Raw genomic sequence first — 55,268 nt, 5'->3', positions numbered from 1 at the left:
GACGGCGATATTGTCATGACGTTCGAGCTTGACGACTTCACTCACCGGGACTCTCCCTGGATGCTTGTTCTTGGACTTGTGTTGAGTAGCTGCACGACTTGCGTTGAGCCGCTACGATTTGACCAATTTCGCACTGCGAAATTTAATTCCACATCTTGACATGGAGGGTTATTTTGAAGCACGTGCCTTGTCAACGAGCATGACAAGGGCAGGGCAAGGATAGGGATGAAGCGCGCTAGCAAGAAAGCCGCGACCGATCGCAATTTCGTCGTCGCGCTTTCCCGCGGACTGGACGTCCTGCGCGCATTCCAACCCGATGACGGGCTGCTCGGCAATCAGGAGATTGCAGCCCGCACCAAGTTACCGAAGCCAACCATTTCCCGGCTGACCTACACGCTGACCAAGCTGGGATACCTTACACCTGTACCGAAGTTCGAGAAGTACCAGCTCGCGCCGTCGGCGATGGCACTCGGCTACGCCGCGCTCGCCAATCTCGGCGTTCGGCATTTGTCCGAGCCCTATCGAGAAGAAGTGATGCGCGCGACCGGCGGCGCGGTCGCCGTCGGCGGCCGCGACCGCCACAGCATGATTTATTTCGGCCAGAGCCGGAACGGCCTGGCGCTCGGCGTACAACTCGACGTCGGCTCGCGGGTGCCGATCGCAACCACGGCGATGGGACGTGCCTATATCTGGGCATTGCCGCCCGACGAGCGCGCGGCTTTACTGCGCGAGTTGCGCGATCACTACGGCAGCCGCTGGGCCAAGATGCGCGACGGCATCGAGCGCTCCGGCGAGACGGTCGCGAAGCACGGCTTCACGATGTCCGCGGGCGACTGGCAGAACGACGTCGCCGCAGTCGGCGTTGCATTGAGATTGAACGACGGAACCGGTCCTTACGCCTTCAATTGCGGCGCGCCGGCATTCCGCTTCACGGAAGACAGATTGCTCAACGACATTGGACCTCGTCTTGTCGCGATGGTAAGGAACATCGAGCAGGCGCTCGGTGGAATGGCGCCGCAATCCAAAAAAGAAGAACGCAAAAAGACCAGAGTAGGAGGGAAAGTTGCACGTTTGGCCGAGGGGATCAGATAGCCTCCATCACGTCCAGCGAAACGCATCGCAGGACCGCTCGCAGCGCTCGAAGACGGCGGGCGAGACGAGATGACGCAGGCACAGCTCGCGCAGGGGAATGATCCCCTGCTCGCGGTTCGCGACGTCAGCGTCGTGTTCGGCGGCATCATCGCTCTGAACGGCGTGTCGTTTGACATGCGCAAGGGCAATATCCTCGGCCTGATCGGGCCGAACGGCGCCGGCAAGACGACGCTGTTCAACTGCCTGTCGCGGCTCTACCAGCCGTCGTCCGGCGACATCCTGATGGAAGGCCAGAGCATCCTGTCGCGCCCGCCGCACCGGATCGCCGAGATCGGCATCGGCCGCACCTTCCAGAACGTCGCGCTGTTTCCCAATCTGTCCGTGATCGACAATGTCCGCGTCGGCGCGCACGCGCGCACCTCGAGCGACATCGTCAGCGACTCGCTGCGCCTCGCCTGGGTCCGCCGCGGCGAGACCGACATGAACAAGAAGGTGCACGACATCCTCGGCTATCTCGATCTCGAGGACGTCGCCCACACCGTGGTTTCGGGACTTCCCTTCGGCACCCAGAAGCGCGTCGAGCTGGCGCGCGCCCTGGCCGCGGATCCGAAGATCCTGCTCCTCGACGAGCCGGCCGGCGGCCTCAACCACGAGGAAGTCTACGTGCTCGGCGACCTGATCCGCAAAATCCGCGACGACCGCCATATCACCGTGCTGCTGGTCGAGCATCACATGGGTCTCGTGATGTCGATCGCCGACCACGTCGTCGCGCTCAATTTCGGCCGCAAGCTCGCCGAAGGCACCCCGGCCCAGGTCCAGGCCGACCCTGACGTCATCAAGGCCTATCTGGGGAGCAAGGATCAATGACCGCGATGCTCAACGTCAAGGACCTGCGCGCCTATTACGGCCAGGTCCAGGCCCTGCACGGCCTCAGCTTCTCCCTCAACGAGGGCTCGCTGACCACGCTGCTCGGCGCCAACGGCGCCGGCAAGACCACCACGCTGCGGGCGATCTGCAACATGGTGCGCTCGACCGGCGCGATCGAGTTCGAGGGCAAGCCGATCGGCACCCGTTCCACCGAAAACGTGGTTCGGCTCGGCATTGCCCATGTGCCGCAGGGCCGCGGCACCTTCACCAACATGACGGTGGAGGAGAATCTGCAGCTCGGCGCCATCAGCCGGCCGGACAAGAAGGCGATCGGCTCCGACATCGAGCGGATGTACGAACATTTCCCGGTGCTGAAGCAGCGCTACACCCAGCAGGCCGGCACGCTGTCCGGCGGCGAGCAGCAGATGCTCGCGGTGGCCCGCGCGCTGATGCTGCGGCCGCGCCTGATGCTGCTCGACGAGCCGTCCTTCGGCCTCGCGCCGCTGATCGTGCGCGACCTGTTCCGCATCCTCGGCAAGATCAATCGCGAGGAGAAGGTGACCATCCTGGTAGTCGAGCAGAATGCGCAGCTCGCGCTCGAGCTCGCCGACCAGGCCTACGTGATCGAAACCGGACGGATCGTGATGTCGGGCAATGCCAAGGACATCGCGAACAACGAAGACGTCCGCAAATCCTATCTCGGCTACTGAGGGAGCTGGCACAATGGAGCTTTTTGCCAACCAGGTCCTGGCCGGCATCGCCACCGGCGCGATCTATGCCTGCATGGCGCTCGCGGTGGTCATGATCTACCAGGCCATCGACCATCTGAATTTCGCCCAGGGCGAAATGGCGATGTTCTCGACCTTCGTGTCCTGGCAGCTGATGCAATGGGGCGTGCCCTACTGGGGCGCCTTCGTGCTCACCGTCGCCTTTTCGTTCGCCGCCGGCATCGTCATCGAGCGGTTGCTGTTCAAGCCGCTGGCGAAGGCGCCGATCCTGACCAACGTCGCCGGCTTCATCGCGCTCTACGCGATCATCAACTCGGTCGCCGGCCTGATCTGGGACTTCACCATCAAGCAGTATCCGACGCCGTTCGGTTCCTCACCGTTCCTCGGCAGCCAGCTGATCTCGACCCATCAGGCCGGCATGATCGGCATCACGCTGTTGATGCTGCTCCTGCTGTTCTTCTTCTTCCGCTTCACCCGGGTCGGTCTTGCGATGCGCGCCGCCGCATCGCTGCCGGAATCGGCCCGGCTGGTCGGCATCAACACCTCGTGGATGATCGCGCTGGGCTGGGGCATGGCCGCCTCGATCGGCTCGATCGCCGGCATGATGATCGCGCCGGTGGTGTTCCTCGAACCGAACATGATGCTCGGCGTGCTGATCTATGGATTTGCCGCAGCCGTGCTCGGCGGCCTGTCGAGCCCGTTCGGCGCCGTCATGGGCGGCTTCCTGGTCGGCGTCTTCGAGAACCTCGTCGGCACCTACATCCCCGGCGTCGGCAATGAACTGAAACTTCCGATCGCGCTTGCGCTGATCATTGTCGTCCTGGTCGTGAAACCGGCAGGCCTGTTCGGCCGCGCCATCGTGAAGCGAGTTTGATCATGAGCGCAGCTGAAGAAATCGTCACAGAAGGCTCCGCTGTCGAGGCCGTTCCCAAGCGCGCCATGACGCTCGGCTATGGCACCTCGCTCGTGGTGCTCGCCGCGCTCGTCCTGATCCCGCTGTTCGTGAAGAACTTCATCATCTTCCAGATGACGATGCTTCTGATCTACGGCCTTGCGGTGCTGGCGCTCAACATCCTGACCGGCGGAAGCGGCCAGTTCTCGCTCGGCCAGAGCGCGTTCTATGCCGTCGGCGCCTACACCTCGGCGATCCTGATGGAGCATGCGGGCATGAACTATGCCCTCACGCTGCCGATCGCCGGCATCATCTGCTTCGCCTTCGGCTTCCTGTTCGGCCAGCCGGCGCTGCGGCTATCCGGCGTCTATCTGGCGCTCGCGACCTTCGCGCTCGCCACCGCGATGCCGCAGCTGCTCAAGCTCGGCTATTTCGAGCACTGGACCGGCGGCGTGCAAGGCCTCGTGGTCACCAAGCCGGACGCCCCGTTCGGCCTGCCGCTGTCGCAGGACATGTGGCTGTATTACTTCACGCTGGTCGTCACCATCGCGATCTACGTGGCCTCGGTGAACCTGCTGCGCTCGCGCTCCGGCCGCGCCTTCATGGCGATCCGCGACAACGAGATCGCGGCCTCGGCGATGGGCGTCGACGTCGCGCTGTACAAGACGCTGGCATTCGGCGTCTCGGCCGGCATCACCGGCGTTGCCGGCGGTCTCGGCGCTATCGCGGTGCAGTTCGTGGCACCCGACGGCTACACCATCCAGCTCGCGATCTCGCTGTTCCTCGGCATGGTGGTCGGCGGCGTCGGCTGGCTGCCCGGCTCGATCGTCGGCTCCGCCTTCATCATCTTCGTGCCCAACATCGCCGAGGGTATTTCGAAGGGCCTTTCGGGCGCGGTGTTCGGCGTGCTGCTGTTCCTCGTCATCTTCCTCGTGCCGCACGGCGCCAGGCAGGTTGCGATCGTTGCCCAGCAACTGGCCGCAAAGTTCAAGAAAAACTGACAGCCTATAGAAGCAAACCAGGAGATATTATGCTTTCTACCGTTCGGATCGCCGCGATTTCCGCGGCGATCGTCGCTGTTGCCGCGACCTCCACCGCCGCATTCGCCCAAAAGAAATACGACACCGGCGCAAGCGATACCGAGATCAAGGTCGGCAACATCATCCCCTATTCGGGACCAGCCTCCGCCTACGGTGTTATCGGCAAGACCGAAGAAGCCTACTTCAAGATGATCAACGATCGCGGCGGCATCAACGGCCGCAAGGTCAATTTCGTCAGCTATGACGACGCCTATTCGCCGCCGAAGGCGGTCGAGCAGGTGCGCAAGCTGGTCGAGAGCGACGAGGTGCTGCTCGTCTTCAACCCGCTCGGCACCCCGTCCAACACCGCGATCCAGAAATACCTGAATTCCAAGAAGATCCCGCAGCTGTTCGTCGCGACCGGCGCCACCAAGTGGAACGACCCGAAGAACTTCCCGTGGACCATGGGCTGGCAGCCGAGCTACCAGAGCGAAGCGCAGATCTACGCCAAGTGGCTGATGAAGGAGAAGCCCGACGCCAAGATCGCGATCCTCTATCAGAACGACGATTTCGGCAAAGACTACCTCAAGGGCACCAAGGACGGCTTTGGCGCCAAGGCGGCCTCCAGCATCATCATGGAGGAGAGCTATGAGATTTCGGAGCCGTCGATCGACGGCCACATCGTCAAGATCAAGGCCGCCAATCCCGACGTGCTGCTGATCTACACCACGCCGAAGTTCGGCGCGCAGACCATCAAGAAGACCGCCGAGCTCGGCTGGAAGCCGCTGCAGATCATCACCAACGTGTCGGCCTCGGTCGGCAGCGTGATGCAGCCGGCCGGCTTCGACAACGCGCAGGGCGTGCTGTCGGCGGCCTACGCCAAGGACGGCGCCGACACACAGTGGAACAACGACCCCGGCATGAAGAAGTGGGCCGAGTTTCTCGACAAGTACATGCCGGGCGCCGACAAGACCGACGGCGGCTATGTGTACGGCTATGGCGCCGCACAGACGCTCGCCAAGGTGCTCGAAATGTGCGGCGACGATCTCACCCGCGCCAACGTCATGAAGCAGGCGGCGAGCCTGAAGGACTTTACGCCCGACACCCTGCTGCCCGGCGTCAAGATCAACACCTCGGCCACCGACTTCGCCCCGATCGCCCAGCTGCAGATGCAGCGTTTCAAGGGGCAGAAGTGGGAGCTGTTCGGTGACATCATTTCCGGCGACGTCCCCTCCGAGTGACGTTGCACTGCGGGAATAAAACAACAGCCTCCGCGATATCCGTCGCGGGGGCTTTTTGTTGACGCCCCGCGCCGATGGTATTGAATACTCCAAACAAAGAACCCGAGGTGGGGAAACCATGACTGCCGCACGTCCGTCCCTGACGGCGCTGTTGTCCGCATTCGCTCTGATCCTGACGAGCTGCAATGTCGCGCAGGCGCAGAAGAAATACGACACCGGGGCCAGCGACACCGAGATCAAGATCGGCAACACCATGCCCTATAGCGGCCCCGCCTCGGCCTATGGCACGATCGGCAAGACCGAGGCCGCCTACTTCAGGATGATCAACGATGCCGGCGGCATCCACGGCCGCAAGATCAAATTCATCTCCTACGATGATGGCTACTCGCCGCCCAAGACGGTGGAGCAGGCGCGCAAGCTGGTCGAGAACGACGAAGTGCTGCTGCTGTTCGGCTCGGTCGGGACCGCGACCAATGCGGCGATCCGGAAATACATGAACGAGAAGCAGGTGCCGCAGCTGTTCATCGCCTCCGGCGCCTCGAAGTGGAACGACCCGAAAGATTATCCGTGGACCATGGGCTGGCAGCCGTCCTACCAGGACGAGGCGCGGGTCTACGCAAAATACATCATGAAGCACAAGCCCGACGCCAAGGTCGCCGTGCTCTACCAGAACGACGATTTCGGCAAGGACTACCTCAAGGGCCTGAAGGACGCCTTCGGCGACAGGGCATCGATGATCGTCGCCGAGGAGGCCTACGAGACATCCGAGCCCACGATCGACAGCCACATCGTCAAGCTGAAGGCCACCGGTGCCGACACCTTCGTCAGCATCACGACGCCGAAATTCGCGGCACAGGCGATCAAGAAGGCCGCCGAGATCGCGTGGACGCCGTTGCAGATCGTCGCCAATGTCTCGGCGTCGGTCGGCGGCGTGATGCAGCCGGCGGGCTTCGAGAATTCGCAGGGTATCCTATCGGCATCCTATCTCAAGGACGGCGCCGATCCGCAGTGGGACAAGGATCCCGGCATGGAGAAATTCCTCGCCTTCCTCAAGAAGAATTATCCCGACGCCAACAAGCTCGACGGCGCCACCTCGTTCGGCTACGCCGCCGCACAGACCATGGTGAAGGTGCTGGAGATGTGCGGTGACGACCTCACCCGCGCCAATGTCATGAAGCAGGCCGCAAGCCTGAAGGATTTCGTCCCCGGCACGCTGCTGCCGGGCATCAGCATCAACACCTCGGCCACCGATTTCGCACCGATCAAGCAACTGCGCCTGATGCGGTTCAAGGGCGAAAAGTGGGAGCTGTTCGGGGACATCATTTCGAGCAATCTGAGCAACTGATCGACACGTCGGTCTGTTCGATCCGCGCGCTCAACTCAACGGCGTCGCTTTACTCGTCCGCAATCTCTGCGGTTGGCTCCACGCACACGCGAACGCGTTGGCGGATTTTTGAGCAGCGGCCCGCCTTGAGGGTGGTCGACTAAAGCACGCAGCCCCTGCGGCAACGCCGCAGGGGCTTTTCATTGAGACACCCCAGGTAAGATGATAGTTTTTACGACCAATAATGAGCCCTCGAAACAGGGGGCCGCGACACATCATCGGCAATCAGGGAGAGAAACGGCATGTCTGCAATACGACAATTGACGGCATTTGCTGCTGCGCTTGCGCTCGTCGCCGCATCCGGCAGCGCGGCGCTTGCCCAGAAGAAATACGACACCGGTGCCAGCGATACCGAGATCAAGATCGGCAACATCATGCCCTATAGCGGAGCGGCCTCAGCCTATGGCGTGATCGGCAAGACCGAGGAGGCTTATTTCCGCAAGATCAACGCCGAGGGCGGCATCAACGGCCGCAAGATCACCTTCATCAGCTACGACGACGCCTACACTCCGCCGAAGACGGTCGAGCAGGCGCGCAAGCTGGTCGAGAGCGACGAGGTACTGCTGATCTTCAATTCGCTCGGCACGCCACCGAACTCGGCGATCCAGAAATACATGAACCAGAAGAAGGTCCCGCAGCTGTTCGTCGCCACCGGCGCCACCAAGTGGAACGACCCGCAGAATTTCCCCTGGACGATGGGCTGGCAGCCCAACTACCAGAGCGAGTCCATCATCTATGCGAAGTACATCCTGAAGAACAAGCCGGATGCCAAAATCGCGGTGCTCTACCAGAACGACGACTACGGCAAGGACTATCTGAAGGGATTCAAGGACGGGCTCGGCGCCAAGGCCGCGTCGATGATCGTCGCCGAGGACAGCTATGAGGTGACGGAGCCGACCATCGACTCCCACATCGTCAGGCTCAAGGCCTCCGGCGCCGACGTATTCTTCAACATCACGACGCCGAAGTTCGCCGCGCAGGCGATCAAGAAGAATGCCGAGCTCGGCTGGAAGCCGCTGCACTTCCTCAACAACGTCTCCGGATCGATCGGCAGCGTGATCAAGCCCGCGGGCTTCGAGAACGCCCAGGACATCGTCTCGTCGCAATATTTCAAGGATCCGACCGACGCGCAGTGGAAGACCGACAAGGCGATGATCGCCTGGAACGAATTTCTCGATAAGTACTATCCGGAAGCGAACCGGGCCGATGCCTCCGTGATGTACGCCTATATCGTCTCGCAGGGCCTGGTCCACGTGCTCAAGGCCTGCGGCGACAATCTGACCCGCGAGAACATCATGAAGCAGGCGGCCAGCATTCGCGATTACGAGCCCGGCGGCCTGCTGCCCGGCGTCAAGGTCAACACCTCGGCGACCGATTTCGCGCCGCTTTCGCAACTGCAATTGATCCGCTTCAAGGGCGAGACCTGGGAGCGCTTCGGCGAAGTCTTGAGCGCCGACGTCGGCGGTTAGGCCGGGAAGGTCGACCAAAGATACCGCCCCTGCGGCGTTTGCCGCAGGGGCTTCTCATTGAGGCGAACCGCCTAAAATGATAATCACTGCAGCCAAATAAAGAGCTCTCCAAGCAAGAGGCCGAGACACATGACAAACAGGGAGAGAGACATAGATGTCCGCTACCAAAAAACTTGCGGTCCTCGGGGCCGCGCTCGCGCTCGTCGCGACATCCGGCAGCGCTGCGCTTGCCCAGAAGAAATACGACACCGGCGCCAGCGATACCGAGATCAAGATCGGCAACATCATGCCCTACAGCGGCCCGGCGTCCGCCTATGGCGTCATCGGTCGCACCGAGGCCGCCTATTTCAAGAAGGTCAACGACGCCGGCGGCATCAATGGCCGCAAGATCAACTTCATCTCTTACGATGACGCCTACTCGCCGCCGAAAGCCGTGGAACAGGCCCGCAAGCTGGTCGAGAGCGACGAGGTGCTGCTGATCTTCAACTCGCTCGGCACGCCGTCGAACTCGGCGATCCAGAAATACATGAACTCCAAGAAGGTGCCGCAGCTGTTCGTCGCCACCGGCGCCACCAAGTGGAACGACCCGAAGGACTTTCCCTGGACCATGGGTTGGCAACCCAACTACCAGAGCGAGACCCAGATCTACGCCAAGTACATCCTGAAGAACATGCCGAACGCCAAGATCGCGGTGCTCTACCAGAATGACGATTACGGCAAGGACTATCTGAAGGGCTTGAAGGACGGGCTCGGCCAGAAGGCCGCCAGCATGATCGTCGCCGAAGAGAGCTTCGAGACGTCCCAGCCGACCATCGACAGCAACATCGTCAAGCTGAAGGCGAGCAACGCCGACGTCTTCATCGACATCGCGACGCCGAAATTCGCGGCCCAGGCGATCAAGAAGGTCGCCGAGATCGGCTGGAAGCCGACCCACTTCCTCAACAACGTGTCGGCCTCGGTCGGCAGCGTGATCAAGCCGGCCGGCTTCGAGAACGCGCAGGACATCATCTCCGCCGCCTACCTGAAGGACGCTTCCGACAAGCAATGGGACAATGACCCCGGCATGAAGGAGTTCTACGCCTTCATGGCCAAGGACTTCCCCGAAGGCGACAAGCTCGACGGCGGCACCGTGGTCGGCTTCGGCGTGGCGCAGACGCTGGTCCAGGTGCTGAAGCAGTGCGGCGACAACCTCACCCGCGAGAACATCATGAAGCAGGCCGCAAGCCTGAAGGACTTCCGCACCGAGGTGCTGCTGCCTGGCGTCAAGATCAACACCGCGGCGAACGATTTCGCGCCGATCAGCCAGCTGCAGCTGATGAAGTTCAAGGGCGAGAAATGGGAACTGTTCGGCGAGGTCATCAGCGCCGACGTCGGCGGCTGATCTCCCGCCGCCCCTCGACCGGGAAAGGCCCCTGCGATACCCTCGCAGGGGGCTTTTTGTTGGCGCATTTCCGGGCGAAGCGGGTACCGATTCGCGCGAAGAAAACGCGTCGGAAACCGGAATTTAAAGCCATGGCCTGCTCGCAGGCCGGCCCGGGCAATGCCTGCTTACACTTTACCCGGCAATACGCTAGGTAAACCGGCAAGACCCCCGACAACAAACCGGCGCCCTTGCGCGACGGCAACAACAAGGAGATTTCGGGACATGCCGATGCCGATCCGACACCGTGTCGCAACCGCCCTGCTCGGCCTCGCCGTCGCCGCCGCGACCGGCAATGCCGCATGGGGGCAGAAGAAATACGACACCGGTGCGAGCGACACCGAGATCAAGATCGGCAACATCGTGCCCTATAGCGGCCCGGCGTCGGCCTATGGCGTGGTCGGCAAGGCGATGGCCGCGGTGTTCAAGAAGGTCAACGACGACGGCGGCATCAACGGGCGCAAGATCACATTCGTCTCCTATGACGACGCCTACTCGCCGCCGAAGGCCGTCGAGCAGGCCCGCAAGCTCGTCGAGAGCGACGAGGTGCTGTTCCTGTTCGGCACGCTCGGCACCGCCTCCAACACCGCGATCCAGAAATATCTCAACGCCAAGAAGGTGCCGCAGCTGTTCGTCGCCACCGGCGCGACCAAGTGGAACGATCCGAAGGCCTTCCCATGGACCATGGGCTGGCTGCCCAGCTACCAGAGCGAGTCGCGGATCTACGCGAAATATCTGCTCAAGGAAAAGCCCGCCACCAAGGTCGCGGTGCTCTACCAGAACGACGACATGGGCAAGGACTACCTCAAGGGGCTGGAAGACGGCTTCGCCAGCGATCCCGCGCGCGTCGTCGCCAAGGAGAGCTATGAAGTCGCCGAGCCGACGATCAATTCCCATGTGGTGCGGCTGAAATCCTCCAATCCCGACGTCATCGTCTTCTTCACCACGCCGAAATTCGGCGCCCAGGCGATCAAGAAGCTCGGCGAGATGAACTGGAAGCCGGTGACCATCGTCTCCAACGTCTCGGCTTCCACCGCGACCGTGATGCGTCCGGCCGGCCTCGACAACGCGCAGGGCGTGATCTCGGCCGCCTACGCCAAGGACGCCAGCGATCCGCAATGGAAGGACGACGCCGGCATGAAGGCGTTCGACGAACTGCTCGCCAAATACATGCCTGACACCAACCGCGTCGATGCCTCCGCGATGACCGGCTACAACATGGCGACCACGATGGTCGAGGTGCTGCGCCGCTGCGGTGACGACCTCACCCGCGCCAATGTGATGAAGCAGGCGGCGAGCCTGAAGCAATTCGCGCAGGGCGGCCTGCTGCCCGGCGTGACGCTGTCGACGGGGCCTGCCGACTTCCAGCCGATCGAACAGCTCCAGCTGATGCAGTTCAAGGGCGAGCGCTGGCAATTGTTCGGCGACGTCATCAGCGGCGAAGTCGGCGGACACTGACCGCGTTACATAAGGCACAACCATGACCGACCGTCGTCCTTTCCTGCGTTCGATCTTCGATGCCGCTGTGGCGGCTGCGCATCCCGACGTCGTGCTGGCGTCGCGGCTGCGGCCGGTGCCGAAGGGACGGGTGATCTGTCTCTGCGCAGGCAAGGGCGCCGCGGCGATGGCCGCGGCGGCCGAGCGGCATTATCTCGACGCGCTCGAGCTCGATCCGTCGCGGCTGGTCGGCATCGCCACCACCCGCCACGGCCATGGCATGCCGACCCGCCGCATCAAGGTGGTCGAGGCCGGCCACCCGGTGCCCGACGAGGCCGGGCTCAAGGCGGCGGACAACACGCTGCGGCTCGCCGCGACCGCGACCCCGGACGATCTCCTGCTGGTGCTGCTGACCGGCGGCGGTTCAGCGAACTGGATCGCGCCGGTCGACGGCGTGAGCTTTACCCAGAAGCAGCAGGTCAACCGCGCACTGCTGCGCTCCGGCGCGCCGATCGGCGAGATGAACACCGTGCGCAAGCATCTCGCGCATCAAGGGCGGACGGCTGGCGCGCGCCGGCCAGCACGCGGCCGAGATCGTCACGCTGGCGATATCGGACGTGCCGCATGACGATCCCTCCGCGATCGCCTCCGGGCCGACGGTGCCGGATCCGACCACGCTGGCGGACGCCCGCGCACTGGTCGCCAAATACAATCTCTCCATCGACGACGCGGTCCGCCGCGCGCTCGACGATCCCGCGAACGAAAGCTGCAAGCCCGGCGATGCCGCTTTCGCGCGGGCGACATTCGAACTGTTGCGCAAAGCCGAAGGCCTCGATCGACGCCGCGGTGAAGGTCGCGCGGGACGCCGGCTACGAGACCATCGCGCTCGGCGCCGATCTCGAAGGCGAGGCCCGCGAGATCGCGGCCGCGCATGCGCGGCTGGCGCTGAAGGCGCGCAGCGAAGGCAAGCGGGTCGCGATCATCTCCGGCGGCGAGCTGACGGTGACGGTGCGCGGCAACGGCCGCGGCGGCCCCAACCAGGAATACGCGCTGGCGCTGGCCGGCCTGCTGAAGGATACGCCCGACGTCTCGGCGCTGGCCGCCGATACCGACGGCGCCGACGGCGGCGCCGGCAGCGCGACCGACCCGGCCGGCGCCGTGATCGACCAGGCGACATTCGCGAAGATGAAATCGATCGGCCTCGATCCGAAGGCCTATCTCGAGAACAACGATGCGACGGGGTTCTTCGCCCAGACCGGGGATTTGTTGCTGACCGGACCGACGCTGACCAACGTCAATGACGTGCGGGTGATTTTGGTGGATTAGGCCGTATCCTTGACGGACCCAAGGCCAGTCTCGGGCTGCGCCCAAAGCTCCTGATAGTTACGAAACTTCGCAAGCGTCTCGTCATATCGCGTCGGCTCGAGCACCGGCAAAATGCGCTTCAACACTGAGTTGATCGGCGCGGAGGTGTGCCGAACGTATAAGTCGATCGGATCAAGCAAGTGCCTCAGGTGCAGCTTTGGATCATAGTTCAGCCCGCCGCTGCGAAACCATTTGTACCCGTTGGCGATTGCCCAGCTCACCATGTCGCGAAACACATAATGATAGAGGTGCAGGTCTAAGGCGACATCGTAGTCGAGACCTATGTACTCCGCATAGATCGCGTCACCGTGTACCATGCATGCGGCAAACGCGACGATCCGCTCGTTCTGACGCCAGAGGAAGAAGCGGACCTTGTCCCCCATCCGCCGCCCCAAGTCGCAGAAGTATTGTTCCGTCAGCTTCTCGAAGTGAAGTTTCGAACGCTGATAGACTTGGAAATACAATGGATAGATCTGCGCAATCACCGGCGTCGCGTCGTTGACGACGTTCATCTCGACGGATGGAGAGGCCCGCGCTGTCGCCTCAAACTTCTTGCGAAGTTTCTTGCGGGTTGCGCTGTTGAGCGCATGATTCATATAGTCATCGAAATTGGCGTAATCGATGCAAAGCCTGGTCATGGGCAGGCTGGGAATGCGGGTGAAGCCGTGAGCGATCAAGCAGTCGAGGATTGGTCGGTATCGCGCCGGAAACTCCTTGAGCACGATCAGCCGCGCCCCGAGCCTGCGAGCATGTATTGCAATCGTAGAGGCCAGCAGTTCCGCGCAGCCTCGATGGCAGGCCTCGTCCCCGTCAAGATGACCTTCCCCTGCGACGCACCCCACCATGAGCGCACGGGCGCGCATCAAACCTGGCCACATCCGGCGAATGGCGTCGATGAGTACGCCAAACCGCGGCCTCGCACCGGCCAGCAAATCCAGGTCCATTAGGAAGAATGGCTGTACAGCACAAACCTGATCAACCGCATCTTTGATGAGGAAATACCGGTAATCGAACTCGGGATGAAGGGTATCCTCGACCAACTCATAGTATCGATGATCCTTGCGCTCGCTCGCGAAGGCGAACTGCCAGCGCGGACAATGCTCCAAATCGTTCCGCACGATGACTTGGAGACGCGGCGGACATTGCATCGGCTCGCGTCCGCTGAGGTCGCCGATTTGGCTCGTCAAGTGCGCTGTTGCAGCTTCCGGCACGATATCACGCTCGCCACGGATCCCGGCCCTAGGCAGCATTTATCACGGCGCCAAAACAAAGCAGCTAACATATCCGTCAGAAACTAACTCGTTAGTCATTTGCGATTTGGCGTTGGAGCAGAACACTCCTGATACGACCCGCATGCGCGGACACCCGCCGTCCAGCGCGGCATCCGGGGAGCGGACTCATGGCAGCGGTGATTGGAGTCACGGGACTCTGCATTTGAGGCGCGGATCGCTGCAGACCTGCATACGCAGACGATCTGCAGTGGCGATGGCAGCACGCTCGCGGAGTCTCTCGCGTCGGCAATTGCTGAGGATTGCTACGGTCTTATCAGCTTTGGCGTCGCGGGCGGCCTTTCGCCCGACCTCCCGGCAGGCGCATGCGTCGTAGCATCGACGATCGTTTCGGAAACGATTCAGCTCTTCACTGATCGAGACTGGTCGCAAGCCTTGCTTCGACTTATCCCCGGTTCGATTTATGGCCCTATTGCTGGTGTGACCACGGTCGCCATGCATCCAGAAGCGAAGCGCTCGCTGCATATGAGTACAGGCGCGCTGGCGGTCGATAACGAATCCCATGTGGCGGCGAGTGTCGCTGCAGCGCGCGGCCTCCCTGTGACTGCCGTCCGCGTGATCATGGATCCGGCCGGTCGGCAGCTTCCTGCCGCCGCCCTGTCCGCAGTGCGTGCAAACGGGACGATCGATCTCGCCGCGCTGCTCCGTGCGACAATGAAACAGCCGAGCGAGTTACCGATGCTGCTTCGGACCAGTCTCGACGCACTGTCCGGATTTGCGGCGCTGCTTCGCTGCCGTCAATTGCTTGGCCCTGGATTAGGGCTGCCTTCCTTGCAAGCAGAAGAGTCGGAGCCGAGCTCGAGCATCTCGTAGCGGAAGATCGTATGATCGCCCTCTAGTCGCTTTTTTAGCCGAACGGGCTGCTATACCTGCCGACCGCGTGACCTCAACGCGCACTGAAAGTGAGGCCGGCGCGCTCCTTTAGACGCTTGCGCAAGGCCGGCCCCATCAGCGCGCCCGGCGTCCAGATGCCGCCCTCGCCCTGCACGTCGCGCACGACGCAGAGAGCGCTTTCGGTGATCATCTTGCTGGTCGAGCCATAGCCCGGATCGCGGTCGCCGGTGACGACGGCTTCGACCCGTCCGCCATCCGGCACCTCGCCCAGAAAGAAGATGTCGTAGAAGCCCCTCTCGCGCGCTTCCCGGGTCGGGCCTGCGCCGCGTTTGAGACCGCCGGTCCCGAACAAGGACACCACCGTGGCGAACGTCTCCGTCGTCACGCTCGCGATGTCCCCAAGTCCCGGCGCCACCATCATCTCGTCATAAACGAAGTCCCTGCCGTAGGGATGGCCCAACAGGAAGTTCGTGCGGTGCACGTTCTTGGTGTTGATCGGCGCCATCGGGAACGGCACGAGCCACGCGTGCATGCTTGTGTCATATTCGGGGACGAGGCCCGACGGCTGAGACGGCCCAGTGAAGCCCGGCGTCAACGCGAAGGGATCGGTCAGCAGCCGGATCAGGGCCGGGTCGCGCGCCGCGGCGGCCAGCGTCGCCTGAGCGCTCGCCGCGGTGCCGCCAGACATGCCACCCCTCACCTTGCGTAGACGGGCCTTCACCCGCCGCGCCGGGCGTCCGAATTTCTCGCGCGCCTTCTCCTGCAACGTGAGCACACCGAGATCGAACGGGATGGAATCGAAGCCACAGGAGAAGACGATGCGCGCGCCGGTCCGTTTTGCCTCTTCGTGATGGGCGTCGATCATAGCCCGCATCCAGCCCGGCTCGCCGCAAAGATCAACATAGGCCGTGCCGGTGGCCGCGCATGCCGCTACTAGCTCGGGACCGTGAAGCTGATAGGGCCCGACCGTGGTGACGACCACGGCCGCGCGCTCGCACATCGAACGCAGGCTGGCCGGCTCGGCGGCATCCGCCTTCACCAACGGCAAATCGTCCGGTGCGCCGATGTCGGCACGCACTTTCTGGAGTTTGTCGGTCGAGCGTCCCGCAATTGCCCAGGACGGAGCATCGTCGCCGCGATAGGATGTCGCCAGATATTCGGCGATGAGACCCCCGGTGTAACCCGTCGCGCCATAGACGATGAGGTCGAAGTCCCGCTTCACGGCGTTGATCCTCCTCGAGCCCCCGGAAGCGCTCCCTTCAGATCCGTTAGCAACGCTCGGTACGCTTCGCGGCCATTTGCGAGGGGCCGGGCAACATACGGGCCATCGCGCTTGACGGACGATCCCACAATTGCCGCCCTTCGGCGCGCAACCTCCCGGCGATTTCCGGTCCCCCTTGAGAGCCGTCGTGAGTACGGACGCTGGTCGGCGTGAGCCGAAGCAGACAGCCGGCACATTTGAGCGCCTGTGGCCGCTTGCAAACGCCCTCCGACGGCCTACCATGGATTGGGGAATTCGCGTGCAGGAGCGAAGCCATGGAACTCACCGTGGTGCCCATCGTCAAGCCGGATGAGACCAACTTCATCTTCGGCCAGTCGCATTTCATCAAGACCGTGGAAGACCTTCACGAAGCGCTGGTGGGCACGGTTCCGCGCATCCGCTTCGGGTTGGCTTTCTGCGAGGCCTCCGGCAAACGGTTGGTGCGCTGCTCCGGTGACGACGACGCCTCGCTCGCCCTGGCACGCGACAACGCATTGGCGATCGGCGCCGGTCACACCTTCCTGATTTTCCTCGGCGACGGGTTCTTTCCCGTCAACGTGCTGCCGGCGGTGCGCGCAGTGCCGGAGGTCTGCCGCATCTTTTGCTCGACGGCCAATCCAACACAGGTGATCGTCGCGCAGACGGAGCTCGGGCGCGGCGTGCTCGGCGTGGTGGATGGCGCCTCGCCGCTGGGTGTCGAAACCGACGCCGACATTGCGTGGCGGAAGGATTTGCTGCGGAACATCGGCTACAAGCTTTAGACCGCGATGGTTCGCCACCTGGCGGCGCCCGCATACCGGATATGTGTCAACCCAACGCGTCATTGCGAGCGGACGGGCCGTCACGCCCCTCAAAACTCCTGCGCGAGCTTCGCCAGCATCTCCAGCAGCGCGGCGTGGTTGGCCGGACCGAGCACCTCGATCAGCCGCGCCTCGTGCTTGTTGGCGACCAGCTTCTTGGCGCGCGCCAGCACGGCGCGGCCCTTGTCGGTCAGGACGAGGATGTGGGAACGGCGGTCGTTGGTGGAGCGCATCCGCGCGCAAAGGTCGCGGCTCTCCAGCGCGTCGAGCATCGCGACGAAATTCGGCCTGAGGATCCCGAGCGTGTTGGCGATCTCGGTCTGGTTGCGGCCCGGATTCTTGTCGAGCAGAAGCAGCACCGAGAACTGCGCCGGCGTCAGCTGCAGCGGCGCGACGCAGCGCAGGAAGTCCTCGAATACCCTGAGCTGCGCGCGCTTCAACGAATAGCCGAGCAATCCGGACAGTTCGCCCAGTTGCAGCATGCTGTCGTCCCCGGCAGAATCGGCCAGTTCCCTGCGCAGGGCCCGCGACGAACGGAGGGCATCGGTGGCGGTCTTGGAAACAGTCATCGCTCCAGGCTCGCAATCCCGGTACAGAATCCCGCACGACACTCGGGGACCTTGAGATTATATCTAATAATTGTTATGGACTATATCAAATGTCGGCAGCTTTCAACAGCCGATATCGGCCGACCTGACCGGCACAACCGGTCGAGGCGGTCCGACGCTTGAGGGGGAGCGCTCGGCCTTGAACACAACGATCATGCTGTTCCTGCTGCAGGACGGCATCACCAATGGCGCGATCTACGCACTGCTGGGGCTGGCCCTGGTGCTGGTGTTCGCGGTCACGCGGGTGATCCTGATCCCGCAGGGCGAATTCGTCACCTACGGCGCGCTGAGCTACGCCATGCTGGCGACCGGCCAGGTGCCCGGCACCGCACGGCTTGCGGTCGCGATGGGCCTCGTCGCCTTCGCCCTCGACCTGTTCTTCGCCCGCAACGCGCTGCATGCGCGGCTGGTGATCCGGTCGGTCGCGCTCAACATCGCCTTTCCCGTCACGCTGCTCGGTCTGATCTACGCGCTGGTCGGTCCCGGCACCCCGATCGCCGTCAACATCGCGCTCGCGCTCCTGATCGTGGCGGCGATCGGTTTGTTCCTCTACCGCATCGCGTTCCAGCCGATCGCGCACACCTCCGTCCTGGTGCTGCTGATCGCCTCGGTCGGCTGCCATCTGGCGCTACAGGGCCTCGGCCTGGTGTTCTTCGGCGCCGAAGGCCTGCGCGCGCCTGCGCTGTCGAATGCCGCAGTGACCGCCGGCCCGCTGCGCTTCACCGGGCAGAGCCTTGCGGTCTACGGCCTGACGATCGGCTTCATCGTCGCCCTGTGGCTGTTCTTCGGCTACACCAAGACCGGCAAGGCGCTGCGCGCCACCGCGGTCAACCGCCTCGGCGCCCGCCTGGTCGGCATCCGCACCACGCTTTCCGGCCAGATCGCGTTCCTGCTCGCCTCCGTCATCGGCGCGATCTCCGGCATCCTGATCGTGCCGATCACGACGCTCTATTACGACACCGGTTTCCTGATCGGCCTGAAGGGCTTCATCGCCGCCATCATCGGTGGCCTGGTCAGCTATCCCCTGACCGCGGTCGCCGCCATCGTGGTCGGCATCGTCGAAGCCTTCTCGTCGTTCTACGCCAGCAATTTCAAGGAAGTCATCGTGTTCACGCTGATCCTCCCCGTGCTCGTGTTGCGCTCGCTCGCGGCGCCCGAGGTCGAAGAAGAGAAGGATTGAGCGCGATGACGCAGCGCCTTCCCCTCATCATCTTCGCGCTCGTGATGGCGGTGATTCCGCTTGTCCCGGGCATCCCGCCGTTCTGGATCGTGCTGCTCGACAATATCGGCCTCGCCGCGCTGGTCGCGATGGGCCTCGTGCTGCTCACCGGCGTCGGCGGCCTGACCTCGTTCGGCCAGGCCGCGTTCTGCGGCTTCGGCGCCTACACCACGGCGGTGCTGACCACCGCCTACGGCGTCTCGCCCTGGCTGACGCTGCCGGCTTCGCTGTTGGTCAGCGGCATCGCCGCCGTGCTGCTCGGCATCGTCACGGTACGGCTATCCGGCCATTATCTGCCGCTCGGCACCATCGCCTGGGGCATCGGGCTGTTCTATCTGTTCAGCAAGCTCGAATTCCTCGGCCGCAACGACGGCATCTCCGGCATTCCCCCGCTGTCGATCGGCTCGTTCAAGATGCTGAGCCCGGATGCGATCTACTACGCGATCTGGGTCGCGGTGCTGCTGTCCGCGCTGCTGACCATGAACCTCTTGGACTCCCGCACCGGGCGCGCGATCCGCGCCTTGCGGCGCGGCCATGTTGCGGCGGAAGCGTTCGGCGTGCAGACGCCCCGCGCCAAGCTGTTGGTGTTCATCTATGCCGCGGTGCTGGCCGGCCTGTCCGGCTGGCTGTATGCGCATTTCCAGCGCGCCGCCAACCCAACGCCGTTCGGCGCGCAGGCCGGCATCGAGTATCTGTTCATCGCCGTGGTCGGCGGCGCGGGCTACGTCTGGGGCGGCGTGCTCGGCGCCGGCATCGTCGTGATCCTCAAGGAGGTGCTGCAGAGCTACCTGCCCTACATCTTCGGCGGCCAGAGCCAGCTCGAGACCATCGTGTTCGGCATCATGCTGGTGCTGCTGCTGCAACTCGCGCCCCAGGGCGTCTGGCCCTGGCTGATGTCGCGGCTGCCGTTCAAGCCCGCCCGCAAGACCCCGGACACGTCCGTGAAGCTGGAGCACCGCGAACAGGCGCCAGGAACGTCTCCGATCCTTCTGCACATCGACAAGGCGCGCAAGCAGTTCGGCGGCGTGCTCGCGGTCAACGACGTCTCGTTCGACGTCAACGCCCGCGAGATCGTCGCGCTGATCGGCCCGAACGGCGCCGGCAAGAGCACGACCTTCAATTTGATCACCGGCGTCCTGACCGCGACCAGCGGCAAGATTTCAGTGCTCGGCAACGAGGTCGCGAACGCTCCGCCGCAGGAGGTCGTCAAGCTCGGCGTTTCCAGGACTTTTCAACACGTCAAGCTGGTGCCCGACATGACCGTGCTGGAGAATGTCGCGATCGGCGCGCATCTGCGCGGCAATTCCGGCGCGATCTCCAGCATGCTGCGGCTCGACCGCGCTGATGAGGCGAGGCTGCTGGCGGAAGCCGCGCGGCAGATCGCGCGCGTCGGCCTGTCGGACCAGATCGACCAGCTCGCGGGCTCGCTGTCGCTCGGACAGCAGCGCATTGTCGAGATCGCCCGCGCGCTGTGCGTCGATCCGATGCTGCTGCTGCTCGATGAGCCGGCCGCCGGCCTGCGCCACATGGAGAAGCAGCGGCTGGCCGCGCTGCTCCGGCAATTGCGCGACGGCGGCATGTCGGTGCTGCTGGTCGAGCACGACATGGGGTTCGTGATGGATCTCGCCGACCGCATCGTGGTGCTGGATTTCGGTACCAAGATCGCCGAGGGCACGCCGGCCGCGATCAAGCGCAACCCCGACGTGATCAAGGCCTATCTCGGAGCCGCCGCATGAGTGCGCTGCTATCGGTGACCGACGTCCACATCTCCTACGGCAAGGTCGAGGCAGTGCGCGGCGTTTCGCTCGACGTCGCCCCGAACGAGATCGTCACCATCATCGGTGCCAACGGCGCCGGCAAGACCACGCTGCTCAACGCCATCATGGGCGTACTGCCGCTGAAGGGCCGCACCAGCTTCGCCGGCGTCGACATGGCGCCGCTCGACATCGAGGACCGCGTCGCCACCGGCCTCGGCCTGGTGCCGAGCATCGCGAATTGTTCGGCACAATGAATGTCGAGGACAATCTCGAGCTCGGCGCCTTCCGGATTGCGAAGGCCGTCGCGGCCGCCTCGCTGGAGCGGGTCTACACGCTGTTTCCGCGGCTCAAGGAGCGGCGCAAGCAGCTTGCCGGCACGCTGTCCGGCGGCGAGCAGCAGATGCTGGCGATGGGCCGCGCGCTGATGGGCGCGCCGAAGCTCTTGATGCTGGACGAGCCGAGCCTCGGCCTCGCTCCGATCATCGTCGCCGACATCTTCCGCATCGTCGGCGAGCTCCGCGCAGCCGGCGTCTCGGTGCTCCTGGTCGAGCAGAACGCCCAGGCCGCATTGCAGATCGCCGACCGCGCCTATGTCATGGAGCTCGGCGAATTCGTGCTGTCAGGCCCCGCGACGGAAATCGCCGCCAACAAGGGCGTCGCCGCGAGCTATCTCGGCTTCCAGCACGAAGGCGAGAGTGCGATTTCAGGCGCCGTCACCCTTACTCCACTGATGAAAAAGCCGGCCCATCGGGACCGGCTCCTTCGTTTTAACGGATCGCGACCGGCTTACATCGCCGGGACGTATTTGCCGTCCTTGACCGTCAGCAGGATACGCGAACGGTCGTCGAGGCCGTAGCGATCCTTTTCGGTCCAGTTGTAAACGCCCTGGGTCGCGACGATCTCCTTCTCGGAGATGAAGGCCTTACGGATCGCCTCGCGGAATTCCGGCGTGCCGGGCTTGGCGGTCTTCAGCGCCACCGGGATGACGCGCTTCATCACCTCGAAGGCGTCGTAGGAGTGGCCGGCGAACTGGCTGCGGCTGTTGGCGCCGTACTTGGCTTCATAGGCGGTGTTCAGTGCCAACCCCGGCTTCTTGGTCAGCGCGCTGTCGGGCTGGGTTTCCGGCGACATGATCGGGCCGGCCGACATGATGACGCCTTCCGCGGCCGCACCGGCGATGCGGATGAAGTCCATGCTGGCGGCGCCGTGGGTCTGGTAGATCAGCCCCTTGTAGCCGCGCTCGCGCAGCGCGGTCTGCGGCAGCGCCGCGGCGGTGCCGGAAGCACCGACGAGGATGGCATCGGGATTGGCGGCGACGAGCTTCAGCACCTGGCCGGCGACCGAGGTATCCGGACGCGCGAAGCGCTCCTCGTCGGTCATGGTCAGGCCCATCGGCACGGCCTGCGCCTTGAAGTCGTTGACCCAGAGATCGCCGTAGGAATCCGAATAGCCGATATAGCCGACGGTCTTGATGTTGTGCGCCTTCATGTGCTCGTAGAGCACCTTGCCCATGATCGGAATCGACTGCGGCAGGTCGACCGACCACTTCATGCGCGCCTCGTTGATCGGGAACGGCGCGAGGCCGAAATGCGGGATGCCGGCCTCGTTGGCGACCGTCGACACCGCGATCGACGGCGGCGTGGTGCAGGAGCCCATGATGATGTCGGCCTTGGACTCGGTGACGAAGCGCCGCGCGTTGGTAGTCGCGGCCGTCGGATCGCCGCCGTCGTCGAGCACGATCAGCTTCAGCGGTACGCCGCCGATCTCCTTCGGCACGAAATCGAGCGCGTTGCGCTCGGGAATGCCGAGTGCCGCGGCGGGCCCCGTGGTCGAGATCGAGATGCCGATGGTGATTTCATTGGTCTGCGCCAGTGCGGGCGCGCCCGGCAGCGCGATGGCTGCTGCGAGCGCCGCGGCGACGAGAGTGGCCTTCCTCATTCATTCCTCCCTGCAGTTAAGTTTTTTGGGTTTAAACCGGTTTTGCGGGCCAATTCAGCCCCTTCTTTAGAGCATGATCCGGAAAAGTGGAAACCGGTTTTCCGAGAGGATCATGCTCCGAAAGTCGAGTCATGAGGGGGTGCGACTCAGCCCTTCATGAAGCGGTCAATGATCTCCTGCGGAAACGGCGCCGATTTCAGCTTGGCGGGATCGTCCGGGTGGCGGCCGACCAGCACCCTGGTCTCGGACGCCTCGATCGCCAGCGCCTCGCCCTTGAACACGCGGTGCACCACCTCGAAGCTCGAGCGCTTGATGCTCTCGACCCGGCTCTCGATGGTAATCCAGTCGCCATGGGTCGACGGGATGTGGAATTTCGCCCGCGTGTCGACCATGGGAATGCCGACCAGGCCGTATTTGTGGACGAGGTCCTGCTTCGAATAGCCGGCGGCCTCGAACATGATCGAGGTCGGAGTTCGTCGAACATCGCGAAGTAGCGCGGGTAGTAGACGATGTTGGCGGGGTCGCAATCGCCCCATTGGATCTGCACGTCGCGCCGATTGACGAACATGGTTTATCCTCGATCGAGCATGAGCGATCCGGAAGGGCGTTCGTGCTCTTCCGGATCATGCTTCAGCGCGGCGCCATCCGGAGCGCGGCATCGAGCCGCACCACTTCGCCGTTCAGATAGGGGTTGTCGATCATGTGCAGTGCCAGCGAGGCGAACTCGTCGGCCTGGCCGAGCCGGCGCGGGAACGGGATCGCGGCGGCGAGCGAATCCTGCGCTTCCTGCGGCAGGCCGGCCAGCAAGGGCGTCATGAACAGGCCGGGCGCGATGGTCAGAACGCGGATGCCGAATTGCGCGAGTTCGCGCGCGATCGGCAGCGTCATCGCGACGATGCCGCCCTTCGATGCCGAATAGGCCGCCTGCCCGATCTGGCCGTCATAGGCCGCGACCGAGGCCGTCGAGATCACGACGCCGCGCTCGCCGGTTGCGAGCGGCTCGAGCTTGGCCATGTCAGCGGTCGCAAGCCGCAACATGTTGAAGGAGCCGATCAGATTGACCTTGATCACCTTGTCGAAGTCGCCCAGCGCCATCGGCCCCTCGCGACCGATCACGCGTTTTGCCACCCCGATGCCGGCACAGTTCACCAGCACGCGCGCGGGGCCGTGCGCCTTGGCGGCGGCGGCCACCGCGGCCTCGGCCGCCGCAGCATCGGCGACGTCGCAGACGACGGGAATGCCGCCGATCTCCGCCGCGACGCTCTCGGCGAGCTTGGCGTTGAGATCGCAGACCGCGACCTTGGCGCCCTGCGCGGCGAGACGGCGCGCGGTCGCAGCGCCCAATCCCGATGCACCGCCGGTGACGATGGCGGCCTGGTCCTTCAACTGCATGGCTTTCTCCTGTTCGAGAACTAGACGAGTGTGATCACCGATGCCGGCGGCACCGGCGCATAAAGCGCTTCGATGATGTCCGTGCGATGCTCCAGCACCGCGCGCTGGTTGATCGAGCCCTTGTCGGTGACCTCGCCGCGATCGATCGACAGCGGCGTGTCGAGCAGGATCGCGCGCGCGATCCGGTTCGACGAGCCGGTGGCGCCGGCCAGGACGCGCGCGAAGCGCTCGCGGAAGGCCGTCCGCACCAGCGGATCATTGGCCGCGACGGCGATGTCGCCAGAGGCGAGCTGCGGATTGATCAGGCGGCAGCCGTCGAGATCGAGGATCACGATCGCGGCGAGCTCGTCGCGGTTGAGCCCCGCGATCACGACGTCGCGCACCAGCGGCGCGCAGGTGCCGACGAAGCGCGCCCGCAACGGTCCGACGCTGACCCAGGTGCCGCTCGCCAGCTTGAAATCCTCGGCGATGCGGCCGTCGAAATCGAAACCGGCATCGAGATCGCCAGCGTCGGCAGGCTTCAGCGCGTCGCCGAACTTGTAAAAGCCCTCCTCGTCGAACGCCTTGGCGGTCAGCTCGGGCTGCCGCCAGTAGCCCGGCGTCACGTTCGGGCCCTTGGCGCGGACCTCGAGCTTGCCGTTGTTCGGAACGAGCTTCGCATCATTGCCCGACACCGGAAGCCCGACATGGCCGGAGCGGCTGGTATCCGGGCGCACCGACATGAAGAACGGCGAGGTCTCGGTGGCGCCGAGGCCGGTCAGGACAGGCACACGATAGCCCTTCTCCTGCACGGCGAGCGCATCGAGGCTGTTCCAGACGAACGGCGACAGCGCGGCGCCCGAGAAGAACATCGCGTGCAGCCGGTCGAAGATCTTGCCCGCAGACCGGCGTCGTCGCGCAGATAGGGCAGCAGCAATTCATAGCCCTTGGGCACGTTGAAATAGACCGTCGGCGAGATCTCGCGCAGGTTACGCACCGTCTCCTCGATGCCGCCGGGCATCGGCTTGCCCTCATCGAGATGCATCGAGCCGCCGTTATAGAGCGTCAGCCCGACGTTATGGTTGCCACCAAAGGTGTGATTCCACGGCAGCCAGTCGACGATCACCGGCGGCTCGTCCTTGAGGAACGCCAGCGTCTCGCGCAGCATCACCTGGTTGGCGCAGATCATGCGCTGGGTGTTAATAACGGCCTTGGGATTGCCGGTCGACCCCGACGTCAGCAGGAATTTCGCGATCGTGTCCGGACCGATTGCCGCATGGGCCGCATCGAGACGCGGGTCTTCCGGCGTCGCCAAGAGACCGGCGAGGCGCGTCACCTCACGGCCGGGCACGGTCCCACGGCTCGCGGCGATCTCGACATCGGATCCGACATTGGCACGCAGCGCGTCGGCGAACTTGTCGGCATCGTCGACGAAGATGAGCCCGGGCGTCAGAAGCTTGATGACGAAGCTCAGCTTGCCATAGTCGCGCGACACCAGCGAATAGGCCGGCGACACCGGGCAGAACGGAACGCCGGCATAGAGCGCGCCGAGCGCCATCAGGGCATGATCGATCGAATTGCCCGACAGGATCACGATCGGCCGCTCGGCCGACAATCCGCGCGCGATCAATGCGGAGGCGATGCGCATGATAGCCTCGAGCAATTGCGCGTAGGTGATTTGCCGCCAGCCGCCACCGGGGGCACGCTCGGCCATGAACACGCGGTTCGGCTCGGCCTTTACCCAGTGGTGCAGGCGATCGGTGAGGCGAACCGGAAAATCGGCGAGGCTGAGCTTCGGTCGGAGATAGATGGTGCCGTCGTCGCGGCGCTCGACGGTAACGTCGGGATTACCGAACGAGATCGGGCGCAGCGGATGCGCGCTCGCAGTGTTCGCAGACGGCGCGGCGCTCATGTCGGCTTTACCTTGGCGGTCTTGCGATCAAGAAACGCGCGGATGCGCTTCTTGGCTTCCTTGTCGCTCTGCGCCACCGTCGCCATCAGCGATTCCATCAACAGGCCGGTCTGCGGATTGGCCTCGGCGATCATCGGCAGCGCCTGCAACACGGCGAAGTTGGTCAGCGGCGCATTGGCGGCGACGCGCTCGGCAAGCTCCAGCGCTTTCGGCAGCGCGCCGTCGGCCTCGGTGAGGTATTGCGAGAAGCCGTAGGCGGCGCCCTCGGTCGCCGAATAGACCCGCCCGGTCAGCATCATGTCCGCCATCCTGGGCACGCCGATCAGGCGCGGCAACCGCACCGATCCGCCGCCGCCGACGAAGATGCCGCGCTGGCCCTCGGGCAGCGCGAAATAGGCCGACGGCTCGGCGACGCGGATATGCGCGGCGCAAGCCAACTCCAGTCCGCCGCCGATCACCGCGCCCTTCAGTGCGGCGATGACAGGCACGCGGCAATACTGGATGCGGTCGAACACGCGGTGCCACATCTGGGAATGCACCAGGCCCTCGGTGGCGTCGCGCTCGGTCAGTTCGGAGAGGTCGAGGCCGGACGAGAAGTGATCGCCGATGCCATGGATGACGACGGCGCCGACCGCATCCGGTATCGCGGAGAAGCAATCCCGCAGCGCCAGGATGATGCCGTCGTTCAGCGCATTGCGCTTGGCGGGACGGTTCAGCCCGACCGTCAGCACCGCCCCTCGCGTCTCGATCCTGAGCAGCGAAGCGTCTCCCTCGCCGGCAGCGTTTCCCATGGCGTTATTGTTTCCCGTTCAGAATAGTTATGTTTTATAACGATTAGCGGGAGAGTCAATATGGGCGCGCACGGCTGGTGGCCATCGACCCTTCGAGACGGCCGCTGCGCGGCCTCCTCAGGGTGACGGTGATGGAGTTGATACGCGCGGCTCCCTCCACCCGTCGTCCCTGCGAAAAGCGGGGACCCATAACCACAAACGGTTATTGCTGCGCGACGGCGGAACGACGAGTCCCGTTCACGGCACAGACCGCGGAGTATGGGTCCCTGCTTCGCAGGGACGACACCGAATGTGTGGCGGATCCCGGCGGGTGAGACGGCAAGTGTGCGAAGCTACAGCACCTGATGCACGTCGATCACGACGCGGTCGGCGTGGCGGGCGGCGGAGCCGACGAAGATGTGCTGCATCAGCCAGCGGTAGTTTTCGGCGCCGGTTTCGAATTTCGGCACGGTGCGGAAATAGATCAGCTTCGGGTCGACCGGCTCGCCGCGCTTCAGCTTCTGCAACAGCTCGACCGGCCCGAAGCGGATGCCCTTGTTCTCGACATAGACGACGGCGCCGTCGTCGGTCTCGAACGCATATTTCGCCTCCAGCTCGATCAGCTCATTGGGCCGGATGATCTGGAAGTCCGCACCGAACGCCAGCACCTTGCCGTTGACCTTCTCGCCCTTCACCTCGCCGCCGATGATCGGAATGATGCGGCGGACGCCGGTGCCGATGTCGCCGGCGGACGTCACCTCCGCGATCCGGGCGGTGATGGTGAAGACGTATCTGGTCTCAAGCTCGGGATTCATAGGCCTAACCAATCATGCGCTGCGGCAGCCAGGTCGCAAGCAGCGGGAACAGGATCAGGATCACCAGCCGGATCAGGTCGGTGATGACGAACGGCAGCACCCCGACAAAGATCGTCGACATGTTGACGTCCTTGATGACGCTCTTGATCACGAACACGTTCATACCGACCGGCGGATGGATCAGGCCGAGCTCGACCGTCATGACGATGATGATGCCGAACCAGATCGGATCGAAGCCGAGCGCGGTCACCACCGGAAACACGATCGGCACGGTGAGGATCACCATCGCCATCGCGTCCATCAGGCAGCCGAGCACCAGATACATCAGGAGGATCAGCGCCAGCACGCCATAGGGGCCGATGCCAAGCCCGGTGAGGAATTCAGTGACGTGCTGCGGCGTCTGGGTGATGGTGAGGAAATAGCCGAAGCAGAGCGCGCCGATCAGCACCGTGAACACGGCGGCCGCGGTGCGCGTCGCCTGCAGCAGCGATTGCAGGATGCCGTCCCTGGTCAGCTTGCCGCGGAGGATACCGATGATGAAGGCGCCCACCGCGCCGACCGCGCCGGCTTCGGTCGGGACAAAGAAGCCGCCATAGAGCCCGCCGATCACGAACAGGAACAGCAGCAGCGGCGACCAGACGTCGCGCAGCGCAACGAAGCGCTCGTGCCACGACGCCTTCTTTCCCGCCGGCAGGAAAGCGGGCCGCGTCACGCCGATGATACCGATCGTGATCATATGCATCAGGATCGCGAGCAGGCCCGGCACCACGCCCGCGATGAACAGCTTGCCGATGTCCTGCTGGGTGATGATGCCGTAGACCGCGAGCACGGTGGACGGCGGCAGCATCGCTCCGAGCGTGCCGCCAACCGCGATCACGCCGGCGGCGAATGATTGCGGATAGCCGAAGCGGCGCATCTCGGGATAGGCGACGGCCGAGAAGGTCGCGGCGGTCGCGACCGACGAGCCGGAGATCGCGGCGAAGCCGCCGCAGGCGGCGATCGTCGCAATGCCGAGCCCACCCTTCCAATGGCCGACGAAGGTGTTGGCGGCGCGGAACAGCTCGCGGCTGATTCCCGAGACCGACACGAAGGCGCCCATCAGCAGGAACATCGGGATCACGCCGAAGGAATAATCCGTCACCGTGCGCATCGTGGTCTGGCCGACCAGCTTGAGCGCCGGCGCGAAGCCGGTGAGATAGCCAAAGCCGGTGATGCCGACGAGACCCATCGCCATGCCGACGGGGACACGGAGCAGCATCAGCACGAACAGGCTGACAAAGCCGATGACGGCGACGGTCTCGGGACTGAGGTCGAGACTCATGGCCGTCTACTCCGCGGTCTTGATCTTGGCATCATGGATATCTTCCGGATGGAAGATCAGGCGGTAGGTGCGGATCGCGATCAGCAGCACCGCGGAGACGTCGCCGATCCACGACACCAGGAAGAACGGCCAGACCGGCACGCCGAGATCCATGGTGACGATATGGCTGTTCCTGGTGTCGATCACCTTGTCGACCAGCGTGTAGGTCTGCACGCTCACCACGAACAGCAGCACCAGCGTCGCGAAGATGTCGATCCAGCGCTGGTAGCGCGGCGAGGCATTGGCCCAGACCAGATCCACCGTAATGTGGGTACCGCGATAGCTCGTCGCCGCAATTCCCCAGAAGATCAGGATGCCGAGCAGGAACTGGCCGAAATTGTAGTAGTCGGGGATCGTCACCGCGAAGAATTTGCGCATGAACACCGCGGTGAAGGTGTTGAGCGCGACGACGCCAACGAAGAAGGCCGCGACCCATTCGATCGAATCGATGAAGCGATCCATGAAATTCTTGCGCGCCGGCTCGGGTGGGCCGGTGATCGCGCCGTCTTGGGAAACTTCGGCAGATTGCGTCATGCGTTGCTTCGATGAGCTCCCTCTCCCCCGCTCTTGCGGGGAGAGGGTTGGGGTGAGGCGCTGCTTCCACGAGTCGTGAATGCGGTGAGACCTGTACCCCCTCACCCGGATCGCATCTGACGATGCGATCCGACCTCTCCCCGCAAGCGGGGAGAGGTGAAGGGGAGCGGGATCAGATCCCCGCCTCGAACTTCTTCAGCGTGGCCTGCAGATCGGCATCGATCTTTGCCGCATCGCCGCCGGCCTTTTTCACCGCCTCGGCCCAGCTGTCGCGCAGCGGCTTGACCGCCTTCTTCCACTCGGCGAGCTGATCCGAAGTCAGCGGATAGACCTCGTGGCCTTCCAGCGCCTTCATCTTGGTGCGGCCATTGGCTTCGAAATCGGTCCAGGGGTCGGTGACCTTGGAGGTCCATTCCGGCGTGCAGTGATCGTCGATCACCTTCTTCTGGGCAGCCGACATCGAATTATATTTGGCGAGGTTCATGTTGTAGGTGAACACCGTCGAATAGAGCGGCACGTCCATGTGGTACTTCACCACCTTGTCGATGCCGAACAGGAAGATCGAGCCCCAGGGGAAGGTGATCTCGTCGGCCACGCCGCGCTCGATCGCGTCGCGCGATTCCGGCGCGGAGGCCTGCACATTGGTGCCGCCGAACATCTTCACCATCTCGCCGATGGTGCTCTGCGCGGGACGCACCTTGGCGCCGGAGAGGTCGCTCGGCAGCACGATCTTCTTCTTGCCGTGCAGCGCGCCCGGATCGTGGATGAAGGCGAAGCACAGCTTGGTGTCCTTCATCTCGGTCGGCGCATATTTGTGATACCACTCGTTCAGCGCCAGCGTGCCCTTCTTGCCGTCGGAGAAGGTGAACGGAAGCTGGCCGGCGGCCGCGATCGGGAAACGGCCGGGCTGATAGCCAGGATTGACATAGGTGACGTCGGCGATGCCGTCGCGCGCCATGTCGTAATGGTCGAACGCCTTGCCGAGTTGCTCGGACGGAAACACGGTGACCTTGATGGTGCCGCCCGATGCCTTCTCGATGTCGGCGGCCCAGGCCTGGGTCGCGGGCACCAGCGGATGCGCCGGCGGCACCCATAGCGACACCTTGAGATTGACGGTCTTGTCCTGCGCGACGGCAGGTCCCGCGGCCGGCACGATGGCGGCGGCCATCAACACCGCCAACATTGTCTTCCTCATCACGTCTCCTCCTCTCCAGGACGGGCTTCGTGCCCGGCTCATTACTTAACATGTTATCTAATTCGCGCGGATATTCAAGATGAAATCCGGCGGGCGGACGCCTCGTCGCACCCTCCGCCCGGTCCCGCGCCACCGCATCTTGCGCTGCGGCGAACGCGCGGGTCCCGCGCAAATCCGCCTTGCCAAAATCGTTATATGATATAGTTGCCTTGGCAAGTTGCCGGCGCGGGCACCGGCTAAAAGCCTATCCGATCGGGAGGACAAGGTATTGCGGACAAAAGTAGCAATCATTGGTGCAGGTCCGGCCGGACTGTTGCTTGGGCAACTACTTCATACTTTCGGCGTAGACAACATCATTCTTGAGCGGCAGACCCCGGACTATGTGCTGGGGCGGATTCGCGCCGGGCTGCTCGAGGAAGGCACCGTGTCGCTGCTCGAGAGCGTCGGCGCCGCTGCCCGGCTGCACCAGGAGGGCCTCGTCCATCACGGTCTCGAACTGGCGTTCGGCGGCGCACGGCACCGCATCGACCTGCATGGTTCGACCGGCAAGACCGTGACCATCTACGGCCAGACCGAGGTCACGCTCGACCTGATGAATGCCCGCAAGGCGGCTGGCCTGACCTCGATCTACTCGGCGGCCGACGTCAAGCCGCTTGATTTCGATACCGATCATCCGCGCGTCAGCTACGTCAAGGACGGCGTCACCCACGAGATCGCCTGCGACTTCATCGCCGGCTGCGACGGCTTCCACGGCATCAGCCGCGCCAGCATGCCGGCGTCGGCGATCACCAGCTACGAACGGGTGTATCCGTTCGGCTGGCTTGGCATCCTCTCGGAGACGCCGCCGGTCTCGCCGGAGCTGATCTACAACAACCACGAGCGCGGCTTTGCGCTGTGCACGATGCGCTCGTCCCACCGCAGCCGCTATTACGTGCAGTGCCCGCTCGACGATCATGTCGACCAATGGTCGGACGAGCGGTTCTGGGACGAATTGAAGCGGCGCCTCGACCAGAAGGCCGCCGACGAGATCGTCACCGGCCCCTCGATCGAAAAGAGCATCGCGCCGCTGCGCAGCTTCGTCGCCGAGCCGATGCGGTTCGGCCGCATGTTTCTGGCGGGCGACGCCTCGCACATCGTGCCGCCGACCGGTGCCAAGGGCCTCAACCTTGCCGCCAGCGACGTGCATTATCTGTCGCAGGCGCTGCGCGAATACTACGACGAGAAATCCTCCGCCGGCATCGATGCCTATTCGGCGAAAGCGCTGGCGCGGGTCTGGAAGGCGGTGCGCTTCTCCTGGTGGATGACCTCGATGCTGCACAAATTCCCCGACGAGGGCGAATTCGCCGCGCGCATCCAGATCGCCGAGCTCGACTACCTCGTCAGCTCGAAGGCGGCGTCGACCTCGCTGGCGGAGAATTACGTGGGGCTGCCGTTCTGATCACCGACTGCCGGCTTCGTCATCCCGGCGCAAAGGCTTCGCTGTTGTCTCGAGGTGCCGGCGCAGCGAGCCTCGAAGGATGCACGGCCCGGCCGGTAGCCGTCGATCCTTCGAGACGGCGCTACGCGCCTCCTCGGGATGACGGGACGTGATGCCTGGGCTTAGGCAGCCGCAACGGCCGGCTTCGGCATCAGCCAGGCCAGCACCAGCGCGATCAGCAACAGCGCCGGGACGTCGCCCAGCAGGTGACCGCGCTCGGCCTCGTCACTGACCGCCTGCACGGCCATGATGCCGCCATGCACGACGCTCGACCACACCGTGAACCAGATCAGGCTGCGGTGCCGCAGCGGATCGCGCGCGGCGAGCAACAGGAATACGCCCAGCGTCGCATAGATGCCGACGATCATCATCGGGTAATGCGAATGGCCGTGGCCCCAGGACCAGCCGGACGGCCAGAGCTGGAACAGCGGATAGACAGCGAAAATCGCGATCAGACCGACCGCGACGAGCGCAATGCGAAGGCAGGTCAGGCGGGTCTCGGCCGACATGGTCTCTCCTCACGCCATGGACGCGGCGCGGAGCATGTCACAAACTGCGGCCGGATGCGCGTGAACTGCGTCACGGTTGGGAAGCGGCCGCGATGCTGACATTGTATCCCGCACCCGGCGCGAGCGAGCTTCAAACAGCCGTGCAAATCCCGTTTAAAACTTTGTAGGCGGTGAAACCGTCATCGACATCGCGTTCAATGGCGTCAACCCAACGTCATATGCGAGCTTCAGATGACCACCGATACGCAAGTCGTGCCCGACAATCCCCAAGACGTCCCTCAAGGCTTCGAGCCGCTGTTCCGCAAGAGCCCGCTCACCGAGCCCTGGGAGCCGCTTTACCAAAAGACGACCGAGCGGGCCGTCATCATCGGCCTGCGGCTGGCGAGGCCGCACACCAACGGCCGCGGCCTGATCCATGGCGGCCTGATCGCAGCCCTTGCCGACAACGCGATGGGCTATAGCTGCGGCCAGGCGACCGGCTGGACCACCTCGTTCGTGACGATCTCGCTCGCGGTCGATTTCGTAGGCTCCGCCAATGTCGGGCAATGGCTCGCGATCGAGAGCGACGTGATCAAGACCGGCAGCACGATCTGCTTCGCGCAGAGCCTGATCAAGGCCGACGGGGTGACCATCGCGCGCGCCAACGGCACCTTCCGCGTGGTGCCGAAGAAGCCGCCGGTGAGCTAGTCGAAATACCAGTCGGTGACCTCGGTCACGAGATCGATGAAGGTCCGCACCTTGGCCGACAACAGCCGCGTCGTCGGATAGACGACGTGGATCGGCACAGCCGGCTGCTCGAACTCGGCGAGCACGATCTGGAGCCGCCGCGCCTTCAGCGATTCGGCCGCCTGGTAGGCCATCACCCGGGTCAGTCCGCCGTCCTGCTCGGCGTACTGGATGGCGGCGTCCGAGCTGTTGCTGGTGAAGCGCGGCGCAGGGGTGATGCGGACTTCGCGGCCATCCTCCATGAAGCGCCAATCCGGCGTCGCGGTCATGGCGCCGAACTGGATCGTGTCGTGGGCGGTGAGGTCCGCCGGTCGCTTCGGCTCGCCGCGACGCTTGAGATAGCCGGCCGACGCCACCACGATGCGGCGCATCCGGCCGACATGCCGCGCCACCAGCGTCGAATCCGGCAGGTGCCCGAGCCTGACCGCGAGGTCGACGCCGTCCTCGACCAGATTGATCCTGCGATCCGACAGCCGCAGGTCGACGCCGACGCCGGGATAGCGCTTCAGATAGGCGCTCACCACCGGGCTGACATGGAGCCGCCCGAAGCCGAACGGTGCCGAGATCACCAGGCGCCCTTCGGGGCGGGTGCGCTCGTTCTCCACCGCGTCCTCGGCCTCCTCGACATCGGCGAGGATCCGGCGCGCCCGCTCCAGATAGCGCGAGCCGGCGTCCGTCAGCGTCACCTGCCGCGTGGTCCGCTGCAGCAGCCGCGCGCCGAGCCGCTCCTCCAGCGCCGCGATCAGCCGCGTGATGGCGGACGGCGACAGGCCGAGCTTGCGGGCGGCGGGGGCGAACCCCTCGAGGTCCGCCACCGCGACGAAGGCCTGCATGGCGTCGATCCGGTCCATGGCACTATTGCATAATCGGCAACAGTGAAGTGTCAATGCACAAGATTGCTTACGATCTGGGAATGTCCATCTTGAGCGGCGAGGACAACCACTCAGGCGCCCGTCACGGGAGGCTCCGATGTCAGATGGTCACAGCTATGCGAGCGACGTCGCATTCAGTCCGGCGGTGAAGGCGATCCAGACCCGCAAGGGCTCACGCGCCACCTACGCCGAAGTCGAGGCACATGGCGGCTGGCGCAGCGAGATCGACGAGAACCTCGCCGGCTTCCTCGGCGAGGTGAAGAGCTTCTATCTCGCGACCGCCTCGGCCGACGGCCAGCCCTACATCCAGCATCGCGGCGGACCGAAGGGTTTTATCAAGGTGCTCGACAAGTACACCATCGCGTTCGCCGACTACAGCGGCAATCGCCAGTTCATCACCCAGGGCAATCTCTCGGAGAATGCCAAGGCCTATATCTTCGTGATGGATTACGCGCACCGCCGCCGCGTCAAGCTGTGGGGCGAGGCGAAGGTGGTGGAGGACGATCCGGCGCTGACCCGCACGCTGATGCCGCAGGGCTACCGGGCGCGGCCCGAGCAGGTGATCCTGTTCAAGGTCACGGCGTGGGACACCAACTGCCCGCAGCACATTCCGCAAAAGTTCGACGCGGCCGATGTCGCGGCGGCGCTGGCCTCGCGCGACCAGCGCATCGCCGAGCTCGAGGCGGAGCTGGCCGCATTGAAGGGCGAGCGCGCTCCTGCCGCGCCGGCTTAGGCATGATCCGGAAAAGTGCGAAGCGGTTTTCCGAAAGGATCATGCCCCGAACTAAACCTAAAGCGCGATCGCGCTTTAGGCCGCCTGCTGCTGCAGCGGCGCCCAGGCGAATTCCGGATAATATTGCCGCATCATCCGGCCGACATAGGCGGTGAGATTGTCGAACTTCTCGGTGCGCTCGCGCAGCGGCGAATCGAAGAACGGGGTGAGGATTCCCGCCAGCGCGCCGAACGCGGTGGCATCGGTGCCGCACGGCGCATGGCCCATCAGATACGGCTTGTCGCCGAGCTGCACCGACAGCGCGAACAGCGAGCGGATCGCGAGATCGACGTCTTCGTCCGGTCCGTGGCGGCCAAGTCCGCTCAGCAGATAATTCTCGGCAACGCGGAACTGGGCGTCCTCGCGCATCTTGTCACGCATATGGTCGGGCGCGCCGTCGAAGAAATGCGCGGGTCCCTTGGCGAAATTGGTGTCGTCGACCCAGCGCGCGCCGACCAGCGCCCAGTAGAGCGTGATGCTCGATCATGCGCTCGAAGGCCCAGGCCTGGGCGCGCGCCTGCAGGCTGAGCGGCGCGTCGAAATCGAAGCCGTATTTGCCCTCGATATGGGCGCGGATGAAGGTCGAATCGGCGATCGTCTCGCCGTCGTCGGCGATGAACGGCAGCTGGCCCTTGGGCGAGGCCGGCGGCATCGCCTTCTCCTTGCGATAGTCGAGCCCGGCCATCTTGAGCTGGACCTCGGTTTTGGTCACGAAGGGGCTGATTTCCGGCAAGCCGAAGCCCGTGCCAAAGCCAAAAAGCGTAATCATATGAAGCTCCCGATCGCCTGTGGTCGTGAATTGAAGCTAGCCGTCCCCTGCTGCCAGCATGGTGTCAGCAGTAGTGGGCATTCACTGTCGAACGGGCCGACGGGTGCGAGGCGGCGAACCGCCTCGCGAACGCGCTTGACCAGCCGTGCCCGCCCGTAGGACCAAACCGTGCTGATCGACTGTGCGATCAGCGCGACCAGGGCCCAGCGCAGGTCGCCGGAAGTGGAGTAGACCGTGACCAGCTGTTCCAGCGCAAAGCCTTGCGCCTGCCGGAAACCGAGTTCGTCAAGATTCGTCATGGACAAATTCCCTTCACTTGAGGTGTTGTCCTGATATAGCCCCCACCTGCTGCCAACATGCTGTCAGCAGTAGCCGGACGGGGCCCAGAAAAGCCTGCGCACCGAGAGACGACGAGACCCGTCAAGACACTCGTCAAGACGGCTGCCAAAACCGCTACCGAGACACTCGACAAGACACGTGCCAAGAGAGCGATCGAGAGAGTTGCCATGAGACGCGCCGACCGGCTGTTTCAGATCATCCAGGTGCTCCGACGCACCCGTAAGCCTTTGACTGCCGATGCAATCGCCGCCGAGCTCGAGACATCGAAGCGGACGATCTATCGCGACATCGCCAGCCTGATCGAGCAGCGGGTGCCGATCCGCGGCGAGGCCGGCATGGGCTACATCCTGGAGAAGGGATTCGACCTGCCGCCCTTGATGCTGACACCCGACGAGATCGAGGCCTGCGTGCTCGGCGCGCAATGGGTGGTCGGCCACGCCGATCCGGCGCTGGCGCGCGCGGCTGAGGACCTGATGGCCAAGATCGCCGAGACCGTGCCCGACCGGCTGCGGCCGTTCGTGCTGGAGCCGGCGAGTCGGGCCCGCTCGGCCTGGAACCGGGAGCCCGACCGCATCGACATGGTCAGGACCCGCAGCCAGATCCATGAGGGCAAGAAGATCACGCTGAACTATCGCGACGAGCATGGCCGCGATAGCGAGCGCACGATCTGGCCGATCGCGGTCGGCTATCACGAGGCGGTGCGGCTGCTCGCCGCCTGGTGCGAGTTGCGCAAGGATTTCCGCAGCTTCCGCACCGACCGCGTGGTCACCGCGGTCTATCACGACGAGAAATATCCGGAGCGGCGCGACCTGCTCAGGGCGCGCTGGCGGCGCAGCCTGGTCTGGGAAGCGCCGAGGGACACCTGATGGCCGACAACGCGATCGACGCGCCCGACGCGAACCCCTGCCAGTCCTGCGGTGCCTGCTGCAGCTATTCGGAGAACTGGCCGCGCTTCACCATCGAGGACGACGCGCAGCTCGATCTGATCCCGGCGCGATTCGTCAACGCGCGACAATCAGGCATGCGCTGCGAGGGCGACCGTTGCTCGGCGCTAGCGGGCCGGGTCGGAGAAGCAACGCGCTGCGAAGTCTATGCGGTGCGGCCGGAAGTATGCCGGACCTGCCAGCCGGGCGACGCGGAATGCGCGATGGCGCGGCGCCGGCACGGGCTGCCGCTCATCGCGAGCGCGCAGCCGATCTAACCAGACGTTACGCCGTGACCCTGTCGCTGACGTCCTCGTCGTCGAGTTCGTCATCGACGATCGGTGCGAAGGTCGTCAGCGGCTTGGTCGACAGCGTGATCGGCTTGCGGCCGCCATGCGAAACGGTCACGGCGCGGGCCGGCTCGCGCGACAGCGCGTAGAGCGTCGAGCCGACACGGCCGCCTGAATTCGTCAGCTCCCACTCGCTGCAGCTCGACGCGATCGCGACCGCGAGCGCGTGCAGATGGCTGCGGCGATAGCAGAACAGCGCGAGCCTCGCCCTGACGTCGGGCGCGACATTGGCAACCAGCAACGAGAGCCCGTTCGGATTGGCGCGATACATCTGGCCGAGCAGGTCGTCGGCCACCGGGCAGGCATCGTTCTCGAAGGCGTCGCGGCTTGAAAACATTTGCAAATCCCCCTCGATCGGGAAGATGCCGCGTAATCCTCTAACGAAAGGTTAACCACGGCCTCCGGTCGCTTCCGGAGGGTCTTGCCCGTTGCGCGCGAATCACATCCGCCCGCGACGCGGGCAGCTGGATTCGTGGTTCAGGACGGGAGGAAAGGTGCGCGAGCCGCTCAGTTCGCGGCCATGTAGATCGACAGCGCAAAGCCGGTGAGGTGGTGCAGCGCCTGGTCGACCCCGATCAGGGTCCAGAACCAGGGGTGCCCGGATTCCAGCGTCACGCCGAAATGCGAGGCGCAGACGCCCTTGGCCCGATCGACGATGATGTGGATCACGAAGTCAATGAAGGCGACGTACCAGAACCGCGGCGCCACCACCAGGATCAGCGCCAGCGCGACCGCGAGATGGACCAGGCAGTGCGCCAGCAGCGGCAGCGCCCAGCCGGTTTTCTGGTCCTTGCCGATCGCCATCCAGGCGTTCTGCAGCATGAAGTCGGCGATGATGTGCTTTGCGGTGAGAAGCAACATCCATCCCACCAGGGCACCAACCGACACCGACGATGACATGGAGGGAAACAACAAGCTGACGCCCTTTTACTTCGATGAATGTGATTGCAAGAAATCCGGGTCAGGCCGTCAGCACAATTCCGCAAACCGAAGCGTGTCTCATTTATGACATCTCCGGCGCCGGAATGCACCTGCGCCTCCTCGAAAATCACATCTCGGTCCGACCGTCGATAGTGGCAATGGTCATGTGGCATCGCGGCGCAGGCCGGACGAGATTAAGGTTACGGCCGGCGGCCGGTTTGCATTCCCCCGGGGAGGTATATCGTCGGCAACATAGGAAATTTTCTTTCTTTTATAGCCATTTACGGATTCACCGGGCAGCGCCGCGCCGATCGGGTCGCGGCAACGGGCCGTCCCGGACGGGTGATGAGCCAGGTAATCAGCCATGAGTGCCGAAGCCCCCTCGCCTGCGCCGATGCCGCCGCGCCCACCGGTCGCCAAACCGGTCGTCAAGACCAACCGCGCGCAGATCATCGTCTTCACCCTGCTGACGCTGCTCCTGAGCGCGGTCACCGTGATCGGCGGCCGGCTCTGGCTGCGCAATTCCGAAACGCTGGTGTTCGCGGTCGGCGATGCCAAGGGCCCGGAGGCGAAATTCGCCGCCAAGCTCGCCATCGTGCTGAAGAACAATTCGTCGCGGCTGCGGCTGAAGATCGCGCCGAACCCCGACAACGCCAAGGCGCTGGCGCAATTCGATCGCCGCGACGCCTCGCTTGCCATCCTGCGCACCGACGCAAGGGTGCCGCCGCGTGCCCGCGCCATCGCGATCCTCGAGCATGACGTGGTGCTGGTGCTCAGCCCCGGCGGCAAGAAGATCAAGTCGCTGAGCGAGCTCAAGAAGAAGCGGATCGCGGTCGTCGGCGACGGCGAGAACAGCGTCAATTTCGTCCGCAGCGCGCTCGAGATTGCGGACAGCCCCGACGCGGCGCAGCGGGTACAGCAGGCGCCGCCGAACACACCTTTCGACAAGCTGTTCGCCTCCGGCTTTGCCGCCGTGATCGCGATCGAGCATGCTTCGAAGATCGTGAAGGACAAGACCTACGAGCAATATGCCAAGCGCCCCGGCGGCTTCACGCTGAATGCGATCGACGCGGCCAAGGCGCTGGCGCGCAAATACCCGGCGATTTCGGAGGAGACGGTCTCGACCGGCATGCTGTCGTCCTCGCCGGCGATCCCCGATGACGAGGTCGACACCATCGGGCTGGAATGGCTGCTGGTCGCGCAATCCTCGATGTCCACGACGACAGCCGCCGAGCTCGCGCGCATCATCTATGAGAACAAGTCGGAGCTCGCGCTCGACGACGGCTTTGCCTCCAAGATCGAGCCGGCGGCGACCGACAAGGACGCCTTCATCGTCGCCCATCAGGGCGCCGCCGAATACATCAACGACGATACCAAGTCGTTCATGGATCGCTACAGCGACGTGATGTATCTCGGCGCCGCCGCGCTCAGCATCATCGGCTCGATCTTCGCCGCGATCTACACCAAGATCACCCGCGTCGCACCGGAGAAGGCCAGCGAGCTGGCGGGCAGGATCCTCGACATCGGCGAGCGCGTCGAGCACGCCACTTGCGCCGAGCATCTCGACGAATTGCAGGACGAGCTCGAGGCGATCCTGCGCGGCGCGGTGACCGGCCTGCGCGACGGCACCGTTTCCGGCGACGGAATGGACACGTTCAAGCTCGGCTACGAATTGGTCCGCGACGAGATCGCACTGCGCCGCGATCACCTCAAGCGCCACCCGGCGACGCCGGACGAGAACCTCGTGGTGGTGAAGGCGGCCAATGGGTGAAACCAAGCCGTTGGTCACGCCACAGATACAACTGTCGTCCCTGCGATCGCGCCGCATGCACCACTGTCGTCCTGGCGAAAGCCAGGACCCATTACCACCGCTTTCGCTGATGAACGGGATCGCGGCCCCAGCATCGCGCAACAATTGAGACTTGGGGTAATGGGTCCTGGCTTTCCCAGGACGACACCGCGTATGTTGAACGGCCGGTGAACCATACATCGGCACGCTCTCGACATGCACCGGAGCGCAGCGCTTATCACCCGACCGCCGCGTCCGTCGGCGTCGCAGCGGCGTCGAGCTGCCGTCCCTCGTGATCCATATGCAGGTAGTTCGGGTTGAACAGGCCGGCGTGCATCAGCCGCTCGAGATTGGGGACGACCAGGGTCTTTCCCTTGAGTACGATCAGGCCGCCGGCGCGCAATTCCTGCAGCGTTCGGTTGACGTGAACCTTGGAGAGCCCGGTGGCATCGGCGAGATCGCCCTGTGTCAGCGGGAAATCACAGCTGTCGCCCTGGGTCAGGCCTGCGGCACGCAGCCGGAGCCAGATCTCGCACAGCAGATGGGCCATCCGCTCCAGCGCCGTTCGCTGGCCGAGGCTCATGGTCCATTCGCGCTGGATCGCCGCGTTGACCAGGGTTTCCCACCAGAACGCGGTCACGATGCGCGGATGTCCGGCCGCGACCTTGTCGAAGAATTCGCGGGAGAGGTCGGCGATCGACACTGCCGTGACGGTACCGATCGAATGATCCATCTCGCGCAGGATGAAGACGTTCACATCGCAAATGTCGCCGGGCAGGAAGAAAGCCACGATCTGGCGCCGGCCGTCCTCGAGCTGCTTGTAGCGATAGGCCCAGCCGGACAGGATCAGATGGACGTCCTTCGGCTTCTCGCCCTCGCGGACAATGTCGACCCGCGGACCAAAATGGCGGACGCGCTCGGTAGACGCGCGATTGAGAAGGACCTGGTCTACCGGCGAAAGCCGTGCAAACTGCTCCAATTTCCGGACTAGCGACGCCAACGATTGGTCTCCCGCATGTTTAATCGGGCAACTGCAGGACCGACTTCAATTACGTATGTTACCTTGCACAGCTATTGACGTATGTTCACTAGTGTACAGACGTCCCAAGGATGCGACGGTTACATCCCCGAGCATCACGCACACCTCGGCTCCCGGTGGGTACCACCGGTGAAATACGGTCCCCCGGCTCCGGGGGACGTCTAAGGGACGTTCAGACGAACGGCACGCCGTAGTAGTCGTTGACCGCGCGCGTGGTGCCGATATCGGACCAATTCCACTCGCGCTCGCTGCCGTATTTCGGCGCGCCGCGCAGCTGGCTCTCGGTGACGCCGGTGACATAGCCGCCCAGCCTCGTGTCGTATTTGAGCGACTGCCAGGGTAGCGGATAATGGTCGTTGCCGAGACCGAGAATGCCGCCGAAGCCGAGCACGGCGTAAGACACCCGCCCGCTCTTCTTGTCGATCATCACCCGTTCGATCGAGCCGATCTTGCGCTCGTCGGAGCCATAGACCGCGGTGCCCTCGACCTTGTCGCTGCCGATCAGGTTTCCGACCTCCTTCTCGTCCATCGCCATGTCAGTTCTCCATTGATCCCTCGAAGCCAACAGTCGGCCCGGGTCATCGTTCCTGCCGCATTGCCGCGATTGCTGCAGAGCGGAACGCCGTTCAGCCCGTTGGAGGATCGCCGCGATCGTCGGATGTCATGCCGGATCCCGGCGTCTTGTCGGCATCGTTCAATTTCGGATCACGCGTCGCTTCGCGCGCATTCGACTTTCGCGGGTCGGTCTTGTGCGCGGCCTGCGCGCGCTGCTTGTCGGCCGGCTGCTCCTGCCCCTTGTCGTCTTTCACGATACCCTGATTGGAATGTGCCATTGCTTATGTCCTTCTTGTTTCCTTGGCTGCCCCTTGAAGGCATGCGGGCCCCGGCGATCAAATTCGCCGAGGCCCGTCACCGGAGTGGTCCACCGCCTTTCGGGGAGCAAAGCAGCGAACGCACGGGTGTTACGCAGAGCGCCGAAGATCGTTCCTGCGATCTTCGCGATCCCAGGTCGCGATCTCAGGTCGCGATTTTGGGTCGCAATTTCCGGCGCGCGTTTTTTCAATTCGACCGATGTCATGGGTTAACGACGGCATCCGGGGAACAAGCCTAGTATTGCTGGTTCCAGCTCGGAGACGGCATGATCAAGAAGAAGCGCAACAGGTCGCGGCCTCCCGGATCGTTCGAAAACCGCTTGCAAAAATTCGCCGAAGATTCGCGCATTGCGGCACGCAAGCTACCGCCGGGACGGGAACGCGAAATGCTGATGAAGAAGGCCAGACAGACCGAGACTGTGATGGAAGTCAGCGAATGGCTGACGTTCCGCAAGTAGCCGCGAGTCGCAAAGGAGAGCTGCGATGATCGAGGAACGGTTTGACTCACGCACGCTCTTCGCCATGAACGCTGCGCTCGATCGCGTTTGCGCAGACGCACCTCACGGCGAGGAACATGACACCCGCCGCCGCGTTGCCCGATACATCATCAAATGCGCCAAGAGCGGCAGGACGACGCTTTCCGAGCTGACCGAAGCCGGACGGCAGGCGCTGGCCAAGGCTACCGCCGCGGCGTGAAAACCGGCGCCGGTGCCTGTTGCCCTCGACCCTCAGCAGAGGCAGCTACGCATGCGCATTGCAATCAGCATCGGCCTGCTGGCCTTTTTGGCCGCCGTCGGCGCCTACGCCTATGAAGGCCTGACTGTGGACGCTCCGGTGCCGACCTACGGCATCGTGGTGTTCACGATCGGCGTTGCGCTTCTGGCCGCGGTCTGCATCGGCCTGATGGGCCTGTTGTTTTATTCCAGCCGTCGCGGCTACGACGAGCCGCCGCACATCAAGCGGTAGATGGCTTCGGCAGATTCCCGCGGCATTGCGAGCGAAGCGAAGCAATCCACAGCGCCGCAAGCGGGGAACTGGATTGCTTCGTCGCTTCGCTCCTCGCAATGACGGCGAAGGTTCTTACGACGCCGCCGGCGCCCGGGCGCGGATCTCCGCGATCTTGCGCTTCAGCGCTGCCTGCCGCGGATCGGGCATGGTGGCTGCGCGCGCTTCCGCAATGGCGCCGGCAAGGTCGGGGAGCACGAGCACGCCGTCGAAGGCCGGCTTGGCGAGCCCGTCGATGATCACGTGCCAGTCCGCGATGCCCTGGCGGTAGGGATCGCCGTAACCCTGGATCATGGTCGCGGTCTGCACGACCGCCGGGGCGGCGCCCGGCTGCTTGGTCAGGCTGCGGTCGATCATGTGCAGCCAGCGCTCGACCCAGACGCGCTCCCTGGCATAGCGTCCCGAGAACAGCCGCCAGCGCTTCAGGCCCGCCTCGATCCTGAGCCGGCGAACGCTGAAGCGGTTGTTGGCGCTGAAGCGGATCGAGACCCGGCGACGCCGCCAGCCGAATTGATCCAGCACGCCGAGCACCGGATCGGCGACCACCGCCGGCAGGGCGTCGATCAACTCGTCAAGGCGAAACTTCTTGACGTCGTCGGCCGAGCGCGCCGCAAGGCCGCCCACCGCACTGACTTCGCCAAGCTTGAGCTGCGCGATGCGGATCGCGTCCTCATAGGCCATGCGCTCCGCCATCAGGCGGGCGATCTCGGCAAGCAGGGCGTCGTCAACGCCGCGGCGGCCGACGAAGCGCTTGAGCCGGTCGATATATAGCTGGGCGTAGCTCGTGCTCTGATAGGCGATCAACAGATCGATGGCCTTGATGACGGCCGGCCCGAGATGGTCCGGGCAGGCGTCGGGCAGCACCGGCGGCCCCTCGTCCTCATCGCCGATGATATCGGCAAAGAGGTAACGGAGCGAAGCCAGGAGACCGTCGTCATCCGCCACTGCGGCGCCTCCAGAACTCGTCACGGGGCTCATGCAGGTTTGGGCCCCGCGACCTGTGGGGTGGCGTGCTGCGCGAGCTGCTGCTCGAGCGTCGAGATATTCTGGAATAGGCGGGCGCTGGCGAGGCGCAGGAAGTAGAAGCCGAACGCCGGGTTCTGGACGTAGAGCTGCTCGACCTGGTCATAGGTCACCGACAGCACCATGCCGGTCTCGACGCACTCCAGCGTCTGGGTTCGCGTGTTCGACGGCGACAGCATGCCGAACTCGCCGACGAGGGCGCCGACCGGCAGCTCGATGCCGGATTCGACCAGGCGGAAGCGGCCACTGACAATGTAGAACATGCTGTCGGCCTTCTCGTCCTTGTAGAACAGGACTTCGCCCGCGGTGCATTTGCGTTCCGTCGTGAACGGCTTCAGCCATTCCATCGACAGATCGCTGTTGACCGATTTCTTCACGTTGCGGACCAGTTGCAGCATCTGGTGCAGCCGATAGGTGTTCACCGGCAGCAGCACGGCATGCAGGATCAGCGTCGCGTAATTGTGGGTCGGGACGGCCGTCGCGATCAGGATGATGTTGGTCAGGATGGCGAAGACGCGCAACGGGATCATGGTCCGCATCGACAGCGTGGCAACCACGAAGATCGATGCGAAGAAACTGCCGGCGGCGCCGGCGTGCTCCGCGAGATGTGAGGTATCCATCGGAAACCAACCAATTTCTCAAGAAGTGAATAAGATCGCCTTATTAGTCGCTTCATTCCGGCCAAGGTCGCATCGGCGAACCAGCATCCCTGATATACGGGGAAAAAGCGACGTTTTGTCCGATTTCTCACATTCACGGGCGCAAAATCGGGCCAACATGGTTAGGCCTTTCGTCCAACTGATGGGTCTTCCGCCGCGAGCATCCCGCCATGGCCTGCGCGTTGACGGCCTCAACCGGGAGAGGCACGTTGTGACATCGGCTCTGCCGTTCGCAGGGCCTCAATTCCGGCAATTCATCGACAGGCAAGCTCCGTTCCGATGTCCAAGCGGCTCGTCCTTCCGGCCTTGACGCGCTTCGTTTCCGCCACCGCCGGCCGCGACATGACCACGGCGGCCTATGTCGCCGTCGTGGCCGGTGTCGCCATGATGACGCTGCTGACGGTCGCGCCGGCCCATGACGCGGCGCCGCGCTGGGTGGATGCGCTGCTGTGGGCCTGCCTTGCCTATTTCGTATTCGAATGGCTGGTGCGGCTGCGCCACATGGGCCGGCAGGGCAAATTCTGGTTCTACGCGCTGTCCAGCGCCGGCGTGGTCGACGCGATCGGCGCGCTGGCCGTGCCGGTGGCCTTGCTGTCCGGAGTCGAGCCGAAAACCGCCTGGCTGCTCGGCGTGCTCTGGGTGCTCAAGGTGGTGCCGGGCATTCCCGGCCTGCGCCAGCTCCGGCGCGTGCTGGTAGTGGAATCCGGGCCGCTGCTCAGCGTGCTCGTGATCTTCCTGATGGTGGTGTTCCTGGCCTCCGTTGCGGAATATTTCCTGGAGCGGGACGTCCAGCCGCAGACCTTCGGCAGCGTGCCGGCGGCGCTGTGGTGGGCGGTGGTGACGCTGACCACGACCGGCTACGGCGACGTGGTGCCGATCACCCCGCTCGGCCGCGTGGTCGCCGCCATGGTGATGATCTCGGGCCTCGGCGTGTTCGGGCTGTGGACCGGTATCCTGGCGACCGGCTTTGCCGCCGAAACCCGTCGCGACAATTTCTTGAGAACCTGGGAGACCGTCAGCAAGGTGCCGTTCTTCGCGCATCTCGGCCCGGCCGCGATCGCCGACGTCACCCAAATGCTGCGGACCATGGACCTGCCGCCGCGCACCATGATCATCCGCAAGGACACCAATGGCGACTGCATGTATTTCGTCGCCGCCGGCGAGGTCGAGGTCGACCTGCCCGGGCGCAAGGTGAAGCTTGGCGAAGGCGAGTTCTTCGGCGAGATGGCATTGCTCGGCAACGCCAAGCGCGGCGCCAGTGTCTCGACCAGCAAGGTGACCAGGCTGTTGGTGCTTGACCTGGTCGATTTCCGCCTGTTGATGGCAAGGCATCCCGATCTCGCCGAGACCATCGACGCCGAGGCCAAGCGGCGCGAACGTGAGAATCGATAATGATGGAGACCAAGATGGCTGACGCGGCCGACACCGCCAGCGGACCCGTGCTCGAAATCGCGGGCGCGCGCGCAACGATCCGCCTCAACCGGCCGAAGCACCTCAACCGCCTGCAGGCCGAGGATCTCGGCGAGCTGCTGACATTGTTCGACCGGATCGAGGCCGATCCCGCGATCCGCGTGCTGGTGCTGACCGGAACCGGCCGCGCGTTCTCCGCCGGCTACGACCTCAACTCCGTCGCCGAGCGCGCGGTGAGCGCCAGCGAACAACAGAGCGCGGGTTCGGCGTTCGAGGTCGTGGTCAACCGCCTCGAGGATCTCAGCGTGCCGACGATCTGCCGGCTCAATGGCGGGGTCTATGGCGGCTCGACCGACCTCGCGCTTGCCTGCGACTTCCGCATCGGCGTCGATACCGCGGAGATGTTCATGCCGGCGGCGCGGCTCGGGCTGCACTATTACAAGAGCGGCATCCAGCGCTACGTCACGCGGCTCGGCGTCGACAATGCCAAGATGCTGTTCCTGACCGCGCAGAAGATATCGGCGCCCGAGATGCTGCGGATCGGCTATCTCACCGCGATGGTATCACTCGACCTGCTCGACGAGGAGGTCGACAAGCTCGCGACGATCCTGGCCGGCAATGCGCCAAAGGCAATGGCCGGCATGAAGCACGCAATCAACGAATTCGCCCGCGGCGCACTCGATGAAGCCGCCGCCGATGCCCGTCACCGCGAGAGCATGCGCGGCGACGAGATCAAGGAAGGCATCAAGGCCTTCGCCGAGAAGCGGGCGCCAAGGTTTTAGGTCGGCGTCCCGGCTCCTTTATCCCGTCACCCTGAGGAGCCGCGTAGCGGCGTCTCGAAGGGTCGACGACCCGGCTGGTGGCCAATTCATCCTTCGAGGCTCGCTCCGCTCGCACCTCCAGCGACAAAGGCGAAGCCTTTGCGCGGGGATGACGGTCCGATAGTCGTCGCGATCCTCGTTGGGACCCGCTACGCCCGCTTGCTCCGCATCGCGCGGACCTGCGCGATGTCGGGGTCCGCGGCGAGTGCCTGGTAGCGCTTGCTGTCAACGGCGTAGAGCGCGATGCGGCCCTCGGCGTCGGCATGGACACCCCAGCCGAAACGCTTCCCGAGCGGAGAGGCGCGCATGCAGGCCTGGCCGCGCGAGAAGAACATCTCGCGGGCGAGGCTGCGCGCCTTCTTCGCCGCTTTCGCATCGAGCGCGCGGCCGGCCGCCGACGTCGCGAACACGACGTCGTCAGAGGTGTATTTGTACGGCGCGCCCGCGATCATCCGGTATTGCAGCACGGCAACCGTCGGCTGGCCGCCGCGCAGCCGCGGCTCCTCGCCGCGCTGCGCCGGGCAGTCCTCCGCGACGCGGATCAGGGTGTTGAAGCAGTTGGTGCTGTGCAGGACTTTCGCCATCGGCTCGATCCGTATCACACTCCGGCGGCCGCGGCATGCTGCGCCGCCATCTCGTCATCGGCCTTCGATATCCGCTGGAAAGCCGGGCGCGCGGCGATGCGCTCGGCATAGCGGACGAACACGTCCCTTTTCGGCACGATGCCGAACATCATGGTCCAAGAGAGCGCGATGCCCCAGAGGATGTCGGCCGCCGTGATTTCTTCGCCGAGCAGATAGGGCCCCTTTGCCAGCTGCGATTCCAGCGCGCCCAGCATGGTGTCGTAATCGGCATAGGGCGACTGCGTGATCGGCGCCGGCTCGCGCTTCATGAAATGGTCGATCACGGCCGGCTCGAACGAGGCGCCGTAATAGGCGATCCAGCGCAGATACGGGCCGCGGCGCGGATCGTTCAGCGCCGGCGTCAGGCCGGCCTGCGGAAACAGATCGGCGAGATAGATGAAGATCGCGACCTGCTCGGTGACCAGCGCGTCACCATGGCGGATCGCCGGCACCTTGCCGAGCGGATTGATCGCGAGATAGGCGGCCTTGCGCTGCTCGCCGGCCTTCATGTTGAGGACGTGCAGGTCATAGGGCGCGCCGAGATCCTCCAGCAGCACGCGGGTGCCGGTGGCGCGGCTCTGCGGCGAATAATACAGCGTGATGCGGTCGGTGGTGATGGTCATGGCAGGTCTCCTTGCGCCGTCGAGGCATGGCCCCCTTATGTCCGCCTATACCTGACATCTTGTGTCAGGTATGATCCGGCCATGCGCGCGAGCCGGCTGTTTTCCATCCTCACCACCCTGCAGGCGCGGGGACAGGTCACCGCGCCCGAGCTGGCGGAAGCCTGCGAGGTCTCGGTGCGCACGATCTATCGCGACATCGACGCGCTCGCGGCCGCCGGCGTTCCGGTTTACGCCGACCGTGGCGCCGAGGGCGGCTATCGCCTGCTCGACGGCTATCGCGTGCGGCTCAACGGCCTGTCGCAGGGCGAGGCCGAGGCGCTGTTCATGGCCGGTCTCCCGGGGCCCGCCGCCGCGCTCGGCCTTGATGCCGCGATGGTGGCGGCGCAGACCAAGCTGATGGCGGCGCTGCCGGAGAACCTGCGGCCCAACGCGCGAGGGATGCAGCAGCGCTTCCATCTCGACGCGCCCGGCTGGTTCGGCGAGACCGAGGAGCCGAAGCATCTGCGCGCCATCGCTGGCGCCGTGCTGCGCGAGACCATGCTCGAGATCCGCTACCAGAGCTGGAAAGCCGAGAAGCGGCGGCGCGTGGCGCCGCTCGGCCTCGTCCTGAAGGGCGGCAGCTGGTACCTCGCCGGCCTCGTAGACGGCAATGTACGCACCTACCGCGTCGCGCGGGTGCTGGATTGCACGGCGCTGGAGACGCCGTTTACGCGGCCGGAGGATTTCGATCTTGCCGCCTATTGGCACGCCTCGATTGAGCGGCTCGAGGCCGAGCTGCATCCGAACGAAGCCACAGTGCGGCTGTCGCCGCTCGGGCTGAAACTGTTCGATGCGCTGGCCCACCCTTACGTGAAGGCGCGGATGCGGCTCACTGATGGCACCGACGCCGACGGCTGGCTGCTCGCCACCATGCCGGTCGGCAAGACGGTGTGGCACGCGGCGACCGAATTGCTGCGGCTCGGCGCCGAGGCCGAAGTGGTCGCGCCGCCAGAGTTGCGCGAGAAGATGGCCGAGCTGACGAGCGCGATGGCCGCGCGCTATGCCGACGCGCCAGCCCGCCGCGCGGTGGCGGGACGCTAAAGCGCGATGAGATTGGGTTGAATGGAGCCGCAGGAGCAGTGCGCTCCCTCGCCCCGTTCTTACGGGGAGAGGGTTGGGGTGAGGGGCTGTCTCCGCGCATACGGTGATAGCTGCGCTTGCTGAGACTCCCCCTCACCCGGAACGCATCTAACGATGCGTTCCGACCTCTCCCGCGCGCGGGGCGAGGTGGAGCAGAGTCTGCGGTTTGCTGCTTGCTAGTAGCGGCTGTCAGAGCTGATCACGAAGCGGTCGAAAAAATTGACCGGCAGGATCTCGAACCGCTCCAGCGTCAGCGTAATCCCGGTCACGAAGTCGACGCCCTTGATCGTGCCCTCAAGATCGATCCGCCGGCCGCGGCGCAGGCCGCGGGTTTCCGGATGTTGCTCGATGTCGATATAGGCATAGATCGGATTGTCGAGCCGCGAATGGCGATGCCAGCCGCGCTGCAGGAAGCTGAATTGCAGCACCGAGCCCGCGCCCCAGTCGATCGCGTCGAAGAAGCGGGTCTTCCAGGCAACGCCCTGTCCCAGGTAATGCGCGGCGATGAACGCGTCGCGCTCGAGTGCAGGCAGACGGTGCAGCTGCCAGCTGATCTCCGCCGGCGTAAGGGAGGCGTTATTCGCCATTGTTGTTCTTGTCGTTTCTTCTTGTAGCTCTTCTTGTCCTCGGCGGGAGGGTGAACCGACCTTCCCGCCTTGAGGAAATTATACATCGACGAATGTGACAGTGTCTTCCACGGTCGCGCGCGACGTGCGGTAGCCGTTCACCTTGTGCGCATGATCCGCATAGCCGAACGAGATACCGCAGACAACCCGGCGATCGTCGGCCAGGTTGAAATGACGACGGATCAGCCCGGAATGGCGCGCGATCGCCGCCTGCGGGATGGTGCCGAGCCCGAGCGCCTGCGCCGCCAGCATGAAATTCGAGACATAGCCGCCGCAGTCGATCGCACCATAGACGCCGAGCGGCTCATTGGTGTGGATCACGGCAATGTGCGGCGCACCGAAGAAATTGTAGTTCTCCAGCGCCTGTTTTGCGTAGGCCGGCCTGTCGCCGCGCGCGATGCCGAGCGTGTTGTAGAGCTGGAAACCGCTTTCGCGGCGGCGCTCCAGATAGACGCCGACATATTCGCGCGGCGGCGTGAAGTCGTAATCCTCGCCGAGGCCGCGCGACGCCTCGGCATAGATCGCCTTGCGAAACCGCTCCTTGGCCTCGCCGGAGACGATCAGCACCTGCCAAGGCTGGCTGTTGCACCAGGATGCGGTGCGCTGCGCGGTCGACAGAATGTGCTCGATGACCTCGCGCGGCACCTCGCGCGGCTGGAACGCGCGCACCGAGTAGCGCTCGTTGAGCAATTCCTCGAGCGCGCCGATACGGTCCTCGGTCGCGTAGCGCGGGTTCGGTGTCTTCGCGTCCATGATATATCCTCTTTTTTCGTCATTCCGGGGCACGCGAAGCGTGAACCCGGAATCTCGAGATTCCGGGTTCGATGCTTCGCATCGCCCCGGAATGACGACTAACGACCCCGCCCCTTGGTCGGGATCTTGTTGTAGGGCACATCCTTGTCGACGCGAATGTCGCCGGGCAGGCCCAGCACGCGCTCGGCGATGATGTTGCGCAGGATCTCGTCGGTGCCGCCGGCGATGCGCATCGAGGGCGACGACAGCAGCATCTGCTGGAACTGGCCGTTGGCCTGCTCCTCATCGGTGCCGGTGAGACTGCCCGCGGCACCCTCGAGGTCCATCGCATAGGTCGCAATATCCTGCAGCATCAGGCCGGAGACGAGCTTGCCGATCGAGTTTTCCGGGCCCGGTCGCTCGCCCTTCGACAGCGCCGAGATGGCGCGGTAGCTGGTGTATTTCAGCCCGCTCGCCTTCACCGCCCAGCTCGCAAGTCTGGAGCGCACCGCCGGATCGTCGATCGCAAGACCGTCCTCTAGCATCAAATTGGAGCAGAACTCGAACATCTCGGGCACGCCGGTGGCGAGCCGCGCGCCGATCGACATGCGCTCGTTCATCAGCGTGGTCAGCGACACGCTCCAGCCCTCGCCGACCGCCCCTAACCGCTGGCTGTCCGGGATTACGACGTCGGTGAAATAGACCTCGTTGAACTCCTGCATGCCGTTGGCCTGCTTGATCGGCCGCACCTCGACGCCGGGGCTCTTCATGTCGAGGAAGAACATCGTGAGGCCCTTGTGCTTCGGGACATTCGGATCGGTGCGCGCGATCAGGAGGCCGTAGTCGGAGTAATGCGCGCCTGACGTCCAGATCTTCTGGCCGTTGACGACCCAATTGTCGCCCTTCTTCTCGGCGCGGGTGCGCAGCCCCGCGACGTCGGAGCCGGCCGACGGCTCGGAGAACAGCTGGCACCAGATCTCCTCGCCGGAGGCGAGCTTCGGCAGATAGCGGCGCTTGGCCTCCTCGCTGCCCCAGGCCATCACGGTCGGGCCGCACATGCCCTCGCCGATCTGGAACGGCTGGGTCAATTTGCCGTAGACGCCCTCTTCCTGCTGCCAGATCACGCGCTCGATCGGGGTGGCGCCGCGGCCGCCATATTCCTTCGGCCAGTGCAGGCAGGCCCAGCCGCCCTCGGCCTTCTTCTTCTGCCAGGCCTTGCCGACCTCGACCATGTCGTGCTTCGCAAGCCTGATACGGCCGAGCGAAGACTTCGAGAGCTCCTCCTCGAACTCCTTCGGCGCGTTGGCCGCGATCCAGTTGCGGGCGATGGCGCGGAACTCGGCTTCCTGCGGCGTGTCATCGAAATTCATGGCGGCTCCTTTTCTTTGTCATTCCGGGGCGCGCGCAGCGCGAACCTCAGATGCGCGGTTGCGCATCGGGGAATCTAGAAGTTATGTCGCTCGAGTTCCGGGTTCGCCGCTTCGCGCCGCCCCGGAACGACGGTTAAGCTCTTCCCTTGGTCGGGATCTTGTTGAAGGGGACGTCCTTGTCGACCCTGATGTCGCCGGGCAGGCCCAGCACGCGTTCGGCGATGATGTTGCGCATGATCTCGTCGGTGCCACCCTCGACGCGGGTGCCCGGCGCGCGCAGCAACATCGCCTGGAATTTGCCGGCGACCTCGGCATCCTCGATCCCGCTCAGCGCGCCGGCCGCGCCCTGCAGATCGAGCGCGTAGGTCGCGACGTCCTGGATCATCGAGCCGGCGACCAGCTTGCCGATCGAATTCTCCGGTCCCGGACGCTCGCCCTTCGACAGCGCCGAGATCGCGCGCATGCTGGTGTATTTCAGCCCGCTCGCCTTCACCGCCCAGTTCGCAAGCTTGGAGCGCACCGCGCGATTCTCGATCGCGGGGCCGTCCTCCAGCATCAGGCTGGTGCAGAAGTCGAACAGCTCGGGGAAGCCGGTGGCGACGCCGGCGCCGATCGACATCCGCTCGTTCATCAGCGTGGTCAGCGACACGTTCCAGCCGTCATTGATATTGCCGAGCCGCTGCGAGTCCGGAATGCGCACGTCGGTGAAATAGACCTCGTTGAAGTCGGAGGCGCCGCTCGCCTGCTTGATCGGCCTGACTTCGACGCCCGGGCTCTTCATGTCCAGGAAGAACATGGTAAGGCCCTTGTGCTTGGGCACGGTCGGGTCGGTGCGGGTGAGCAAGATGCCGTAGTCGGAATAATGCGCGCCCGAGGTCCAGATTTTCTGGCCGTTGATCACCCATTCGTCGCCGTGCTTCTCGGCGCGGGTGCGCAAGCCGGCGACGTCGGAGCCGCCGGCCGGCTCCGAGAACAGCTGGCACCAGATCTTCTCGCCGGAGGCGAGCGGCGGCAGATAGTTGCGCTTCTGCTCCTCGCCGGCGAACGCCATCATGGTCGGGCCGCACATGCCGTGGCCGATGATGAACATCGAGCTGAGGCGGCCGAACGGGCCCTCTTCCTGCTGCCAGATCACGCGCTCGATCGGCGACGAGCCGCGGCCGCCATACTCCTTCGGCCAGTGCAGGCAAGCCCAGCCGGCATCGGCCTTCTTCTTCTGCCAGGCCTTGGCGACATCGAGGATGTTGGCGCCCTTGAGCGCAACACGGCCGAGCGAGGCCTTGCGCAGCTCGTCCTCATATTGCTTCGGCGCATTGGCCGCGATCCAGGCTTTCGCCTCGGCGCGGAAAGCGGCCTCCTGTGGGGTGTCGTCGAAATTCATGGTGGCTTTCTTTCCGTCATTCCGGGGCGATGCGCAGCATCGAACCCGGAATCTCGATTCACAACCTCTGGATTCCGGGTTCGCGCCACGCGCGCCCCGGAATGACGAATTGTATCGTTACGCCGCGTTCTTCTTGCGCATGCGGTCGATCAGCGCGTCTTCCCAATAGGACAGGCTGCCGAGACCGAGCGCCACCGCATTGGCGCGGCGGTAGTACATGTGGCAGTCGAACTCCCAGGTGAAGCCCATGCCGCCATGAACCTGGATGTTGTTTTTGGCGCAGTGCTGGAACGCCTGCGTCGCGCTGATGCGCGCAGCGGCGGCGGCTTCCGGCAATTCGCCGGCATTGGTCGAGAGCGCCCAGGCGCCGTAGTAGCAATTTGAACGCGCCAGCGTCGCCGACACATACATGTCGGCCAGCATGTGCTTGACCGCCTGGAACGAGCCGATCGGCCGGCCAAAGGCAATACGATCAAGCGCATAGTCGCGGCCCATCTCCAGCGCGCGGTCGGCGCCGCCGACCTGCTCGAACGCAGTCAACACGGCCGCGCGATCCAGCACCTGGGTGATGACGCCCAGCCCTCGCTGGCCGCGCCGAGCGGCTCGGCCTTCGCATCCTTGAAGGTGAATTCGGCCTGGCCGCGGGTCAGGTCGATATTGGTGAGCGACTTGACCTCGACGCCGCCGGCCTTGAGATCGACGATGAACAGGGAGATATCGGACTCGCGTCCGCTCGAGCCGGTGCGCGCGGCGACCACGGCGAAATCGGCGATAGCACCATCCGGCACCGGCTTCTTGACGCCGTTGAGCGCGCCGCCATTGGCCGTCACCTTGATCGCCTTCGGCGACGGGTTGCCCTTGCCCTCGAACAGCGCCAGCGTGCCGATGGCTTCACCCGCGGCGATCTTCGGCAGCCACTTCTGCTTCTGCGCGTCACTCCCTGCGATCAGGATCGCTTCGGCGGCGAGATAGACGGTGGAGGAGAACGGCACCGGCGCCAGCGCGCGGCCCATTTCCTCCGCGATCACGCAGAGCTCGAGATGGCCGGCACCCGCGCCACCGAACTGTTCCGGGATCGCGACGCCGAGGAAGCCCATCTCGGCGAGGCCCTTCCACAGCGCCTTGTCGTAAGGCGCCTTGCCGTCGAGCACCTCGCGCACGGCCTTCGGCGGGCACTGTTCGCTGAGGAACTTCCGCGCCTCGTCGCGCATCTGCTTCTGTTCGTCGGAGAAATCGAAATTCATGGCGCTTACCTTTTTCTTGCTGTCATTCCGGGGCGATGCGCAGCATCGAACCCGGAATCTCGACGTAAGGAACCTCTGGATTTCCGGGTTCACGCTTCGCGTGCCCCGGAATGACGTGTTTGCTTTCGTAGGATCAGTTCAAGATGATCACGTCATCGCCGGGCTTGCCGGCATACAGCTTCTCGACCAGTGCGGCGCGGCGCTCGAGGCCGGCGCGCTGGTTGATGTAGCCCTTGTCGGTGAGCTCGTTGCCGTCGATCGATGGCGGCTCGACCATCAGCATCGCACGCGCGATGCGCATGCTGCTGCCGGTGGTGGAGGCGTTGTGCGCCTGCAAGCCCTTTCTGAGGCAGGCGACCACCTCGGGATGCCGGATCACGTCCTCATAGCTGGCATCTGCATTGCCGACGAGCTGGCGGCAGGCATGCAGGTTCGGCCAGCACAGCAGGCCGATGAACTCACGATCCTGGCCAGCAACCAGCGCATCATGCACGACCGGTGTCGCGGCTGATATCGCATCGGTGCGCAGCGAGCCGACATGGACGAAGGTGCCGGTGGTCAGCTTGAAATCCTCGACCACGCGGCCGGCAAAGATGATGCCCTGCAGCGGGTCTTCGGCGTTCACGAACACGCCGGCATCGCCGATGCAGTAGAAGCCCTCCTCGTCGAACATCTTCGCCGTGAGGTCCGGCTGGCC

The 55,268-nt window shown here is 64.4% G+C and carries 55 protein-coding genes and 6 pseudogenes (2 of these 61 running past the window's edge); 28 read left to right on the top strand and 33 right to left on the bottom strand.

Annotation, left to right across the window (positions count from 1 at the left end; genetic code table 11):
• Nucleotides 1–45 carry the beginning of a 3-hydroxyacyl-CoA dehydrogenase NAD-binding domain-containing protein gene (locus ACSKB9_RS27675; protein WP_438077080.1) on the bottom strand. The gene continues 2,052 nt to the left of window position 1, outside the view, so 45 of the gene's 2,097 nt are visible here — the first part of the coding sequence; the start codon lies at nt 43–45; its stop codon lies beyond the left edge, outside the window.
• A 180-nt stretch (nt 46–225) separates the two neighbouring features.
• On the opposite strand from ACSKB9_RS27675, the gene ACSKB9_RS27670 reads away from it, so the two are divergent.
• The 11 genes and pseudogenes from ACSKB9_RS27670 to ACSKB9_RS27620 all read left to right on the top strand — a co-directional run bounded on the left by ACSKB9_RS27670 (nt 226) and on the right by ACSKB9_RS27620 (nt 12,875).
• A complete protein-coding gene (locus ACSKB9_RS27670; protein WP_438077078.1) occupies nt 226–1,092 on the top strand; it encodes an IclR family transcriptional regulator in 867 nt (288 codons plus the stop codon).
• Nucleotides 1,093–1,161: 69 nt separating this feature from the next.
• A complete protein-coding gene (locus tag ACSKB9_RS27665; protein WP_438077076.1) occupies nt 1,162–1,959 on the top strand; it encodes an ABC transporter ATP-binding protein in 798 nt (265 codons plus the stop codon).
• Nucleotides 1,956–2,669, top strand: a complete 714-nt coding sequence (locus ACSKB9_RS27660; RefSeq protein WP_438077074.1) for an ABC transporter ATP-binding protein — start codon at nt 1,956–1,958, stop codon at nt 2,667–2,669. Before ACSKB9_RS27665 ends, ACSKB9_RS27660 begins: the two co-directional genes overlap by 4 nt.
• Before the next feature lie 13 nt (nt 2,670–2,682).
• Nucleotides 2,683–3,561, top strand: a complete 879-nt coding sequence (locus ACSKB9_RS27655; protein ID WP_028339071.1) for a branched-chain amino acid ABC transporter permease — start codon at nt 2,683–2,685, stop codon at nt 3,559–3,561.
• A gap of 2 nt (nt 3,562–3,563) precedes the next feature.
• Nucleotides 3,564–4,580, top strand: a complete 1,017-nt coding sequence (locus ACSKB9_RS27650) for a branched-chain amino acid ABC transporter permease (RefSeq protein ID WP_028338102.1) — start codon at nt 3,564–3,566, stop codon at nt 4,578–4,580.
• Between the two features lie 29 nt (nt 4,581–4,609).
• On the top strand, nt 4,610–5,839 hold the full coding sequence (locus ACSKB9_RS27645; protein WP_028338101.1) for an ABC transporter substrate-binding protein: 1,230 nt from the start codon (nt 4,610–4,612) through the stop codon (nt 5,837–5,839).
• Nucleotides 5,840–5,957: 118 nt separating this feature from the next.
• Nucleotides 5,958–7,184, top strand: coding sequence for an ABC transporter substrate-binding protein (locus ACSKB9_RS27640; protein ID WP_438077071.1), 1,227 nt, complete (start codon nt 5,958–5,960; stop codon nt 7,182–7,184).
• Nucleotides 7,185–7,465: 281 nt separating this feature from the next.
• Nucleotides 7,466–8,692 carry an ABC transporter substrate-binding protein gene (locus ACSKB9_RS27635; RefSeq protein ID WP_076832477.1) on the top strand — a complete coding sequence of 409 codons (1,227 nt, stop codon included), beginning with the start codon at nt 7,466–7,468 and terminating at the stop codon, nt 8,690–8,692.
• 154 nt (nt 8,693–8,846) lie between these two features.
• The gene (locus ACSKB9_RS27630) at nt 8,847–10,073 is read left to right on the top strand and encodes an ABC transporter substrate-binding protein (protein ID WP_057016010.1); all 1,227 of its coding nucleotides are present in this window, start codon (nt 8,847–8,849) and stop codon (nt 10,071–10,073) included.
• Between the two features lie 264 nt (nt 10,074–10,337).
• Nucleotides 10,338–11,570 (top strand): ABC transporter substrate-binding protein, encoded by a 1,233-nt coding sequence (locus tag ACSKB9_RS27625; protein ID WP_438077068.1) that lies wholly within the window; start codon nt 10,338–10,340, stop codon nt 11,568–11,570.
• Nucleotides 11,571–11,592: 22 nt separating this feature from the next.
• Nucleotides 11,593–12,875, top strand: a pseudogene (locus ACSKB9_RS27620) (glycerate kinase type-2 family protein).
• On the opposite strand, the gene ACSKB9_RS27615 reads toward ACSKB9_RS27620, so the two are convergent.
• Nucleotides 12,872–14,101 carry a GNAT family N-acetyltransferase gene (locus ACSKB9_RS27615; protein WP_438080421.1) on the bottom strand — a complete coding sequence of 410 codons (1,230 nt, stop codon included), beginning with the start codon at nt 14,099–14,101 and terminating at the stop codon, nt 12,872–12,874. The pseudogene ACSKB9_RS27620 and the gene ACSKB9_RS27615 sit on opposite strands and share 4 nt — an antisense overlap.
• Nucleotides 14,102–14,326: 225 nt before the next feature.
• Between ACSKB9_RS27615 and ACSKB9_RS27610 the strand changes: the two genes are divergently transcribed.
• A complete protein-coding gene (locus ACSKB9_RS27610; protein WP_438077066.1) occupies nt 14,327–15,016 on the top strand; it encodes a phosphorylase family protein in 690 nt (229 codons plus the stop codon).
• Nucleotides 15,017–15,089: 73 nt separating this feature from the next.
• On the opposite strand, the gene ACSKB9_RS27605 is transcribed toward ACSKB9_RS27610, so the two are convergent.
• Nucleotides 15,090–16,259 (bottom strand): saccharopine dehydrogenase family protein, encoded by a 1,170-nt coding sequence (locus tag ACSKB9_RS27605; RefSeq protein ID WP_229189411.1) that lies wholly within the window; start codon nt 16,257–16,259, stop codon nt 15,090–15,092.
• A 314-nt stretch (nt 16,260–16,573) separates the two neighbouring features.
• On the opposite strand from ACSKB9_RS27605, the gene ACSKB9_RS27600 reads away from it, so the two are divergent.
• A complete protein-coding gene (locus ACSKB9_RS27600) occupies nt 16,574–17,059 on the top strand; it encodes an adenosine-specific kinase (protein WP_438077063.1) in 486 nt (161 codons plus the stop codon).
• Nucleotides 17,060–17,148: 89 nt separating this feature from the next.
• Here the strand turns inward: ACSKB9_RS27600 and ACSKB9_RS27595 are convergent, their stop codons facing one another.
• Complete coding sequence (locus ACSKB9_RS27595; protein WP_438077061.1) at nt 17,149–17,667, bottom strand: MarR family winged helix-turn-helix transcriptional regulator; 519 nt, start codon at nt 17,665–17,667, stop codon at nt 17,149–17,151.
• A 178-nt stretch (nt 17,668–17,845) separates the two neighbouring features.
• Between ACSKB9_RS27595 and ACSKB9_RS27590 the strand changes: the two genes are divergently transcribed.
• The 3 genes and pseudogenes from ACSKB9_RS27590 to ACSKB9_RS27580 all read left to right on the top strand — a co-directional run.
• A complete protein-coding gene (locus ACSKB9_RS27590) occupies nt 17,846–18,886 on the top strand; it encodes a branched-chain amino acid ABC transporter permease (protein ID WP_212054682.1) in 1,041 nt (346 codons plus the stop codon).
• A 5-nt stretch (nt 18,887–18,891) separates the two neighbouring features.
• Nucleotides 18,892–20,661, top strand: a complete 1,770-nt coding sequence (locus ACSKB9_RS27585) for a branched-chain amino acid ABC transporter ATP-binding protein/permease (protein ID WP_438077059.1) — start codon at nt 18,892–18,894, stop codon at nt 20,659–20,661.
• Nucleotides 20,658–21,385 (top strand): annotated as a pseudogene (locus tag ACSKB9_RS27580) (ABC transporter ATP-binding protein); the annotation flags it as partial. The gene ACSKB9_RS27585 and the pseudogene ACSKB9_RS27580, both read left to right, overlap by 4 nt.
• Before the next feature lie 83 nt (nt 21,386–21,468).
• Here the strand turns inward: ACSKB9_RS27580 and ACSKB9_RS27575 are convergent.
• The 9 genes and pseudogenes from ACSKB9_RS27575 to ACSKB9_RS27535 form a co-directional block, all read right to left on the bottom strand.
• Complete coding sequence (locus tag ACSKB9_RS27575) at nt 21,469–22,620, bottom strand: ABC transporter substrate-binding protein (protein WP_438077057.1); 1,152 nt, start codon at nt 22,618–22,620, stop codon at nt 21,469–21,471.
• A gap of 146 nt (nt 22,621–22,766) precedes the next feature.
• Nucleotides 22,767–23,188 (bottom strand): annotated as a pseudogene (locus tag ACSKB9_RS27570) (acyl-CoA thioesterase).
• A gap of 62 nt (nt 23,189–23,250) precedes the next feature.
• Nucleotides 23,251–24,012 (bottom strand): SDR family NAD(P)-dependent oxidoreductase, encoded by a 762-nt coding sequence (locus tag ACSKB9_RS27565; protein WP_092085349.1) that lies wholly within the window; start codon nt 24,010–24,012, stop codon nt 23,251–23,253.
• Between the two features lie 20 nt (nt 24,013–24,032).
• Nucleotides 24,033–25,903, bottom strand: a pseudogene (locus tag ACSKB9_RS27560) (feruloyl-CoA synthase).
• A complete protein-coding gene (locus ACSKB9_RS27555; RefSeq protein ID WP_168857598.1) occupies nt 25,900–26,694 on the bottom strand; it encodes a crotonase/enoyl-CoA hydratase family protein in 795 nt (264 codons plus the stop codon). The pseudogene ACSKB9_RS27560 and the gene ACSKB9_RS27555 overlap by 4 nt, the downstream one beginning before the upstream one ends.
• A 332-nt stretch (nt 26,695–27,026) precedes the next feature.
• Entirely contained in the window at nt 27,027–27,488 is a 462-nt protein-coding gene (locus ACSKB9_RS27550; RefSeq protein WP_076832505.1) for a DUF3237 domain-containing protein, read from the bottom strand.
• Nucleotides 27,489–27,492: 4 nt separating this feature from the next.
• Nucleotides 27,493–28,809, bottom strand: coding sequence for a TRAP transporter large permease (locus ACSKB9_RS27545; RefSeq protein ID WP_057015997.1), 1,317 nt, complete (start codon nt 28,807–28,809; stop codon nt 27,493–27,495).
• Nucleotides 28,810–28,815: 6 nt separating this feature from the next.
• A complete protein-coding gene (locus ACSKB9_RS27540; RefSeq protein ID WP_057015996.1) occupies nt 28,816–29,382 on the bottom strand; it encodes a TRAP transporter small permease in 567 nt (188 codons plus the stop codon).
• A gap of 172 nt (nt 29,383–29,554) precedes the next feature.
• Nucleotides 29,555–30,577: a TRAP transporter substrate-binding protein gene (locus ACSKB9_RS27535; RefSeq protein ID WP_438077053.1), complete on the bottom strand. Its 1,023-nt coding sequence runs from the start codon at nt 30,575–30,577 to the stop codon at nt 29,555–29,557.
• Nucleotides 30,578–30,845: 268 nt separating this feature from the next.
• On the opposite strand from ACSKB9_RS27535, the gene pobA reads away from it, so the two are divergent.
• A complete protein-coding gene (gene pobA, locus ACSKB9_RS27530) occupies nt 30,846–32,015 on the top strand; it encodes a 4-hydroxybenzoate 3-monooxygenase (RefSeq protein WP_438077051.1) in 1,170 nt (389 codons plus the stop codon).
• 161 nt (nt 32,016–32,176) lie between these two features.
• On the opposite strand, the gene ACSKB9_RS27525 is transcribed toward pobA, so the two are convergent.
• On the bottom strand, nt 32,177–32,563 hold the full coding sequence (locus tag ACSKB9_RS27525) for a DUF6632 domain-containing protein (RefSeq protein WP_310880847.1): 387 nt from the start codon (nt 32,561–32,563) through the stop codon (nt 32,177–32,179).
• A gap of 231 nt (nt 32,564–32,794) precedes the next feature.
• Between ACSKB9_RS27525 and ACSKB9_RS27520 the strand changes: the two genes are divergently transcribed.
• Nucleotides 32,795–33,250: a PaaI family thioesterase gene (locus ACSKB9_RS27520; RefSeq protein WP_438077049.1), complete on the top strand. Its 456-nt coding sequence runs from the start codon at nt 32,795–32,797 to the stop codon at nt 33,248–33,250.
• Here the strand turns inward: ACSKB9_RS27520 and ACSKB9_RS27515 are convergent.
• On the bottom strand, nt 33,247–34,140 hold the full coding sequence (locus ACSKB9_RS27515; RefSeq protein ID WP_438077047.1) for a LysR family transcriptional regulator: 894 nt from the start codon (nt 34,138–34,140) through the stop codon (nt 33,247–33,249). The genes ACSKB9_RS27520 and ACSKB9_RS27515 overlap by 4 nt on opposite strands.
• Nucleotides 34,141–34,258: 118 nt before the next feature.
• Here ACSKB9_RS27515 and ACSKB9_RS27510 point away from each other — a divergent pair, with 118 nt between their 5' ends.
• The gene (locus ACSKB9_RS27510) at nt 34,259–34,894 is read left to right on the top strand and encodes a pyridoxamine 5'-phosphate oxidase family protein (RefSeq protein WP_438077045.1); all 636 of its coding nucleotides are present in this window, start codon (nt 34,259–34,261) and stop codon (nt 34,892–34,894) included.
• Nucleotides 34,895–34,969: 75 nt separating this feature from the next.
• On the opposite strand, the pseudogene ACSKB9_RS27505 reads toward ACSKB9_RS27510, so the two are convergent.
• A pseudogene (locus tag ACSKB9_RS27505) lies at nt 34,970–35,702 on the bottom strand (glutathione S-transferase family protein).
• The gene (locus tag ACSKB9_RS27500; RefSeq protein ID WP_438077043.1) at nt 35,699–36,001 is read right to left on the bottom strand and encodes a hypothetical protein; all 303 of its coding nucleotides are present in this window, start codon (nt 35,999–36,001) and stop codon (nt 35,699–35,701) included. The pseudogene ACSKB9_RS27505 and the gene ACSKB9_RS27500 overlap by 4 nt, the downstream one beginning before the upstream one ends.
• A 207-nt stretch (nt 36,002–36,208) precedes the next feature.
• Between ACSKB9_RS27500 and ACSKB9_RS27495 the strand changes: the two genes are divergently transcribed.
• Complete coding sequence (locus tag ACSKB9_RS27495) at nt 36,209–36,907, top strand: helix-turn-helix transcriptional regulator (RefSeq protein ID WP_028336549.1); 699 nt, start codon at nt 36,209–36,211, stop codon at nt 36,905–36,907.
• Nucleotides 36,907–37,242, top strand: coding sequence for a YkgJ family cysteine cluster protein (locus ACSKB9_RS27490; protein ID WP_438077040.1), 336 nt, complete (start codon nt 36,907–36,909; stop codon nt 37,240–37,242). Before ACSKB9_RS27495 ends, ACSKB9_RS27490 begins: the two co-directional genes overlap by 1 nt.
• Nucleotides 37,243–37,249: 7 nt before the next feature.
• Here the strand turns inward: ACSKB9_RS27490 and ACSKB9_RS27485 are convergent, their stop codons facing one another.
• From ACSKB9_RS27485 to ACSKB9_RS27475, 3 genes are all read right to left on the bottom strand, one after another.
• Complete coding sequence (locus ACSKB9_RS27485) at nt 37,250–37,651, bottom strand: hypothetical protein (RefSeq protein WP_438077039.1); 402 nt, start codon at nt 37,649–37,651, stop codon at nt 37,250–37,252.
• A 170-nt stretch (nt 37,652–37,821) separates the two neighbouring features.
• Nucleotides 37,822–38,175, bottom strand: coding sequence for a DUF3307 domain-containing protein (locus ACSKB9_RS27480; RefSeq protein WP_438077037.1), 354 nt, complete (start codon nt 38,173–38,175; stop codon nt 37,822–37,824).
• Between the two features lie 222 nt (nt 38,176–38,397).
• Complete coding sequence (locus ACSKB9_RS27475) at nt 38,398–38,601, bottom strand: hypothetical protein (protein WP_438077035.1); 204 nt, start codon at nt 38,599–38,601, stop codon at nt 38,398–38,400.
• Between ACSKB9_RS27475 and ACSKB9_RS27470 the strand changes: the two genes are divergently transcribed.
• On the top strand, nt 38,600–40,006 hold the full coding sequence (locus ACSKB9_RS27470; protein WP_438077033.1) for a TAXI family TRAP transporter solute-binding subunit: 1,407 nt from the start codon (nt 38,600–38,602) through the stop codon (nt 40,004–40,006). The genes ACSKB9_RS27475 and ACSKB9_RS27470 overlap by 2 nt on opposite strands.
• A 256-nt stretch (nt 40,007–40,262) precedes the next feature.
• On the opposite strand, the gene ACSKB9_RS27465 is transcribed toward ACSKB9_RS27470, so the two are convergent.
• From ACSKB9_RS27465 to ACSKB9_RS27455, 3 genes are all read right to left on the bottom strand, one after another.
• The gene (locus ACSKB9_RS27465; RefSeq protein ID WP_076832525.1) at nt 40,263–41,024 is read right to left on the bottom strand and encodes a Crp/Fnr family transcriptional regulator; all 762 of its coding nucleotides are present in this window, start codon (nt 41,022–41,024) and stop codon (nt 40,263–40,265) included.
• 211 nt (nt 41,025–41,235) lie between these two features.
• Nucleotides 41,236–41,598 (bottom strand): PRC-barrel domain-containing protein, encoded by a 363-nt coding sequence (locus ACSKB9_RS27460; protein WP_016847466.1) that lies wholly within the window; start codon nt 41,596–41,598, stop codon nt 41,236–41,238.
• A 91-nt stretch (nt 41,599–41,689) separates the two neighbouring features.
• Entirely contained in the window at nt 41,690–41,896 is a 207-nt protein-coding gene (locus ACSKB9_RS27455; RefSeq protein ID WP_057016269.1) for a hypothetical protein, read from the bottom strand.
• A gap of 305 nt (nt 41,897–42,201) precedes the next feature.
• On the opposite strand from ACSKB9_RS27455, the gene ACSKB9_RS27450 reads away from it, so the two are divergent.
• From ACSKB9_RS27450 to ACSKB9_RS27440, 3 genes are read left to right on the top strand one after another with little or no spacing between them, the layout of a single operon-like run.
• Nucleotides 42,202–42,393 (top strand): hypothetical protein, encoded by a 192-nt coding sequence (locus tag ACSKB9_RS27450; protein WP_016847464.1) that lies wholly within the window; start codon nt 42,202–42,204, stop codon nt 42,391–42,393.
• Nucleotides 42,394–42,418: 25 nt separating this feature from the next.
• On the top strand, nt 42,419–42,631 hold the full coding sequence (locus tag ACSKB9_RS27445) for a hypothetical protein (RefSeq protein ID WP_438077030.1): 213 nt from the start codon (nt 42,419–42,421) through the stop codon (nt 42,629–42,631).
• A gap of 51 nt (nt 42,632–42,682) precedes the next feature.
• Nucleotides 42,683–42,901: a hypothetical protein gene (locus ACSKB9_RS27440; RefSeq protein WP_438077028.1), complete on the top strand. Its 219-nt coding sequence runs from the start codon at nt 42,683–42,685 to the stop codon at nt 42,899–42,901.
• 114 nt (nt 42,902–43,015) lie between these two features.
• Here ACSKB9_RS27440 and ACSKB9_RS27435 read toward each other — a convergent pair whose 3' ends face one another.
• Both ACSKB9_RS27435 and ACSKB9_RS27430 read right to left on the bottom strand, forming a co-directional pair.
• The gene (locus ACSKB9_RS27435) at nt 43,016–43,885 is read right to left on the bottom strand and encodes a DUF6537 domain-containing protein (RefSeq protein WP_438077026.1); all 870 of its coding nucleotides are present in this window, start codon (nt 43,883–43,885) and stop codon (nt 43,016–43,018) included.
• Nucleotides 43,886–43,914: 29 nt separating this feature from the next.
• On the bottom strand, nt 43,915–44,583 hold the full coding sequence (locus ACSKB9_RS27430; RefSeq protein WP_438077024.1) for a Crp/Fnr family transcriptional regulator: 669 nt from the start codon (nt 44,581–44,583) through the stop codon (nt 43,915–43,917).
• 318 nt (nt 44,584–44,901) lie between these two features.
• On the opposite strand from ACSKB9_RS27430, the gene ACSKB9_RS27425 reads away from it, so the two are divergent.
• Nucleotides 44,902–46,014: a cyclic nucleotide-gated ion channel gene (locus ACSKB9_RS27425; RefSeq protein WP_438077022.1), complete on the top strand. Its 1,113-nt coding sequence runs from the start codon at nt 44,902–44,904 to the stop codon at nt 46,012–46,014.
• 14 nt (nt 46,015–46,028) lie between these two features.
• On the top strand, nt 46,029–46,814 hold the full coding sequence (locus ACSKB9_RS27420; RefSeq protein ID WP_438077020.1) for an enoyl-CoA hydratase/isomerase family protein: 786 nt from the start codon (nt 46,029–46,031) through the stop codon (nt 46,812–46,814).
• Between the two features lie 188 nt (nt 46,815–47,002).
• Here ACSKB9_RS27420 and ACSKB9_RS27415 read toward each other — a convergent pair whose 3' ends face one another.
• Together ACSKB9_RS27415 and ACSKB9_RS27410 are read right to left on the bottom strand one after the other, a co-directional pair.
• Nucleotides 47,003–47,437 (bottom strand): DUF6157 family protein, encoded by a 435-nt coding sequence (locus ACSKB9_RS27415; RefSeq protein ID WP_438077018.1) that lies wholly within the window; start codon nt 47,435–47,437, stop codon nt 47,003–47,005.
• 14 nt (nt 47,438–47,451) lie between these two features.
• The gene (locus ACSKB9_RS27410; RefSeq protein WP_438077016.1) at nt 47,452–48,099 is read right to left on the bottom strand and encodes a glutathione S-transferase family protein; all 648 of its coding nucleotides are present in this window, start codon (nt 48,097–48,099) and stop codon (nt 47,452–47,454) included.
• A gap of 81 nt (nt 48,100–48,180) precedes the next feature.
• Between ACSKB9_RS27410 and ACSKB9_RS27405 the strand changes: the two genes are divergently transcribed.
• On the top strand, nt 48,181–49,179 hold the full coding sequence (locus ACSKB9_RS27405; RefSeq protein ID WP_438077014.1) for a helix-turn-helix transcriptional regulator: 999 nt from the start codon (nt 48,181–48,183) through the stop codon (nt 49,177–49,179).
• Nucleotides 49,180–49,394: 215 nt separating this feature from the next.
• On the opposite strand, the gene ACSKB9_RS27400 is transcribed toward ACSKB9_RS27405, so the two are convergent.
• The 6 genes and pseudogenes from ACSKB9_RS27400 to ACSKB9_RS27375 form a co-directional block, all read right to left on the bottom strand.
• On the bottom strand, nt 49,395–49,805 hold the full coding sequence (locus ACSKB9_RS27400) for a hypothetical protein (RefSeq protein ID WP_057016276.1): 411 nt from the start codon (nt 49,803–49,805) through the stop codon (nt 49,395–49,397).
• Between the two features lie 78 nt (nt 49,806–49,883).
• A complete protein-coding gene (locus ACSKB9_RS27395) occupies nt 49,884–50,597 on the bottom strand; it encodes a nitroreductase (RefSeq protein WP_438077012.1) in 714 nt (237 codons plus the stop codon).
• A gap of 98 nt (nt 50,598–50,695) precedes the next feature.
• Complete coding sequence (locus tag ACSKB9_RS27390; protein WP_438077010.1) at nt 50,696–51,946, bottom strand: acyl-CoA dehydrogenase; 1,251 nt, start codon at nt 51,944–51,946, stop codon at nt 50,696–50,698.
• 133 nt (nt 51,947–52,079) lie between these two features.
• Entirely contained in the window at nt 52,080–53,327 is a 1,248-nt protein-coding gene (locus ACSKB9_RS27385; protein ID WP_438077009.1) for an acyl-CoA dehydrogenase, read from the bottom strand.
• A 117-nt stretch (nt 53,328–53,444) separates the two neighbouring features.
• Nucleotides 53,445–54,571, bottom strand: a pseudogene (locus ACSKB9_RS27380) (acyl-CoA dehydrogenase family protein).
• A 133-nt stretch (nt 54,572–54,704) separates the two neighbouring features.
• Nucleotides 54,705–55,268 carry the end of an AMP-binding protein gene (locus ACSKB9_RS27375; protein ID WP_438077008.1) on the bottom strand. Its footprint extends 1,305 nt past the window's final position, so only the last 564 of its 1,869 coding nucleotides appear in the window; its start codon lies off the right edge, out of view; its stop codon occupies nt 54,705–54,707.

The organism is Bradyrhizobium sp. BR 1433, from assembly GCF_051547665.1.
Taxonomy (GTDB): Bacteria; Pseudomonadota; Alphaproteobacteria; order Rhizobiales; family Xanthobacteraceae; genus Bradyrhizobium; species Bradyrhizobium australafricanum.
The sequence above is the reverse complement of the archived record's forward strand: the minus strand, read 5'-3'. Positions and strand labels throughout refer to the sequence as shown.

Coding starts and splice junctions, on each gene's coding strand:
- ACSKB9_RS27670 (WP_438077078.1), top strand. CDS start 226: ATGAAGCGCGCTAGCAAGAAAGCCGCGACCGATCGCAATTTCGTCGTC.
- ACSKB9_RS27665 (WP_438077076.1), top strand. CDS start 1,162: ATGACGCAGGCACAGCTCGCGCAGGGGAATGATCCCCTGCTCGCGGTT.
- ACSKB9_RS27660 (WP_438077074.1), top strand. CDS start 1,956: ATGACCGCGATGCTCAACGTCAAGGACCTGCGCGCCTATTACGGCCAG.
- ACSKB9_RS27655 (WP_028339071.1), top strand. CDS start 2,683: ATGGAGCTTTTTGCCAACCAGGTCCTGGCCGGCATCGCCACCGGCGCG.
- ACSKB9_RS27650 (WP_028338102.1), top strand. CDS start 3,564: ATGAGCGCAGCTGAAGAAATCGTCACAGAAGGCTCCGCTGTCGAGGCC.
- ACSKB9_RS27645 (WP_028338101.1), top strand. CDS start 4,610: ATGCTTTCTACCGTTCGGATCGCCGCGATTTCCGCGGCGATCGTCGCT.
- ACSKB9_RS27640 (WP_438077071.1), top strand. CDS start 5,958: ATGACTGCCGCACGTCCGTCCCTGACGGCGCTGTTGTCCGCATTCGCT.
- ACSKB9_RS27635 (WP_076832477.1), top strand. CDS start 7,466: ATGTCTGCAATACGACAATTGACGGCATTTGCTGCTGCGCTTGCGCTC.
- ACSKB9_RS27630 (WP_057016010.1), top strand. CDS start 8,847: ATGTCCGCTACCAAAAAACTTGCGGTCCTCGGGGCCGCGCTCGCGCTC.
- ACSKB9_RS27625 (WP_438077068.1), top strand. CDS start 10,338: ATGCCGATGCCGATCCGACACCGTGTCGCAACCGCCCTGCTCGGCCTC.
- ACSKB9_RS27600 (WP_438077063.1), top strand. CDS start 16,574: ATGGAACTCACCGTGGTGCCCATCGTCAAGCCGGATGAGACCAACTTC.
- ACSKB9_RS27595 (WP_438077061.1), bottom strand. CDS start 17,667: ATGACTGTTTCCAAGACCGCCACCGATGCCCTCCGTTCGTCGCGGGCC.
- ACSKB9_RS27585 (WP_438077059.1), top strand. CDS start 18,892: ATGACGCAGCGCCTTCCCCTCATCATCTTCGCGCTCGTGATGGCGGTG.
- ACSKB9_RS27575 (WP_438077057.1), bottom strand. CDS start 22,620: ATGAGGAAGGCCACTCTCGTCGCCGCGGCGCTCGCAGCAGCCATCGCG.
- ACSKB9_RS27565 (WP_092085349.1), bottom strand. CDS start 24,012: ATGCAGTTGAAGGACCAGGCCGCCATCGTCACCGGCGGTGCATCGGGA.
- ACSKB9_RS27555 (WP_168857598.1), bottom strand. CDS start 26,694: ATGGGAAACGCTGCCGGCGAGGGAGACGCTTCGCTGCTCAGGATCGAG.
- ACSKB9_RS27550 (WP_076832505.1), bottom strand. CDS start 27,488: ATGAATCCCGAGCTTGAGACCAGATACGTCTTCACCATCACCGCCCGG.
- ACSKB9_RS27545 (WP_057015997.1), bottom strand. CDS start 28,809: ATGAGTCTCGACCTCAGTCCCGAGACCGTCGCCGTCATCGGCTTTGTC.
- ACSKB9_RS27540 (WP_057015996.1), bottom strand. CDS start 29,382: ATGACGCAATCTGCCGAAGTTTCCCAAGACGGCGCGATCACCGGCCCA.
- ACSKB9_RS27535 (WP_438077053.1), bottom strand. CDS start 30,577: ATGAGGAAGACAATGTTGGCGGTGTTGATGGCCGCCGCCATCGTGCCG.
- ACSKB9_RS27525 (WP_310880847.1), bottom strand. CDS start 32,563: ATGTCGGCCGAGACCCGCCTGACCTGCCTTCGCATTGCGCTCGTCGCG.
- ACSKB9_RS27520 (WP_438077049.1), top strand. CDS start 32,795: ATGACCACCGATACGCAAGTCGTGCCCGACAATCCCCAAGACGTCCCT.
- ACSKB9_RS27515 (WP_438077047.1), bottom strand. CDS start 34,140: ATGGACCGGATCGACGCCATGCAGGCCTTCGTCGCGGTGGCGGACCTC.
- ACSKB9_RS27510 (WP_438077045.1), top strand. CDS start 34,259: ATGTCAGATGGTCACAGCTATGCGAGCGACGTCGCATTCAGTCCGGCG.
- ACSKB9_RS27500 (WP_438077043.1), bottom strand. CDS start 36,001: ATGACGAATCTTGACGAACTCGGTTTCCGGCAGGCGCAAGGCTTTGCG.
- ACSKB9_RS27495 (WP_028336549.1), top strand. CDS start 36,209: ATGAGACGCGCCGACCGGCTGTTTCAGATCATCCAGGTGCTCCGACGC.
- ACSKB9_RS27490 (WP_438077040.1), top strand. CDS start 36,907: ATGGCCGACAACGCGATCGACGCGCCCGACGCGAACCCCTGCCAGTCC.
- ACSKB9_RS27485 (WP_438077039.1), bottom strand. CDS start 37,651: ATGTTTTCAAGCCGCGACGCCTTCGAGAACGATGCCTGCCCGGTGGCC.
- ACSKB9_RS27480 (WP_438077037.1), bottom strand. CDS start 38,175: ATGTTGCTTCTCACCGCAAAGCACATCATCGCCGACTTCATGCTGCAG.
- ACSKB9_RS27470 (WP_438077033.1), top strand. CDS start 38,600: ATGAGTGCCGAAGCCCCCTCGCCTGCGCCGATGCCGCCGCGCCCACCG.
- ACSKB9_RS27475 (WP_438077035.1), bottom strand. CDS start 38,601: ATGGCTGATTACCTGGCTCATCACCCGTCCGGGACGGCCCGTTGCCGC.
- ACSKB9_RS27460 (WP_016847466.1), bottom strand. CDS start 41,598: ATGGCGATGGACGAGAAGGAGGTCGGAAACCTGATCGGCAGCGACAAG.
- ACSKB9_RS27455 (WP_057016269.1), bottom strand. CDS start 41,896: ATGGCACATTCCAATCAGGGTATCGTGAAAGACGACAAGGGGCAGGAG.
- ACSKB9_RS27450 (WP_016847464.1), top strand. CDS start 42,202: ATGATCAAGAAGAAGCGCAACAGGTCGCGGCCTCCCGGATCGTTCGAA.
- ACSKB9_RS27445 (WP_438077030.1), top strand. CDS start 42,419: ATGATCGAGGAACGGTTTGACTCACGCACGCTCTTCGCCATGAACGCT.
- ACSKB9_RS27440 (WP_438077028.1), top strand. CDS start 42,683: ATGCGCATTGCAATCAGCATCGGCCTGCTGGCCTTTTTGGCCGCCGTC.
- ACSKB9_RS27430 (WP_438077024.1), bottom strand. CDS start 44,583: ATGGATACCTCACATCTCGCGGAGCACGCCGGCGCCGCCGGCAGTTTC.
- ACSKB9_RS27425 (WP_438077022.1), top strand. CDS start 44,902: ATGTCCAAGCGGCTCGTCCTTCCGGCCTTGACGCGCTTCGTTTCCGCC.
- ACSKB9_RS27420 (WP_438077020.1), top strand. CDS start 46,029: ATGGCTGACGCGGCCGACACCGCCAGCGGACCCGTGCTCGAAATCGCG.
- ACSKB9_RS27415 (WP_438077018.1), bottom strand. CDS start 47,437: ATGGCGAAAGTCCTGCACAGCACCAACTGCTTCAACACCCTGATCCGC.
- ACSKB9_RS27410 (WP_438077016.1), bottom strand. CDS start 48,099: ATGACCATCACCACCGACCGCATCACGCTGTATTATTCGCCGCAGAGC.
- ACSKB9_RS27405 (WP_438077014.1), top strand. CDS start 48,181: ATGCGCGCGAGCCGGCTGTTTTCCATCCTCACCACCCTGCAGGCGCGG.
- ACSKB9_RS27400 (WP_057016276.1), bottom strand. CDS start 49,805: ATGGCGAATAACGCCTCCCTTACGCCGGCGGAGATCAGCTGGCAGCTG.
- ACSKB9_RS27395 (WP_438077012.1), bottom strand. CDS start 50,597: ATGGACGCGAAGACACCGAACCCGCGCTACGCGACCGAGGACCGTATC.
- ACSKB9_RS27390 (WP_438077010.1), bottom strand. CDS start 51,946: ATGAATTTCGATGACACGCCGCAGGAAGCCGAGTTCCGCGCCATCGCC.
- ACSKB9_RS27385 (WP_438077009.1), bottom strand. CDS start 53,327: ATGAATTTCGACGACACCCCACAGGAGGCCGCTTTCCGCGCCGAGGCG.